General features: G+C 66.4%; 62 protein-coding genes (2 of these 62 running past the window's edge). 23 read left to right on the forward strand and 39 right to left on the reverse strand.

The features are described 5' to 3' along the window. From SPYCA_RS07675 to coxB, 11 genes are all read right to left on the reverse strand, one after another. Positions 1-489: the 5' portion of a sugar MFS transporter gene (locus SPYCA_RS07675; RefSeq protein WP_120219657.1), read on the reverse strand. 807 nt of this gene lie to the left of the window's left edge; only the first 489 of its 1,296 coding nucleotides appear in the window; its start codon is at positions 487-489; its stop codon lies beyond the left edge, outside the window. 94 nt (positions 490-583) lie between these two features. Next, complete coding sequence (locus SPYCA_RS07680; RefSeq protein WP_120222205.1) at positions 584-1,462, reverse strand: class I SAM-dependent methyltransferase; 879 nt, start codon at positions 1,460-1,462, stop codon at positions 584-586. A 4-nt stretch (positions 1,463-1,466) separates the two neighbouring features. Continuing rightward, on the reverse strand, positions 1,467-2,864 hold the full coding sequence (gene thrC / locus SPYCA_RS07685) for a threonine synthase (protein WP_120219658.1): 1,398 nt from the start codon (positions 2,862-2,864) through the stop codon (positions 1,467-1,469). 27 nt (positions 2,865-2,891) lie between these two features. Next, positions 2,892-3,554, reverse strand: coding sequence for an SURF1 family protein (locus tag SPYCA_RS07690; RefSeq protein ID WP_232003585.1), 663 nt, complete (start codon positions 3,552-3,554; stop codon positions 2,892-2,894). Then, entirely contained in the window at positions 3,547-3,984 is a 438-nt protein-coding gene (locus SPYCA_RS07695) for a DUF983 domain-containing protein (protein ID WP_443029500.1), read from the reverse strand. The genes SPYCA_RS07690 and SPYCA_RS07695 overlap by 8 nt, the downstream gene beginning before the upstream one ends. After that, complete coding sequence (locus tag SPYCA_RS07700; RefSeq protein ID WP_120219660.1) at positions 3,944-4,819, reverse strand: cytochrome c oxidase subunit 3; 876 nt, start codon at positions 4,817-4,819, stop codon at positions 3,944-3,946. Before SPYCA_RS07700 ends, SPYCA_RS07695 begins: the two co-directional genes overlap by 41 nt. Positions 4,820-4,899: 80 nt before the next feature. Beyond that, a complete protein-coding gene (locus tag SPYCA_RS07705; RefSeq protein ID WP_120219661.1) occupies positions 4,900-5,460 on the reverse strand; it encodes a cytochrome c oxidase assembly protein in 561 nt (186 codons plus the stop codon). Further along, complete coding sequence (locus SPYCA_RS19240) at positions 5,457-5,606, reverse strand: hypothetical protein (protein ID WP_172595003.1); 150 nt, start codon at positions 5,604-5,606, stop codon at positions 5,457-5,459. Before SPYCA_RS19240 ends, SPYCA_RS07705 begins: the two co-directional genes overlap by 4 nt. Further along, positions 5,603-6,514, reverse strand: coding sequence for a heme o synthase (locus tag SPYCA_RS07710; protein WP_120219662.1), 912 nt, complete (start codon positions 6,512-6,514; stop codon positions 5,603-5,605). Before SPYCA_RS07710 ends, SPYCA_RS19240 begins: the two co-directional genes overlap by 4 nt. Positions 6,515-6,733: 219 nt before the next feature. Continuing rightward, positions 6,734-8,404, reverse strand: coding sequence for a cytochrome c oxidase subunit I (gene ctaD, locus SPYCA_RS07715; protein ID WP_120219663.1), 1,671 nt, complete (start codon positions 8,402-8,404; stop codon positions 6,734-6,736). Between the two features lie 15 nt (positions 8,405-8,419). After that, positions 8,420-9,484 carry a cytochrome c oxidase subunit II gene (gene coxB, locus SPYCA_RS07720; RefSeq protein WP_120219664.1) on the reverse strand — a complete coding sequence of 355 codons (1,065 nt, stop codon included), beginning with the start codon at positions 9,482-9,484 and terminating at the stop codon, positions 8,420-8,422. A 232-nt stretch (positions 9,485-9,716) separates the two neighbouring features. Here coxB and pyrE point away from each other — a divergent pair, with 232 nt between their 5' ends. From pyrE to SPYCA_RS07750, 6 genes are read left to right on the forward strand one after another with little or no spacing between them, the layout of a single operon-like run. Further along, positions 9,717-10,304, forward strand: coding sequence for an orotate phosphoribosyltransferase (gene pyrE / locus SPYCA_RS07725; RefSeq protein WP_120219665.1), 588 nt, complete (start codon positions 9,717-9,719; stop codon positions 10,302-10,304). Continuing rightward, on the forward strand, positions 10,301-11,047 hold the full coding sequence (locus SPYCA_RS07730; protein WP_120219666.1) for a pyridoxine 5'-phosphate synthase: 747 nt from the start codon (positions 10,301-10,303) through the stop codon (positions 11,045-11,047). Before pyrE ends, SPYCA_RS07730 begins: the two co-directional genes overlap by 4 nt. Then, entirely contained in the window at positions 11,044-11,295 is a 252-nt protein-coding gene (locus tag SPYCA_RS07735; protein WP_120219667.1) for a hypothetical protein, read from the forward strand. The genes SPYCA_RS07730 and SPYCA_RS07735 overlap by 4 nt, the downstream gene beginning before the upstream one ends. Then, positions 11,292-11,693 carry a holo-ACP synthase gene (gene acpS, locus SPYCA_RS07740; RefSeq protein WP_120219668.1) on the forward strand — a complete coding sequence of 134 codons (402 nt, stop codon included), beginning with the start codon at positions 11,292-11,294 and terminating at the stop codon, positions 11,691-11,693. Before SPYCA_RS07735 ends, acpS begins: the two co-directional genes overlap by 4 nt. A 9-nt stretch (positions 11,694-11,702) precedes the next feature. Then, positions 11,703-12,539, forward strand: coding sequence for a signal peptidase I (lepB, locus tag SPYCA_RS07745; protein WP_120219669.1), 837 nt, complete (start codon positions 11,703-11,705; stop codon positions 12,537-12,539). A gap of 17 nt (positions 12,540-12,556) precedes the next feature. Continuing rightward, positions 12,557-13,669 (forward strand): AI-2E family transporter, encoded by a 1,113-nt coding sequence (locus SPYCA_RS07750; protein WP_120219670.1) that lies wholly within the window; start codon positions 12,557-12,559, stop codon positions 13,667-13,669. A 59-nt stretch (positions 13,670-13,728) separates the two neighbouring features. Here the strand turns inward: SPYCA_RS07750 and SPYCA_RS07755 are convergent, their stop codons facing one another. Next, a complete protein-coding gene (locus SPYCA_RS07755; RefSeq protein ID WP_120219671.1) occupies positions 13,729-14,262 on the reverse strand; it encodes an FKBP-type peptidyl-prolyl cis-trans isomerase in 534 nt (177 codons plus the stop codon). 166 nt (positions 14,263-14,428) lie between these two features. On the opposite strand from SPYCA_RS07755, the gene SPYCA_RS07760 reads away from it, so the two are divergent. Genes SPYCA_RS07760 through SPYCA_RS07770 form a run of 3 tightly spaced genes read left to right on the forward strand, consistent with a single transcriptional unit; the run spans position 14,429 to position 19,102 of the window. Next, entirely contained in the window at positions 14,429-15,700 is a 1,272-nt protein-coding gene (locus SPYCA_RS07760) for a metal-dependent hydrolase family protein (RefSeq protein ID WP_120219672.1), read from the forward strand. Between the two features lie 56 nt (positions 15,701-15,756). Beyond that, complete coding sequence (locus SPYCA_RS07765) at positions 15,757-18,492, forward strand: ATP-dependent DNA helicase (protein WP_120219673.1); 2,736 nt, start codon at positions 15,757-15,759, stop codon at positions 18,490-18,492. Positions 18,493-18,550: 58 nt separating this feature from the next. Then, a complete protein-coding gene (locus SPYCA_RS07770; RefSeq protein WP_120219674.1) occupies positions 18,551-19,102 on the forward strand; it encodes a SixA phosphatase family protein in 552 nt (183 codons plus the stop codon). A gap of 494 nt (positions 19,103-19,596) precedes the next feature. Here the strand turns inward: SPYCA_RS07770 and SPYCA_RS07775 are convergent, their stop codons facing one another. From SPYCA_RS07775 to SPYCA_RS19695, 6 genes are all read right to left on the reverse strand, one after another. After that, the gene (locus SPYCA_RS07775) at positions 19,597-19,974 is read right to left on the reverse strand and encodes a MerR family transcriptional regulator (RefSeq protein ID WP_120219675.1); all 378 of its coding nucleotides are present in this window, start codon (positions 19,972-19,974) and stop codon (positions 19,597-19,599) included. 14 nt (positions 19,975-19,988) lie between these two features. Continuing rightward, entirely contained in the window at positions 19,989-20,282 is a 294-nt protein-coding gene (locus SPYCA_RS07780; protein ID WP_120219676.1) for an integration host factor subunit alpha, read from the reverse strand. A 176-nt stretch (positions 20,283-20,458) separates the two neighbouring features. Then, complete coding sequence (locus tag SPYCA_RS07785; RefSeq protein ID WP_120219677.1) at positions 20,459-21,424, reverse strand: beta-ketoacyl-ACP synthase III; 966 nt, start codon at positions 21,422-21,424, stop codon at positions 20,459-20,461. Next, positions 21,421-22,455 (reverse strand): phosphate acyltransferase PlsX, encoded by a 1,035-nt coding sequence (gene plsX, locus SPYCA_RS07790; protein ID WP_120219678.1) that lies wholly within the window; start codon positions 22,453-22,455, stop codon positions 21,421-21,423. The genes SPYCA_RS07785 and plsX overlap by 4 nt, the downstream gene beginning before the upstream one ends. Positions 22,456-22,477: 22 nt before the next feature. Next, positions 22,478-22,657, reverse strand: a complete 180-nt coding sequence (rpmF, locus tag SPYCA_RS07795) for a 50S ribosomal protein L32 (protein WP_011541714.1) — start codon at positions 22,655-22,657, stop codon at positions 22,478-22,480. A gap of 146 nt (positions 22,658-22,803) precedes the next feature. Continuing rightward, positions 22,804-22,932, reverse strand: coding sequence for a hypothetical protein (locus tag SPYCA_RS19695; protein ID WP_269462445.1), 129 nt, complete (start codon positions 22,930-22,932; stop codon positions 22,804-22,806). Positions 22,933-23,072: 140 nt separating this feature from the next. Between SPYCA_RS19695 and SPYCA_RS07800 the strand changes: the two genes are divergently transcribed. After that, positions 23,073-23,510 (forward strand): MAPEG family protein, encoded by a 438-nt coding sequence (locus tag SPYCA_RS07800; protein ID WP_172595004.1) that lies wholly within the window; start codon positions 23,073-23,075, stop codon positions 23,508-23,510. A gap of 116 nt (positions 23,511-23,626) precedes the next feature. Here SPYCA_RS07800 and SPYCA_RS07805 read toward each other — a convergent pair whose 3' ends face one another. Beyond that, on the reverse strand, positions 23,627-24,460 hold the full coding sequence (locus SPYCA_RS07805; RefSeq protein WP_120219679.1) for an outer membrane protein: 834 nt from the start codon (positions 24,458-24,460) through the stop codon (positions 23,627-23,629). A gap of 169 nt (positions 24,461-24,629) precedes the next feature. On the opposite strand from SPYCA_RS07805, the gene parE reads away from it, so the two are divergent. Together parE and SPYCA_RS07815 are read left to right on the forward strand one after the other, a co-directional pair. Next, the gene (parE, locus tag SPYCA_RS07810; RefSeq protein WP_120222208.1) at positions 24,630-26,609 is read left to right on the forward strand and encodes a DNA topoisomerase IV subunit B; all 1,980 of its coding nucleotides are present in this window, start codon (positions 24,630-24,632) and stop codon (positions 26,607-26,609) included. A 32-nt stretch (positions 26,610-26,641) separates the two neighbouring features. Next, positions 26,642-27,946: a serine hydrolase gene (locus SPYCA_RS07815; protein WP_120222209.1), complete on the forward strand. Its 1,305-nt coding sequence runs from the start codon at positions 26,642-26,644 to the stop codon at positions 27,944-27,946. 3 nt (positions 27,947-27,949) lie between these two features. Here SPYCA_RS07815 and SPYCA_RS07820 read toward each other — a convergent pair whose 3' ends face one another. The 7 genes from SPYCA_RS07820 to uvrC form a co-directional block, all read right to left on the reverse strand. Beyond that, positions 27,950-28,741 carry a LysR family transcriptional regulator gene (locus SPYCA_RS07820; RefSeq protein ID WP_120219680.1) on the reverse strand — a complete coding sequence of 264 codons (792 nt, stop codon included), beginning with the start codon at positions 28,739-28,741 and terminating at the stop codon, positions 27,950-27,952. After that, positions 28,738-29,139, reverse strand: coding sequence for a Co2+/Mg2+ efflux protein ApaG (gene apaG / locus SPYCA_RS07825; protein ID WP_120219681.1), 402 nt, complete (start codon positions 29,137-29,139; stop codon positions 28,738-28,740). The genes SPYCA_RS07820 and apaG overlap by 4 nt, the downstream gene beginning before the upstream one ends. A 17-nt stretch (positions 29,140-29,156) precedes the next feature. Further along, entirely contained in the window at positions 29,157-30,362 is a 1,206-nt protein-coding gene (locus SPYCA_RS07830; protein ID WP_120219682.1) for a trans-sulfuration enzyme family protein, read from the reverse strand. Between the two features lie 5 nt (positions 30,363-30,367). Further along, a complete protein-coding gene (leuB, locus tag SPYCA_RS07835; protein WP_120219683.1) occupies positions 30,368-31,414 on the reverse strand; it encodes a 3-isopropylmalate dehydrogenase in 1,047 nt (348 codons plus the stop codon). A 48-nt stretch (positions 31,415-31,462) separates the two neighbouring features. Further along, positions 31,463-32,077 carry a DNA repair protein RecO gene (recO, locus tag SPYCA_RS07840; protein WP_120219684.1) on the reverse strand — a complete coding sequence of 205 codons (615 nt, stop codon included), beginning with the start codon at positions 32,075-32,077 and terminating at the stop codon, positions 31,463-31,465. After that, entirely contained in the window at positions 32,065-32,457 is a 393-nt protein-coding gene (locus tag SPYCA_RS07845; RefSeq protein ID WP_120219685.1) for a PaaI family thioesterase, read from the reverse strand. Before SPYCA_RS07845 ends, recO begins: the two co-directional genes overlap by 13 nt. A gap of 107 nt (positions 32,458-32,564) precedes the next feature. After that, complete coding sequence (gene uvrC, locus SPYCA_RS07850; protein ID WP_120219686.1) at positions 32,565-34,499, reverse strand: excinuclease ABC subunit UvrC; 1,935 nt, start codon at positions 34,497-34,499, stop codon at positions 32,565-32,567. Between the two features lie 70 nt (positions 34,500-34,569). Between uvrC and SPYCA_RS07855 the strand changes: the two genes are divergently transcribed. Further along, positions 34,570-35,289, forward strand: a complete 720-nt coding sequence (locus tag SPYCA_RS07855; protein WP_120219687.1) for an SDR family oxidoreductase — start codon at positions 34,570-34,572, stop codon at positions 35,287-35,289. A 44-nt stretch (positions 35,290-35,333) separates the two neighbouring features. On the opposite strand, the gene SPYCA_RS19005 is transcribed toward SPYCA_RS07855, so the two are convergent. The 10 genes from SPYCA_RS19005 to SPYCA_RS19245 all read right to left on the reverse strand — a co-directional run bounded on the left by SPYCA_RS19005 (position 35,334) and on the right by SPYCA_RS19245 (position 42,456). Next, positions 35,334-35,732 (reverse strand): hypothetical protein, encoded by a 399-nt coding sequence (locus tag SPYCA_RS19005; RefSeq protein ID WP_146625105.1) that lies wholly within the window; start codon positions 35,730-35,732, stop codon positions 35,334-35,336. Between the two features lie 10 nt (positions 35,733-35,742). Then, complete coding sequence (locus SPYCA_RS07860; protein ID WP_120219688.1) at positions 35,743-36,273, reverse strand: F0F1 ATP synthase subunit B family protein; 531 nt, start codon at positions 36,271-36,273, stop codon at positions 35,743-35,745. Beyond that, positions 36,270-36,767: a F0F1 ATP synthase subunit B family protein gene (locus SPYCA_RS07865; protein ID WP_120219689.1), complete on the reverse strand. Its 498-nt coding sequence runs from the start codon at positions 36,765-36,767 to the stop codon at positions 36,270-36,272. The genes SPYCA_RS07860 and SPYCA_RS07865 overlap by 4 nt, the downstream gene beginning before the upstream one ends. Positions 36,768-36,847: 80 nt before the next feature. Then, on the reverse strand, positions 36,848-37,075 hold the full coding sequence (locus SPYCA_RS07870) for a F0F1 ATP synthase subunit C (RefSeq protein ID WP_003044110.1): 228 nt from the start codon (positions 37,073-37,075) through the stop codon (positions 36,848-36,850). Positions 37,076-37,115: 40 nt separating this feature from the next. After that, entirely contained in the window at positions 37,116-37,901 is a 786-nt protein-coding gene (locus tag SPYCA_RS07875) for a F0F1 ATP synthase subunit A (RefSeq protein ID WP_120219690.1), read from the reverse strand. Positions 37,902-37,969: 68 nt separating this feature from the next. Continuing rightward, complete coding sequence (locus tag SPYCA_RS07880) at positions 37,970-38,290, reverse strand: AtpZ/AtpI family protein (RefSeq protein ID WP_120219691.1); 321 nt, start codon at positions 38,288-38,290, stop codon at positions 37,970-37,972. A gap of 212 nt (positions 38,291-38,502) precedes the next feature. After that, a complete protein-coding gene (locus SPYCA_RS07885; RefSeq protein ID WP_120222210.1) occupies positions 38,503-38,907 on the reverse strand; it encodes a YdbL family protein in 405 nt (134 codons plus the stop codon). A gap of 14 nt (positions 38,908-38,921) precedes the next feature. After that, positions 38,922-39,137: a YnbE family lipoprotein gene (locus SPYCA_RS07890; RefSeq protein ID WP_232003588.1), complete on the reverse strand. Its 216-nt coding sequence runs from the start codon at positions 39,135-39,137 to the stop codon at positions 38,922-38,924. Next, positions 39,134-42,235: a YdbH domain-containing protein gene (locus SPYCA_RS07895; RefSeq protein WP_232003589.1), complete on the reverse strand. Its 3,102-nt coding sequence runs from the start codon at positions 42,233-42,235 to the stop codon at positions 39,134-39,136. The genes SPYCA_RS07890 and SPYCA_RS07895 overlap by 4 nt, the downstream gene beginning before the upstream one ends. Before the next feature lie 65 nt (positions 42,236-42,300). After that, a complete protein-coding gene (locus SPYCA_RS19245) occupies positions 42,301-42,456 on the reverse strand; it encodes a hypothetical protein (RefSeq protein WP_172595005.1) in 156 nt (51 codons plus the stop codon). Between the two features lie 54 nt (positions 42,457-42,510). Here SPYCA_RS19245 and radC point away from each other — a divergent pair, with 54 nt between their 5' ends. After that, complete coding sequence (gene radC / locus SPYCA_RS07900; protein ID WP_120219693.1) at positions 42,511-43,194, forward strand: RadC family protein; 684 nt, start codon at positions 42,511-42,513, stop codon at positions 43,192-43,194. Between the two features lie 102 nt (positions 43,195-43,296). On the opposite strand, the gene SPYCA_RS19700 is transcribed toward radC, so the two are convergent. After that, a complete protein-coding gene (locus tag SPYCA_RS19700; protein ID WP_120222212.1) occupies positions 43,297-43,761 on the reverse strand; it encodes a calcium-binding protein in 465 nt (154 codons plus the stop codon). Positions 43,762-43,958: 197 nt separating this feature from the next. Here SPYCA_RS19700 and purB point away from each other — a divergent pair, with 197 nt between their 5' ends. From purB to SPYCA_RS07945, 8 genes are all read left to right on the forward strand, one after another. Then, entirely contained in the window at positions 43,959-45,275 is a 1,317-nt protein-coding gene (purB, locus tag SPYCA_RS07910; protein WP_120219694.1) for an adenylosuccinate lyase, read from the forward strand. 69 nt (positions 45,276-45,344) lie between these two features. Beyond that, a complete protein-coding gene (locus tag SPYCA_RS07915; RefSeq protein WP_120219695.1) occupies positions 45,345-45,689 on the forward strand; it encodes a LapA family protein in 345 nt (114 codons plus the stop codon). Further along, positions 45,686-46,360 carry an orotidine-5'-phosphate decarboxylase gene (gene pyrF, locus SPYCA_RS07920; RefSeq protein ID WP_120219696.1) on the forward strand — a complete coding sequence of 225 codons (675 nt, stop codon included), beginning with the start codon at positions 45,686-45,688 and terminating at the stop codon, positions 46,358-46,360. The genes SPYCA_RS07915 and pyrF overlap by 4 nt, the downstream gene beginning before the upstream one ends. A gap of 135 nt (positions 46,361-46,495) precedes the next feature. Then, on the forward strand, positions 46,496-47,125 hold the full coding sequence (locus SPYCA_RS07925) for a phosphoribosylanthranilate isomerase (protein ID WP_172595006.1): 630 nt from the start codon (positions 46,496-46,498) through the stop codon (positions 47,123-47,125). A 102-nt stretch (positions 47,126-47,227) separates the two neighbouring features. Beyond that, on the forward strand, positions 47,228-48,448 hold the full coding sequence (gene trpB, locus SPYCA_RS07930; protein WP_120222213.1) for a tryptophan synthase subunit beta: 1,221 nt from the start codon (positions 47,228-47,230) through the stop codon (positions 48,446-48,448). A 145-nt stretch (positions 48,449-48,593) separates the two neighbouring features. Beyond that, positions 48,594-49,385 carry a tryptophan synthase subunit alpha gene (gene trpA / locus SPYCA_RS07935; protein WP_120219698.1) on the forward strand — a complete coding sequence of 264 codons (792 nt, stop codon included), beginning with the start codon at positions 48,594-48,596 and terminating at the stop codon, positions 49,383-49,385. Beyond that, on the forward strand, positions 49,382-50,233 hold the full coding sequence (accD, locus tag SPYCA_RS07940; RefSeq protein WP_120219699.1) for an acetyl-CoA carboxylase, carboxyltransferase subunit beta: 852 nt from the start codon (positions 49,382-49,384) through the stop codon (positions 50,231-50,233). The genes trpA and accD overlap by 4 nt, the downstream gene beginning before the upstream one ends. Positions 50,234-50,359: 126 nt before the next feature. Continuing rightward, positions 50,360-51,691, forward strand: a complete 1,332-nt coding sequence (locus SPYCA_RS07945) for a bifunctional folylpolyglutamate synthase/dihydrofolate synthase (protein ID WP_120219700.1) — start codon at positions 50,360-50,362, stop codon at positions 51,689-51,691. A gap of 82 nt (positions 51,692-51,773) precedes the next feature. Here SPYCA_RS07945 and SPYCA_RS07950 read toward each other — a convergent pair whose 3' ends face one another. Further along, positions 51,774-53,195, reverse strand: coding sequence for an AmpG family muropeptide MFS transporter (locus SPYCA_RS07950; RefSeq protein WP_120219701.1), 1,422 nt, complete (start codon positions 53,193-53,195; stop codon positions 51,774-51,776). A gap of 100 nt (positions 53,196-53,295) precedes the next feature. After that, positions 53,296-53,733, reverse strand: coding sequence for a response regulator (locus SPYCA_RS07955; protein WP_120219702.1), 438 nt, complete (start codon positions 53,731-53,733; stop codon positions 53,296-53,298). 155 nt (positions 53,734-53,888) lie between these two features. Between SPYCA_RS07955 and SPYCA_RS07960 the strand changes: the two genes are divergently transcribed. Continuing rightward, positions 53,889-54,619: the 5' portion of a pseudouridine synthase gene (locus tag SPYCA_RS07960; protein WP_120219703.1), read on the forward strand. 124 nt of this gene lie beyond the right edge of the window; only the first 731 of its 855 coding nucleotides appear in the window; its start codon is at positions 53,889-53,891; the stop codon falls past the right edge of the window.

Below are 54,619 nucleotides of genomic sequence, written 5' to 3' on the forward strand. Positions count from 1 at the left end.
ATTGAACGCCTGTGCAAAGGTCAGGCGGCTGTGCGCCGTTTCGGGCTTGCCGAGCAGCGAAATGAGCGGATTGGCGACGACCTGCACGATCACCACGCCGCTCGCGAGCACGAACAGCGCGAGCAGGAAGAGGCCATAGACCGCCTGCTGCGACGCGGGGATGAAGAGCAGGCAGCCGGCAAGCATCGTCAGCAGCCCCGCCACGGCACCGCGCATATAGCCGATCCTCTTGACCAGCTTGGCGCCCGGAATGCCGATCACCAGATAGGCGGTGAAGAAGCAGAACTGGATCAGCATCGCCTGCGTGTAATTGAGCGTGAACAGCTCCTTCAGCTTCGGGATCAGCACATCGTTCAGCGACGTGATACCCCCAAAGATGAAGAACAGCCCCATCACGAACAGCCGCAGCTCGGGCGCGTCGACATGCGTGCCCTCCGCTTCGATCGCGACCGGGTCGGTGCTCGATGAAATATCCGGCGCTAAAGCCATGTCACTCTCCCCAATTTGGTCTTGGCGAACCTGGTGCTGGTCTTGTCGCTTTGCGGGCAGCGGGCAAGCCCGCGCGCGGTCCAGGCATTCGTATTCAACGGCTCCAGCGCGCAAAGATCGCGGTCGGCAACAGCAGCCCGCGCGCCTCCTCGCGCACCGCCAGCTCGCCGCATTCGACGCGGCCCGGCAGGTCGGCGAAAAGCTGTGCAAGCAGCTCCCCGATCGCGAGCGCCGACATGCGCACCGCATAGACGGTGAGGAACAGCGCGCGGCTGTCGGCGTCGAGCAAGCGGCGGCAATCGGCAAGCAACGGCGCCAGCCCCTCTTCGATCTGCCAGCGCTCATTATTGGGTCCGCGGCCGAACTTGGGCGGGTCGAGCAGGATCGCGTCATAGCGCCGCCCGCGCCGCACCTCGCGCGCGGTGAACTTGCCCGCATCATCGACGATCCAGCGTATCGGCTTGTCGGCCATCTCGCCAAGCGCCGCATTTTCGCGCGCCTGCGCCACCGACTTTTTCGACGCATCGACATGGGTGACCGACGCCCCAGCGGCCGCAAGCGCCTGGCTGCCGACCCCGGTATAGCCGAAGAGGTTGAGGAAGGCCGGGTCCGCCTTGTCGGCGATGCGCTCGCGCAGCCAGTCCCACACCGGCGCCATGTCAGGAAAGAAGCCCAGATGGCGGAACGGCGTGCAGGAGGCGGTGAAGCGCGCCTCGCGCCAGCCAAGCGGCCAGCCCTCGGCGGGCACGGGCCTATTGTAATACCAGCGGCCGCCGCCATCGTCGTCCGACGCGGGAATGAACTCGCCGTCGGCTTGGTCCCATTCGCTTGTCGGCAGCGCGGGCGCCCACATCGCCTGCGGTTCGGGCCGGATGAAGCGATAGGGGCCATAGCGTTCGAGCTTGCGGCCGCCCCCGCTGTCGACCAGCCCATAATCGTCCCATGCCTCGCCGACGAGCGTGACGAGGGGCAGAAGATCAGCCACGCGCGGCTTCCGCGAGGATAAACGCCTTCACCGCGTCATAATCGCCGGGAAGCTTGGTATAGCGTTCCTCGCGCTCGAACAGATTGCCCAGCCGCGCGGGGAGCGGCGGGCGCACGCCGGTCGCGCGCTCGACCGCCTCGCGGAACTTCGCCGGATGCGCGGTAGCGAGCGTGACGACCGGAACATCGGCGTCGATCTCCAGCGTGCGCGCCGCGGCAAGCCCGACCGCGCTGTGCGGGTCGATCAACTGCCCGCCCCGCTCCTGCGCCCAGCGCAGCGCAAGCGCCATCGCGTCGCCGTCGATGCGCGCGCTCGAAAACAGGTCGCGCGCGCCGCCGAGCATGTCGGCGGGGATCGTCATCGCGCGCTTCGCATCGAACTCGCCCATCATGCCGGTGATCGCCGCGCCGTCGCGGCCCGCGAGGTCGAACAGCAATCGCTCGAAATTGCTGCTGACCTGGATGTCCATGCTCGGCGTTGCGGTCGGGGTTACCGTCCCCGCGCTATAGTCGCCGCTGGTCAGCGCACGATGCAGGATGTCGTTGACATTGGTTGCGACGACCAGCCTTGCGACGGGCAAACCCATCTGCGCCGCGACATAGCCCGCGAACACGTCGCCGAAATTGCCCGTCGGCACGCTGAACGCCACCGGGCGGTCGGGACCGCCAAGGCGCACCGCGGCGTAGAAATAATAGACGATCTGCGCCATCAGCCGGGCCCAGTTGATGCTGTTGACCGCCGACAGATTGACCTTGCCCCGCGCCTCTTCGTCGCCGAACAGCCGCTTCACCATCGCCTGCGCATCGTCGAAACTGCCGTCGATCGCGATATTGTGGACGTTGGGCGCCAGCACCGTCGTCATCTGGCGCCGCTGCACGTCGCTGACGCGGCCTTCGGGGTGGAGCATGAAGATGCGGATATGCTCGCGCCCGGCGACCGCCTCGATCGCCGCCGATCCCGTGTCGCCCGACGTTGCGCCGACGATGGTGATGGCGGTGTCGCCGCCCGCGAGGAACGTCTCGAACAATTCGCCGAGCAATTGCAGCGCGACGTCCTTGAACGCCAGCGTCGGCCCATGGAAGAGTTCGAGCAGCCAGTGGCGATGATCGAGCTGGACCAGCGGCGTCACCGCATCGTGGCTGAACCGGCCATAGGCAGCCTTGCACAGCCTGCGCAGCTCGTCCTCCGCCAGCACGCCCGCGACAAACGGCAGCATGATGCGCACTGCGGTTTCGGTGTAGTCGAGCCCCGCCAGTGCCCTGATCTCGTCTTTCGACATCTGCGGCCATCTGGTCGGCACATAGAGCCCGCCATCGCTGGCAAGGCCCGCGAGCGTGGCGGCACGAAAGTCGAGGGTCGGCGCAGCGCCGCGGGTGCTGATATAGTCCATGACGCAGATGCGCCTAGCGGCGACGGCTTACGGTCGCAAGCGGCGACGCACGGCCAGGATATAGATGACCAGCGCCGCGGCGGCGAAAAGGAACCATTGCACCGCATAGGCCAGATGATTGTTCGGCGTGTCGTCGGCCGACGGCACCGCGCTCGGCCGCAGCCCCGCGACCGGCGTGTCGGCGACCAGCATCGCGCGCGGGGGGGACGCCTTGCCCGACGCCCGCGCGATCATGCTCGGCTGTTGGGGGCCGGGCACGATCGTCCCCTGCACGATCCCGCCGCGCCATTTCGGCGGCGTGAAATCGTCGCCGATCCCGACATCGACCAGCACGCCCGGTCCTTCGGCCCCGGTGCGGCAGTCGGCGATCATGCGAAAGCCGGTGCGGCCCTTGCGGTCGGTGCCGCTGCGCGGATCCCAGCGCACGGGTTCGAGGCAGACGACGCTGCTCTTGCGATAGAGCATCGCGTCGGGAACGGGCGGTAGTTCGGGGTAGGTGACGAGCGACGACATCGCCATATTGCGCTCGTAAAGCGCGATCAGCGCTTCCTTGTCGGCCTTGCGCTGGAGTTGCCAGATGCCGAGGCCGATCATCACCGCGACCGCGATGAGCACGAGCAGCGTCGGGATCAGCGGCCAGCGCGGCGTCGGCGACGCCGCGGGCGGGGTCGGTGCGGCGGGGTCAGTCATGCGGATCGTCCAGCTTGCGCCCCTCGGCCGCCTGCCGCTGATGTTCGATCGCGAGCAGCGCCGCCTTGCCGACGCGCAGGCCATAGACGACCGCCGCGGCGGTGAGCGGCACCCACAGCAGGACATGCACCCAGAAGGGCGGACGCACCATGGCGTCGAGCGCGAGCGCGGCCACAACCAGCAGCGCGCCGATGAAGAGGGTTAGGAACGCCGCGGGCCCGTCGCCGACATTATAGGCCGAAAAATCGAGCGCACACATGCGGCAGTGCGATGCGAACTTCACCGGCCCGTCGAACAGCGTCTGCGCGCCGCAGCGCGGGCAAAGGCCAAAAAGGGCAGCGCGCGCGACTGGCGGCTGCCCTTTTTGATCTGGCTTTTCGCCGGGCAATTTAGTGCGCAGCGACCGGCGCGCCCCAGCCGCCCCAGACATAGACGATGATGAAGAGGAACAGCCACACGACGTCGACGAAGTGCCAGTACCAGGCGGCCGCCTCGAACCCGAAATGCTGCTGCGGGGTGAAATGCCCCTTATAGGCGCGCACCAGGCAGACGATCAGAAAGATCGTGCCGACAAGAACGTGGAAACCGTGGAACCCCGTCGCCATGTAAAAGGCCGAGCTGTAATTGCTCTGGCCGAAACCCCACGGCGCGTGGGCATATTCATAGGCCTGGATCGACGAGAAGACGATCCCGAGGATGATCGTCGCCCACAGGCCTTTTTTCAGGCCCTCGCGGTCGCCGTGGATCAGCGCGTGGTGCGCCCAGGTGATCGTCGTGCCCGAGCAGAGCAGGATCAGCGTGTTGAGCAGCGGCAACGAAAAGGGATCGATGACCTCGATGCCCTTGGGCGGCCACATGGTGATCGCATCGGCGCCCTCCTGCCCGAAGAGCGAGGTCACCGCGCCGTCGGCATATTCGATCGGCACCGGGAACAGCGAAAAGTCGAACCAGGCCCAGAACCAGCCGACGAAGAACATGACTTCGGACGCGATGAACAGGATCATGCCATAGCGCAGGTGGAGCTGGACGACCGGGGTATGGTCGCCCGCATGGGCTTCGTTGATGACGTCCGCCCACCAGCTGAAGAAGGTCGCGATCACGCCCATGAAGCCGAGGCCGAGCACCCATTTGCCCGCGGCGCCGAAATAATCGTCGTGCATGAACATGACGAGGCCGAAGAACATCACGAGCGCCGCGAACGAGCCGATGAGCGGCCAGACGCTGGGGTTTACGAGGTGATAGTCATGATGTTTGGCACCGGCCATGTCACAATTCCCGTTTTTGCTGCCCCAGCATCGCGATTCCCCACCGCCTGCCGGTCCTTGTTAGACTCTTGGATGCGGCCTTAGCTCGCCTTTTTGCCCCCGTCTACAGGGTGGAAGGTATAGCTTAGCGTGATTTCCTGTACGTCGCGCGCGTCGGGATCGTCCATGATCGCGGGGTCGACGAAGAAGAGCACCGGCATCCGCATCTGCTGCCCCGGTTCCAGCCGTTGCTCGGTAAAACAGAAGCACTGGATCTTGGTGAAATATTTGCCCGCCTGCGTCGGCGTGACGTTGAAGCTGGCGGTGCCGACGACCGGCGTCGCCGAATTATTCTCGGCGATGAAGATCGCCATGTCACGCGCGCCGATGCTGACCGTATCGCGCGGATGTTCGGGATAGAATCTCCACGGCAGTTCGGGCGACACATTGGCATCGAAGCGCACCGACATCGTCTGGCTGAGGATTTGGGGTTCGGCCGCCGACGCCGCCGCATCGTAACGCTGCGTCGTGCCGCCAAAGCCGGTCACGCGGCAGAAAAGGTCATAGAGCGGCACCGCGGCAAAGCCCAGGCCGGTCATCGCGAGGGCGAGGATGCCGGCGAGACCGGCCGTTCTGGCTTTGGGGGACAGGCTCTGGATCATGCGAATATCTGCATTTTGGCGATGGTAATGAAGAAGAACAGCACCGCGAGCGCGCCGAGCAGCCACGCCATCATATTCGCGCGGCTGCGCTGGCGGCGGCGATATTCGGTCTCGTCGAAGGGCGGCTGGTCAGGTTCATTCGTCATAGCGGCCACCAATGATCGACGACGACCGCGCCGAACAGAATGAAAAGATAAGCGATCGAAAAGGCGAACAGCCGCTTTTCGGGCTGCATCCGGTCGCCCTCGCCCGTCGTCCTTGTGCCGACCTGCACCGACAACAGGAGAAAGATTGCCGAGAGCAAAATCGCCGTCCAGCCATAAAGCGCACCAGTAAAGCCCAGCGGCCAGGGCGCGACCGCCGCCGCCGCCATGATCAGCGCATAAAAAAGGATCTGGCGCCGCGTCGATTTCTCGCCCGCGACGACGGGCATCATCGGGATGCCCGCGGCGGCATAGTCCGATCGCACGAACAGCGCGAGCGCCCAGAAATGCGGCGGGGTCCAGAGGAAGATGAGCAGGAAGAGCAGCACGGGGAGCGGCGCGATCGATCCCGTCGCCGCGACCCAGCCGATCAGCGGCGGAAAGGCGCCCGCCGCGCCGCCGATGACGATATTCTGCGGCGTCCGCGGCTTCAGCCACATCGTATAGATGAAAACGTAAAAGAGGATCGATGCGGCAAGCAGCAAGGTCGCCTGCCAGTTCGACGCGAACAGCATCAGGAACAGCGAAAAGGCGGCAAGGCCGATACCGAATTGCAGCGCGGTCTGCGGATCGAGCCGCCCGGCGGGCAGCGGTCGCCCCGCCGTGCGCTTCATCTTGGCGTCGAGCCCCGCCTCATACCATTGGTTGAGCGCGCCCGACGCCCCGGCGCCCAGCGCGATCGCGAGGATCGACGAAAAGCCGAGCACCGGATGCACGTCGCCCGGCGCCGCGAGCAGGCCGCACAGCGCGGTGAACACCACCAGCGACATGACGCGCGGCTTGGTCAGCGCGAACAGGTCGCGCCAGTCGGCGGGCAGCGTCATCGCATCATGGGTCAGGCTTTGCGCCATGTTAACTCCAGGCCGGGTTCGACCATCTCATATCCCGTCTCAATTTTTACCGTCATGCTGAACTTGTTTCAGCATCCATGGTCCGCCCATTCCTTCAACGCAGCGCCGCTGGAGAGGACTGGCCATGGATGCTGAAACAAGTTCAGCATGACGAAGGGAAAGAGACAGGCATTCTTTCCCTGATCGCCGCCCCCGGCACGCCGGAGGCGGCGAAACCGATCAGGCAATACGCGGCAGTTCATTGAACTGGTGGAACGGCGGCGGGCTCGACAGCGTCCATTCGAGCGTCGTCGCGCCTTCGCCCCACGGATTGTCCGCCGCCTTCTTGCCCGCGACCAGCGACCAGAGGATGTTCGCAAAGAAGATCAACACGCCCACGCCCATGATGACATAGCCCCAGGACGAGATGAGGTGCCAGAAGGCATAGGCGTCGGGATAGTCGGGGTAACGGCGCGGCATTCCCTGCTGGCCCAGGAAGTGCTGGGGGAAGAACAGGACGTTCACGCCGATGAAGAAGATCCAGAAGTGCAGCTGGCCCAGAAACTCATTGTACATCCGGCCCGACATCTTCGGGAACCAGTAATAGAAACCGGCGAAGAGCGAGAAGACCGCGCCGAGCGAAAGCACATAGTGGAAGTGCGCGACGACATAATAGGTGTCGTGGAGCGCCGTATCGACGCCGCCGTTCGCGAGCACCACGCCGGTCACGCCGCCGACGGTGAACATGAAGATGAAGCCCAGCGACCAGACCATCGGGGTCTTGAAGCTCATCGAGCCACCCCACATCGTCGCGATCCAGCTGAAGATCTTGATGCCCGTCGGGACCGCGATCACCATCGTTGCGGCGGTGAAATACATCTTCAGGTTCACGCTCATGCCGACGGTGAACATGTGGTGCGCCCACACGATGAAGCCGACGACGCCGATCGCGACCATGGCATAGGCCATGCCGAGATAGCCGAACACCGGCTTGCGGCTGAAGGTCGAGATTATCTGGCTGACGATGCCGAATCCCGGCAGGATCATGATGTAAACTTCGGGGTGGCCGAAGAACCAGAAAAGATGCTGGTAGAGGACGGGATCGCCGCCGCCCGCCGCATCATAGAAGGTGGTGCCGAAGTTGCGGTCGGTCAGCAGCATCGTGATCGCCGCGGCGAGCACGGGCAGCGCGAGCAGCAGCAGGAAGGCGGTGACGAGCACCGACCACACGAACAGCGGCATCTTGTGCAGCGTCATGCCCGGCGCGCGCATGTTGAAGATGGTGGTGATGAAGTTGATCGCACCCAGGATCGACGCCGCGCCCGCAAGGTGGAGCGAGAAGATCGCCATGTCGACCGCGGGCCCTGCCGAACCGCTGGTCGACAGCGGCGCATAGACCGTCCAGCCGGTGCCGGCGCCAAGACCGCTGCCGCCCGGCACGAACATCGACCCGACCAGCATGACGAACGCCACGAAGGTCAGCCAGAAGCTGACATTGTTCATGCGCGGGAAGGCCATGTCGGGCGCGCCGATCATCAGCGGCACGAACCAGTTGCCGAAACCGCCGATCATCGCGGGCATGACCATGAAGAACACCATGATCAGGCCGTGCGCGGTGATCATCACGTTCCAGAAATGCTTGCCCGCGACCTCATCGCCCGCGCCGCCGAGCATCTCTGCCCAGCCGCCCAGATATTGCACGCCGGGTTCGGCGAGTTCGAGGCGCATCATGCCCGACAGCACGCCGCCGACGATCCCCGCGACGATCGCGAAGATCAGATAGAGGGTGCCGATGTCCTTGTGGTTCGTCGACATGAACCAGCGGACGAAGAAGCCCGGAGTGTCGTGATCATGGTCGTGCGCGTGATCGGCGTGGCCGTGCGCGGGTGCAGTCGCTGCGATATCGGTCATCTGTCGGACCCCTTGTTAATTCTTGGCGGCGGGGACGGCGGCGGGAGCCGCGGCCGGCGCGATTTCGGTCGGTGCCGCGGCGGTCTCGACCACCGGACCCGCCGGGTTGCCCCCCTTCGAGCGCACCCAGGCTTCCCACTTGTCGACCGGCAGCACCTCGACCGCAATCGGCATATAGCCGTGATCGACGCCGCACAGTTCCGAGCACTGACCGTAATAGACGCCGACCTTGTTCGCGGTGAAGGTCGTCTCGTTCGCGCGGCCGGGAACCGCGTCCATCTTGGTCCAGAAGGCGGGAACGGCGAAGCTGTGGATGACATCGGCGCCGGTAACGATCAGCTTCACCTGTCGCCCGACGGGCACCACCATGCGGTTGTCGACCGCCAGCTGATAGGGCTCGCCCGCAGCCTTCGCCTGATCTTCGGGCAGCATCTTCGACACATATTCGCCGATGCCCTGGTCGGGATAGGCATAGCCCCAATACCATTGATAGCCGGTGACCTTGATCGTCAGCGCGTCCTTCTTGGGCGGTTCATATTGCGCCGCGAGCAGGCGGATCGACGGCACCGCGATCACCGCGAGGATCAGCACGGGGATCGCGGTCCAGATGATTTCGATGAAGGTGTTGTGCGTCGTCTTCGACGGCACCGGATTCGCCTTGGCGCGGTAGCGCACGATCACCCAGAGCAGCAGGCCGAGAACGAAGAGCGAGATGATCGTGATGATCGGCAGCAGCATCACATGGTTGAACCAATAGGCCTGTTCGCCGATCGGGCTGACCTGCGGCTGGAAGTCGATCCCGCGGTCGATCGGCTGGCCCACGCCCGGCGTGGGCTTCATTGGCACATAGGTCGCGTCCCCCGCAGGCGCGGCGGCGTCGCCAGCGGCCGGAGCGGTGGCTGGCGTCGCGGCCGGAGCTTCGACCGGCGCGACCACCGGAGCCGGATTCGCCGCGACCGTGGCCGCGGGTGCTTCGGCCGGAGCCGTCGCCGCCGTCTGCGCCTGACCGGCGCCTACCGCGCCGAGCGACAGGACTGCCGCGATTAACACCTTGATTACAGGGGTTTTCAAGCTCTTCATAAGGATAGTGCCGCCCGTTGCCTGTTGTTCTTATGATCCCCCAGCCTGCCCTTCCCCGCTGCCGGACAAACGCCCGCGCAGCCAATCGGACAGGCTGAATCTCGCGGGCGCTATAGACCCGCTTGCCGCTTGCCTCAAGCATCTCTAACACTATTTTGCGGCAGGCAAATCTGCGCCGCCAAAACCCGGTCGCCCGCCGTGGGCGATGTTATGGACAAAAGACCAATCTTGCATGACCGACGATGAAATCCTGGCCGAGTTCCGCGCCGCCGACGCGCTGCTCCAGGGGCATTTTCTGCTCTCCTCCGGCCGCCACAGCGAATATTATCTGCAATGCGCGCGCGTTCTGATGGATACCACGCGCGCCGGACGGCTCGCCGCGGCGCTCGCCGCAAAGCTGCCGCGCGAGCTCAAGCAGGCGATCGACCTCGTCGTCTCGCCCGCGATGGGCGGCGTCATCATCGGGCATGAAATGGGCCGCGCGCTCGGCAAGCCCGCGATCTTCGTCGAACGTCCGACCGGCACGTTCGAGCTGCGCCGCGGCTTTTCGATCGACGCGGGCGCCAGGGTGCTGATGGTCGAGGATGTCGTGACCACCGGCCTCTCCTCGCGCGAAGCGATGGAGGCGGTGCGCGCCGCGGGGGGCGAGGTGATTGCCGAAGCCGCGCTCGTCGATCGCTCGGCGGGGAGCGTCGACCTGGGCGTGCCCTTCTATCCGCTCGTTGCGATCAACTTCCCGACCTATGCCGCCGACGACCTGCCCCCCGAACTCGCGGGCACCGAGGCGGTCAAGCCCGGTAGCCGGAGCGTGGCGGCTTGAACGCCCCCCCTGCCCCGCGCCGCCTGCGTCTTGGCGTCAACATCGACCATGTCGCGACGATCCGCAACGCGCGCGGCGGCGAGCACCCCGACCCGGTGCGCGCGGCGGAGATCGTCGCCTCCGTCGGCGGCGACGGCATCACCGCGCATCTGCGCGAGGACCGGCGGCATATCCGCGACGCCGACCTGGCGCGCATCCAGGCGGCGACCGACCTGCCGCTCAATCTCGAAATGGCGGCGACCGACGAGATGGTCGAAATCGCGCTGCGCCACAAACCGCATGCGGCGTGCATCGTCCCCGAAAAGCGCGAGGAGCGCACGACCGAGGGCGGGCTGGATGCGGCGGGGCAGCATAATCACCTCGCCCCCATCGTCGCGCGGTTGGCCGACGCGGGCATCCGCGTCAGCCTGTTCATCGAACCCGACGCGCGCCAGATCGAGGCGGCGATGCGCCTCAAGGCACCGGTCGTCGAGTTCCACACCGGCCGCTATGCGCATTCGGATGGCGAAGACCGCGCCGCCGAACTCCGCCGGATCGCCGACGCCGCCGCGCTCGCGTGGAAGAACGGCATCGAGCCGCATGCGGGGCATGGCCTGACCTATGAGAATGTCGTCCCCGTCGCGGCGATCCCGCAACTCGCCGAGCTCAACATCGGCCATTATCTGATCGGCGAGGCGATCTTCACCGGGCTGGAGGACGCGGTGCGGAAGATGCGCAACCTGATGGACGAGGCGCGGGGATGAAGAAATCGGATTTCATCGAGAAGCAATGGCGCATCTCTGTGCGCTTCTTGAAGATTTTTCCCTTTTTCATCCTGCTGATCGTCGCGATCAACATCTTGCAGGACGCACGGGCGGGACAGCCCTTCGATTGGATGCATCTGGCTTATGGTGCCGGATTTATTGTCTTTACGGGCGTCATGTACATATTCATGCGGATGATATTTGATTTTGTGCGCGCCATTTCCGATTATCACGAACGGTCCCGATGATCATCGGCCTCGGCTCCGACCTCTGCAATATCGAGCGCATCCAGGCGTCGCTCGACCGTTTCGGCGAGCGGTTCGAGCAGCGCGTCTTTACCGACATCGAGCGCGCCAAGGCGGCGCGGCGGCCGTTCACCCGCGCGGGCACCTATGCCAAGCGCTTCGCCGCAAAAGAGGCCTTCTCCAAGGCTATCGGCACCGGCTTCAAGCGCGGCGTGTTCATGAAGGATATCGGCGTCGTCAACGCGCCATCGGGTGCGCCGACGCTGGCGCTGACCGGCGGCGCGGCCGAACGGCTGGCCGCGATGATCCCACCCGGCCACACGGCGCATATTCATCTGACACTGACCGACGATCATCCCTGGGCGCAGGCGTTCGTCATCATCGAAGCGATCAAGGACTGACCTGTAACCATGGCGAAGAGAAAATCACAGGATGACGGAAGCTGGGGCAAGCTGATCCGCGACATAGCGGTGATATTGCTGCTCGTGCTCGGCATCCACAGCTGCGTCGCCAAGCCCTTCTATATCCCGTCCGATTCGATGATGCCGATCCTGCGCAACGGCGACCGGCTGATCGTCAGCAAATATCCCTATGGCTGGTCCTATGCTTCGGTCAGTTTTCACCTCGCGCCCAGGATGAAGGGTCGCCTGTTCGGCAAGCTGCCCGCGCGCGGCGACATCGTCGTCCTCGAACATCCGATAACGCGCGTCGATTATATCAAGCGCGTGATCGGCCTGCCCGGCGATACGATCCGGTTGGTGAACGGCGAGCTCAGCATCAACGGCAAGCCGGTGAAACGCGAGGTGCAGCCGATGCTGGCGATCCCCGTCGACCGCAACACCCCCGGCCCCGACTCCAGCCTGTCGCGCTTCGTCACCCGCGGCGCCGACGGCACGGAGACGCTGGAAATCCCGATCGTCCGCGAAACCCTGCCCGGCGGCGCCAGTTTCGACACGATCGACATGGGCCCCGGCTATGCGACCGACGATTATGGCCCCTATGTTGTGCCGGCAAACCATCTGTTCCTGATGGGCGACAATCGCGACGGCAGCGCCGACAGCCGCGTTGCCGCCGAGATGAAGGGTCTGGGCGGCGCGGTGCCGTTCGACGCGATCGCCGGGCGCGCGGAGATCATCAGCTTTTCAACCGACGGAACCGCCATATGGTATAATCCGCTGAGCTGGTTCACCGCGCTGCGTTCGGGGCGCGCGGGAACCGACCTTCGGCCCGTGCGTCCAGGCGAATAGCACGGAGGGAAGCGGCGATGGCGGAGACGAGGAAAGCAAGCCGGATACGTACCTCGGCCGCCTATGACGCGACGAGCGAAGCCCCCGGCCCCACCGAAATCCGCAGCCAGCTCGTCCGCACCGAACTGCTGAAGGCGGGCGTATGGCTGGGCCTCGCGCTGCTGATCGGCGTCTGCATCATCCTGATCCAGCCGATCCTGCTGATCTTCGCCGGCATCGTGCTCGCGTCGATGCTCGATGGCGGCGCGCGCCTGCTCGGCCGCGTGCTGCCGATCGCGCGCGGCTGGCGGCTGCTGATCGTCTGCCTGACCCTGCTCGCGTTCCTCGCGTGGACGATCCTGTTCGCGGGGTCGCAGATCGCCGATCAGGCCGCGACGCTGCAAAGCGTGGTCATGGGACAGGTCGAACGCATCGCCGCCTGGGCGAGCGATCATGGCATGGGCAGTTTCCAGCTCGATACCAAGACGATCGCCGACAATATCGCCGGCACCGTCGGCCGCGTCACCGCCGCGGTCGGCACCGTGCTCGGCGCGCTCACCAGCCTGGTGATGATCGTCGTCCTCGGCATCTTCATCGCGATCGAGCCGCGCCTCTATGAACGCGGCGTCGCCTGGATGCTGCCGATGAAGGCGCGCGAAAACTTTTATATCACCACCGCGCGCATGGGCTTCACGCTCCGCCGCCTGATGGCGGGACGGCTGCTCGGCATGTTCGTCGAGGGGATCGGGACGTGGCTCGCCTGTCTCGCCGTCGGCATTCCGATGGCGGCGCTGATGGGGCTGCTCACCGGCCTGCTTGCCTTCATCCCCAATATCGGCGCGATCCTGTCGGGCGTGCTGCTCGTGCTCGTCGGCTTTTCGGCGGGGACCGATACGGGGCTGTGGGCGATCGCCATCTATCTGATCGTCCAGACGGTCGACGGCTATCTGATCGTGCCGATGGTCGCGAAAAAGACCGTCGACCTCGCCCCCGCGCTCGTGCTCGGCGCACAGATTTTGTTCGGTGCGCTGCTCGGCCTGATGGGCCTCTTCCTCGCCGACCCGATCGTCGCGATGATCAAGGTCGCGCTGGAGCGCGAGGCCGAGCGCAACGCGGGCAACGCGGACGGGAAGGCGGCGACTTCGAGCTAATGCCGCCCGCCTTATTGGATCGTCATCCCGGCTAAGGTCGGGATGACGGAGTTTTGGCCTTACGGTTGTTGCGGCGCTCCGGGCGCAGGTGCGCCACCGGGACCACCCTGCATCTGTTGCTGCTGCATCTGTTGCATTTGCTGCATCTGCTGCTGCATCGCGCGGACCTCGGCCTCCGAGCGGAAGTCAAGCAAGGTGACGGTGAAGTGCAGCGTGCTGTTCGCCGGGATCGGTCCGACCGCGCGGTCGCCATAGCCGAGCTGCGGCGGAATGGTGACCTTATATTCGCCGCCCTTCCGCATCCGCGTCAACGCTTCGGAAAAGCCGGGCACGACCCCGGCGACCTGCATCGGCGCCTGTTCGTTCGCGTCGAACACAGTGCCGTCGGCGAGCTTGCCTTCATATTTGACGAGCACGACGTCGGCCTTGGTCGGGCTGGGGCCGCTGCCTTCCTTGACGACCTCGAACCCGATGCGCGGGGTCATGTGCCAGGCGAACGCCGCCCCTGCGACGATCAGCGCGATCACGCCCAGCCACATCAGCCACAGCCCGCCCTTGTTCACCGGGCGCAATGGAACCGTCGTCACGCTCATCTCAGATGATCCTTCCGCACGCGCCACCGGCGCAAACTATCGGCGAGGCCTATAGGCGGAGCACCCACGCACGGTCCAGAGGCAAATGCGTACGCGGCCCCACCCTTCCCCCTTGCCCTCCCCCGTCGAGCGCGCCACGATGGGGCGATACTTCAGGGGAGATTCCATGCGCAAATTCGGATTGGTCGCCGCCGCAACGCTCGCTCTGCTCGGTACCGCGGCGCACGCCAAGACCACGATCGTCTATGCCGGCCGCGTCATTACCGACGCCGCCAAGCCTGCGTCGGGGCCTTCGACGATCACCATCACCGACGACCGCATCACTGCCATTGCGCCGGGACGCATCGCTGCGCCCGCTGGCGCAGAGGTCGTCGACCTTGGCGACAAGACGCTGCTTCCCGGCCTCATCGACCTGCACGTCCATCTGACCGGCGACCCCGGAGGCGATTTTCGCAACCAGGCGGTCGATCCCGACGAATGGGGCGTGGTCGTCGGCGCCAAAAATGCGGCGCTGACGCTCCGCGCGGGCTTTACGACGGTGCGCGAGGCGGGATCGGCGCAATATACCGCCTATGCGCTGCGCCGTGGCACGGCGAACGGCTTTATCGAGGGGCCGCGGATCATCGCTGCGGGCCCGTCGCTGTCGATCATCGGCGGCCATGGCGACGTCACGGGCTTTCGCGAAGACGTGCACAGCGTCCTCGACGAAGGCTATACCTGCACCGGCCCGCTCGAATGCGCGGAAAAGGTGCGCAAGGCGTCGCGCGCCGGCGCCGACGTCATCAAGATCACCGCGACGGGCGGCGTACTGTCGCAGCAGGCGCGCGGGCTCGAGGGCCATTTCACCAGCGCCGAGCTCCAGAGCATCGCCGACACGGCGCATTCGCTGGGGCTGAAAGTGATGGCGCACGCGCATGGCGCGGGCGGCATCGCCGCGTCGGCCGCGGCGGGAATCGACAGCATCGAGCATGGCACCTTCGCCGACGACGCCGCGCTCAAGGTGATGAAGGCCAAGGGCACCTATCTGGTCCCCACGCTGATGGCGTTCGAGGGTATCCGCGAACGGCTGGGCAAGGGCATCTATACGCCGGCGGTCGAGGACAAGGTGCGCATGACGCTGGGCGACGTCGGCAAGGCGGTGAGCCGCGCCAGGGCGCTCGGCGTTCCCGTCGCCTTCGGCACCGACGCCGGCGTGTTCGAGCATGGCCGCAACGGCCAGGAGTTCGCGCTGCTCGTCCAATATGGGCTGACCCCTGCGGAGGCGCTGGCGAGCGCAACCACCGTCGCCGCGAAGCTGCTTGCAATGGAGAATGAGATCGGCCGCATCGCGCCGGGCATGTCCGCCGATATGATCGCGGTGGCGGGCGATCCGCTCAGCGACGTGCGCGCGCTGGAGAAGGTCGACTGGGTGATGGTCCGCGGGCGGATCGCGGACTGACGCCGCCCGCCGCGCGGCGCCTTGCCGCGTTCGCCTTTTGTCCCTAGCGTGGCGGCGTGACTCCCGATCCGCTCTCCCTGCCCGCGATCCACGCGAGCCATGTCGGCATCTGGATCGCCGATGCCAAAGGCCGCGTGCAGCGCGTCGGGCGCGGCGAGGCGATCGCGGCGGTCGCCGCGACGCCGCACCTGCTGCTCAACGCGACGCTGACCGGCGACCGGCTCGGCTATCCCGAACTCTCCGGGCTCGACCTGCTCGAACTGTTCGCTTTCCTTTATCCCGCGCGCTTCGCGGTGCCGACACCAGCGGGGATCGGCGCCGCCTTGGGGCTGAAGCCGCCAGCGACCGAGGACGAGATCGCGGCATTCCTGCCGCGCGCGACGGTCGCAATGTTGGCGAGCCTGGGCGATCCCGACTGGCCCGAGCGCGAGGGGGCCTGGCACGGCATCCAGGCGCTGGCGCGTCAGCGTTGGCCGTGGGCGCCGCTGGTCCAGCCGCTACTGGCAAAGCCCGATGGCAACGAGCGCTGGCTCTTCGCACGCCTTCCCGAATGGGAGGAAACATCACCCCGCCCCGCCCCGCGACAGGTGACGATCGCCGAGGCCGATGTCACGGCGCGGCTCGACCGGCTGACCGGCGACGGCGCCGAACGGCGGCCGGGCCAGCGGGATTACGCCCGCGCCTCCGCCGCGATCTTTGCGCCGCGCGAACGCAAGGACGCGCCGCAGATGCTCGTTGCCGAAGCGGGCACCGGCATCGGCAAGACGCTGGGCTATCTCGCCCCCGCAAAGCAGTGGATCGACCAGTCGGCCGGCAGCGTCTGCATCTCGACCTTCACCAAGGCGCTGCAACGCCAATTGGCGCGCGAGACCGAAAAACTCTACCCCGACCCCGCGACGCACCGCGAAAAGGTCGTCGTGCGCAAGGGGCGCGAAAATTATCTCTGCCTGCTCAACCTGGAGGACGCGCTACAGGGCGGTTTTGCGGGGCGTGCGGCGATCCTGGCGCAACTTGTCGCGCGCTGGGCCGCCTATACGCGCGACGGCGACATGATCGGCGGCGACCTGCCCGGCTGGCTCCCCGCCCTCTTCCGCCGCAACGGCACGACCGCGCTCACCGACCGGCGCGGCGAGTGCATCTATGCGGGCTGCCCGCATTTCCGAAAATGCTTCATCGAACGCTCGGCGCGCGCCGCGACACAGGCCGATATCGTCATCGCCAACCATGCGCTGACGATGGTGCAGGCGGCACGGCCGCGCGAGGGCGTCGGCGCGGCGCCGAGCCGCCTGATCTTCGACGAAGGCCATCACCTGTGGGACGCCGCCGATTCGATGTTCGCCGCGGCGCTGACCGGGCAGGAAGCGGTCGAGATCCGCCGCTGGGTGCTGGGGCCCGAGGGCAAGTCGCGCGGACGGCGGCGCGGGCTCGCGGCGCGGCTCGCCGATGTCGCCAGCTATGACGAAGCGGGCGACCGCGCGATCCAGGCAGCGATCGCCGCCGCCGCCGAGCTGCCCGGTGACGGCTGGCTCGGCCGACTCGCCGAGAATGCCCCCTGGGGCGCGATCGAGCGGCTGCTCGCCGCCGCGCGCGCCATGGTCTATGCGCGCGCGGTCGATACGCGCACCGCCGACAGCGGCTATGGCCTCGAAACCGAGCTCGCCGATCCCGACCCCGAGCTGGTCGCCGCCGCTGCCAGCGCGAGCGACGCGATCGAGTCGCTGCTCCGCCCGCTGATGGCGCTCGGCAAACGGCTCGAGTCGCTCATCGAAGACCCGCCCGACTGGCTCGACGGACAGGCGCGCGCGCGCGTCGACGGCGCGCGGCACAGCCTTGGCACGCGCATCGACACATTGGGCGGCTGGCTATCGCTGCTCGGCCGCGTCGGCGGCCCGGCGGACCCCGATTTCGTCGACTGGCTTGGCGTCGATCGCTACGACGGGCGCGAGTTCGACTGCGGCCTCCACCGCCACTGGCTCGACCCCGCGCGGCCGGTCGCCGACATCGTCTACGCGCAAGCGCACGGCGTTCTCGTCACCTCGGCAACGTTGCGCAGCGGTGGTCATGGCGGTGGCGGCTGGACCGAGGCCGACATCCGCACCGGCGCGCGCCATATGGACGGCGGCGTCCGCCATTTCGCGGTGCCGAGCCCGTTCGACTATGCGCGCCAGGCCGAGGTGCTGATCGTGACCGACATCGCGCGCGGCGACCTGTCCGCGCTCGCCGGCGCCTACAGCCGACTTATCGAGGCGGCAGGCGGCGGCGCGCTGGGGCTGTTCAGCGCGATCCGGCGGCTGCGCATCGTTCACGCGCGTATCGCCGACCGGCTCGCGCGCGCCGGCCTGCCGCTCTTCGCGCAGCATGTCGATCCGCTCGACACCGGCACGCTGATCGACATCTTCCGCGCCGATCCGCACACCTCGCTGCTCGGCACCGATGCGCTGCGCGACGGGGTCGACGTGCCGGGCGATTCGCTGCGGCTCGTGGTGATGGAGGGCGTGCCCTGGCCGCGCCCGACGATCCTGCACGCGGCGCGGCGCGCGGCGCAGGGGGGCAGCGCCTATGACGATATGGTCATCCGCGGCCGCATCGCGCAGGCCTTCGGCCGCCTGATCCGCCGCGGCGACGATTTCGGCCAGTTCGTGATGCTGTCGCCGAGCGTCCCTTCACGGCTGCTCAGCGCCTTTCCCGAAGGCACGCCGATCCGCCGCCTGTCGCTCGACGAGGCGGTGAACCATGTCGCCGCGGCGAACACCGAACAGCGAAAAAGGGCATATCCCGCCTTTTCACCGTAATGAGATTGCGGCACAGAGCGTTCAACTGAGGGGATCTAAGGCAGTTCGGGGAGCGGTTTTGAAAACTCTGACCATTTTGCGCCACGCCAAATCGGGTTGGGACGTCGCCGTCGAGCGCGATTTCGACCGCCCGATCAACAAGCGCGGTGCGCGCGGCGCCGAAATCATCGGTCAGTGGCTGAAACGGCAGAAGCTGCCCGTCGACCGCATCATTGCCTCGCCCGCGGTGCGCGTCACCGAAACGCTCGACATCTTCCAGCCCGCCGCCGGACTCGACGCGATCGAGCCGCATTGGGACCGCCGCATCTATCTCGCCTCGGCGGCGACCTTGATCGACGTCATCCGCGACACCGGCCGCGACGCCGACAACCTTCTGATTTCGGGCCATAATCCTGGTCTGGAGGATCTGATCCTGATGCTCGTCCCTGAATCGGACAGGGACGCGCTGCGCGCGAAGGTCGAAGAAAAACTGCCTACGTCGGCGCTCGCGCGTCTCGAACTCGACATCGCCGACTGGCACGACCTCGACGTTAACATGGCGCGTTTTGCCGATTTCATCCGCCCCCGCGACCTCGACCCCGCGCTGGCGCCCGCGATGGACGAGGATTAAGAACCTCCCGCGCGACCGCTTTCGACCGGTTGCGGACGTTGATGATCCTCCCCATCGACTTGCGATGGGGAGGTGGCAGCCCGTAGGGCTGACGGAGGGGTCGAGCGCGCAGCGCTCGCTGACGCTCGCGGCCCCTCCACCACGCCCTTCGGGCGCGGTCCCGCTGGCGCTGCGCGCCGTCTGCGACTCCCCCATCGCAAGTCGATGGGGAGGATTTGATGACCGCTTCCCACCCCGAAGCCGCCACCAAAAAACGCTGTCCTACATCGCCCGGCTGTGCCAGCCTTCATCCCGGCTCTTTCAAATGTGGAAAATAGCGCTCGCAACCCGGCGTGAAAACAGGGGCGTCAATCGCGCGCGACCCGCGCGCCGGGCGCGGCCAATCGGCGGCCGCACAAGGCTGACCTTTCCTGACTTTTGGATGGATTGCGCCGGGGCCGCGCCGTCCGCTCCCCACCCCGAAGCCGACATCGCTGCTCGGCGAGCGTGCGGGTTCAACCCAGCGCTGCCGCCAATCGCGCGCGAAGCGCAACCAGCGCTTCCACCGGAACACCCGTGGCTTCGCGCGCCACGCCATTGCCGGTCGCGGGCGCGGCAACCTCGACGCTCGTGTCGGACAATGCCTTGCGCGCGCCATCGATGGTGAAGCCCTGCACATGCAGCAGATGATGGATGCGCTCGGCGAGCGCGACATCCTCGGCACGGTAATAGCGGCGGCGGCCCGACCGCTGGAGCGGCTTCAGCTGCGGAAAGCGCGTTTCCCAATAGCGCAGGACGTGCGTGGGCACCCCGATCCGCTCTGCCAGTTCGCCGATGGCGAGCATGGCGCCGCTCGCCTTGCCGCCATCGTGGGAACCGTCCAATGCCGCCATGCGTCAGGACCGGCCTATTTGCCCGCGACGCGGGCGCGCATCGACTGGCTGGCGCGAAAGGTCATCACGCGCCGCGGCAGGATCGGCACCTCGATCCCCGTCTTTGGATTGCGGCCGATTCGCTGCGCCTTGTCGCGCAGGACAAAAGTGCCGAAGCCCGAAATCTTCACATTTTGTCCCGCGGCAAGCGCATCGGACATATGGTCCAGAATCGATTCGACGATGGCGGCTGATTCGTTGCGCGACAGCCCGACCTGCTGATTGATCCGGCTCGCAATATCGGCGCGCGTGAGCGTTCCTGCTGACATATTGATCCCTTCCCCCTCCTGAAGCGATTGATGCGATCAATCCCCCGACAGCCCCCACCGTCGCGAGTCTCGCAACCTATATGTAACAAATCCGAATAAATCCGCCAAACTGAAACGGATGGACGGAGAAGTTGACGCGACGAGCGCCCTTGCGCGAACGCGAGCCGGTCAGGCGATCAGACGCGCAGGACGGCTGCACCCCAGGTGAAGCCGCCGCCCATCGCTTCGAGCACCACGAGGTCACCGCGCCTGATGCGACCGTCACGGACGGCAAGGTCGAGCGCGAGCGGCACCGACGCCGCCGATGTGTTCGCGTGCCGATCGACGGTGAGCACGACGCGATCGGCGGGCAGGCCCAGCTTTTTCGCGGTTGCGTCGATGATGCGCTTGTTCGCCTGGTGCGGCACCACCCAGTCGATGTCGTCGGCCGAAAGCCCGACCTCGGCCATCACTTCGCCCAGCACCGCCGCGAGGTTGGTGACGGCATGACGGAAGACTTCGCGCCCCTGCATCCGCACATGACCCACCGTGCCGGTGGTCGAGGGGCCACCGTCGACATAGAGCATGTCGCTATATTGCCCCTCGGCATGAAGCCGTGTCGCGAGGATGCCGCGGTCGTCCGCGACATCCTCGACCGACAGCACCACCGCGCCCGCGCCATCGCCGAACAATACGCAGGTCGTGCGGTCGTTCCAGTCGAGGATGCGGCTGAACGTCTCGCTGCCGATCACCAGCGCGTGCTGCGCCGCGCCGGTGCGGAGCATCGCGTCGGCGACCGACACGGCATAGAGGAATCCCGAACAGACCGCCGCGACGTCGAAGGCAATGCAATCGGGCGCGCCGAGCAGCGCCTGCACCTTGGTCGCGCTCGCCGGGAAAGTGTTGTCGGGCGTCGCCGTCGCGACGATAATCAGCCCGATGTCGGCGGGCTGGAGTCCCGCGGCTTCAAGCGCCTGCCGCGCGGCGTCAGCGCCGAGCGTCGCGGTCGTCTCGTCGGGTTCGGCGATATGGCGGAAGCGAATGCCGGTGCGTTCGACGATCCATTCGTCGCTTGTATCGACGCGTTCAGCGAGCTCGGCGTTGGAGACGCGCGTGCGCGGCAAGGCCGAGCCGGTGCCCTTCAGGATCGCGCGGCGCGTCATGCGGCGTCGCCGCGGCGGAAATTTGCGAGATCCTCGGTCACCTGGCGCGTAATATCCTTTTCGATCAGCTCGGCGCACAGGTGGACGCAGTTGGCGACCCCCTTGGCATCGGCGCTGCCATGGCTTTTGAGCACCACGCCGTTGAGGCCGAGGAACACCGCGCCGTTGTGGTTGTTGGGGTCGAGATGGTGGCGCAGCAACTCGGTCGCGGGGCGCGAGATGAGGAAGCCGATCTTCGAACGCGTCGACGAGGTAAAGGCGCGGCGGAGGAGGTCCGTCACAAAGCGCGCCGTGCCCTCGATCGTCTTCAATGCGATATTGCCCGAAAAACCGTCATGGACGATCACATCGACATCGCCGCGCGACAATTTGTCGCCCTCGATAAAGCCGGTGAACTGCATCGGCAGCCCTTCCGCCCCGCGCAGCAGCGCCGCGGCTTCGCGGATTTCGTCGGTGCCCTTCAACTCCTCGGTGCCGATGTTGAGCAGGGCCACGCGCGGGCGTTCCAGCCCCATCGCGGTGCGCGCATAGGCCGCGCCCATGACGGCGAACTGAACCAGGTTGGTCGCGTCGCACTCGGTATTGGCGCCAAGGTCGAGCATCACGACGTCATTGTCGCCAAGCGACGGCAACAGCGCCGCGAGCGCGGGCCGGTCGATCCCCGGCATCGTGCGCAACGCAAGCTTCGCCATCGCCATCAGCGCGCCGGTGTTGCCCGCCGACACGGCGCCCCCGGCGTCGCCGCGCTTCACCGCGTCGATCGCGAGCCCCATCGAGGTGCTTTTTGCCTTGCGCAGCGCCTGGCTCGGCTTGTCTTCGCCCGACACCACGCCGTCGGTGTGGATGATGTCCGACGCCGCGCGCAGGTTGGGGTGGCTGCCCAGTGCCGCCTTGATCCGCTGCTCGTCACCGACGAGGATGAAACGGAGGCCGTCATGCTTGTGGCGCGCCATCGCGGCGCCGGCGAGCATCACGCGCACACCGACGTCACCGCCCATCGCATCGATTGCGATTCGCGGTGTCAGTGCCATCTAAACCCCTCCGGCCGAATGGTTACGCGCCGACCGACACCACTTCACGGCCGTTATAGTGGCCGCAGGCGTTGCAAAGATTGTGCGGGCGCTTCAGTTCGCCGCAGTTGGGGCATTCCTGAAAGGCTTCGACCTTCAGGCTGTCGTGGCTGCGACGCATGCCGCGCTTCGAGGGCGAGGTTTTTCGCTTGGGAACGGCCATGATTTTTCCTGCATTCTCAAATAGTGTGTCACGAATCGGCTGCCCGGATTTGTCGCGCCCGTCGCCGGGAATGACTGGCCCGCCCGCCAAGCCGAAGCCCGATCCCGCCCTGGTGGAACGGGACAAATCTTCTGCCGGAGGGTGCCTCAACGCCAGAAGGTGTCGGGTGCCGGATCGGGCGCGGCTATAGCGTTTTCGCCCGCAAAGGCAAGCCCATTGCGCCCGCGAAGAGCTGCGGCGTCATTCTCGTCGTCATGCCGGACCTGATCCGGCATCCACCGTGGCGATGAAGTCCTGGACCCGGATCAGGTCGGGGTGACGACAAGGATGATGTCGCAGATGCTTGTCCTGTCCTGCCGACAATGCCACACCATGCTCCATCGCCGGACCAACCGGCGCATAAGGGGGAAGCCAAATGATGATCTTACCGATCAGCCTGACGATTGCCGCCGGGGCGGCGCTGCTCAACCTGTGGCTTGCGGTTCGCGTCGGCCGTGTGCGGACCAGAGAGAAGGTCTTTATCGGCGATGGCGGCAACGAGCCGCTGACGCGGCGGATGCGCGCGCACAGCAATTTTGTCGAGAATACGGCGTTCGTGCTGATCCTGCTCGCGCTCGTCGAACTCGGCCTCGGCTCGTCGATGTGGCTGTGGGGCGTCGGCGCGCTCTATCTCGTCGGCCGCATCCTGCACGCGATCGGCATGGACGGAATGATGTGGGGCCGCATGGTCGGCACGATCATCACCATGCTGACCCAGCTCGGCCTCGCGCTCGGCGCGCTGGCGATCGTCTATCTGACGCCCACCAGCATCACGACGACCGAAATCGAGGAAACGGTCGAAATCGCGCAATAGCCCATCCCGTTCCACCCTTCCCGCGAAGGCGGGGATGACGGAATACTGGTCAGAAAAAGCCCAGAAAAAAGGCGCCGGACCGTCGATCCGGCGCCTCTCTTTTCGCTCCTGATGGATCAGAAACGATAGCTCAGCGTCCCGCGTACGCTGTGGGTGCGGAAATGCGGGTCGCTGCGACGGATGTCGGTGCCACCGCCGTTCAGCAGGAACGGGTTGGTCGCAGGCGCGGTCCCCGGCCCGACGTTGACAACATAGTCATTGTCCTTGACGTCGGTGTAGAGATATTCGAGTCCGAGGCCGATATTGTTCGTCAGCATCAGCTCGGCGCCGCCACCGACGGTGTAACCCCACGCATTCGTCTTGCCATTGTCGGCAAAGCTGTTCGCGGTGTTCGTCGTGGTGAACTTGTTGTCGAGCCGCGCATAAGCGCCGCCGCCGGTGACATAGAAGAGCGCGCCGCCGCCCGGCGTATAGCCCGCGCGCAGGCGGGCATTCGCCTGATAATCGGCCTCGCGGCTCATCGTGTAGCTTGCCGGCGTGGTCGAAAAGCCGCTCACGCTGTCGCGCGCGACGCTGTGACCGCCCTCGACCACCGCGCCGAGGACGAAATTGCCCATACGCTTGTCATAGCCGAGGCGCCCGAAAAACTCCGGACCGTCCTTGTCATTGCGGCAGCCGATATTGGCGGAGCTTGTGGCCGCGCCGTTACAGAAGCCCGGCGAGAAAGCGTCGGTTCCGCCCACTGTGGTGACGGTGTCGCCATAGCTGCCGTCGCGGTTGGTGTCGAACACCAGCGTTTCGCCGCGGTCGCTTCCCTGAAGCGTCGCGCCACCGCCGATCGAGATATAGGGGCCGTCGAAGTCCTGCGACGGGTCGCGGTTGTCCTGCGCAACGGCAGGAACAGCCAGCACGGATGCCGCCGTGGCGGCGAGGAGAGCTGCGAGTTTCATTGTTTTACTCCACTTTTTGATGACCTTACAGTCGCCCTCCCAACCCTTGTGGTCTGTCAAAGGTTCCGCCGATCCGTCGTAATGCGGTGAAGCGAGCCCGCCGCGGGCCGGATGATGCGCGCCAAAACCGCGCTTGCCAGCGGCCTTCCCCGACCCCTATAGCCACGCCATGAGTCACGATTTGTTCGACGCCGCGATCCCCGCTTCCGACAGCTATAATGCGTCGCAGATCGAGGTGCTGGAGGGGCTCGAACCCGTCCGCCGCCGCCCCGGCATGTATATCGGCGGCACGGACGAGCGCGCGCTGCACCACCTCGCCGCCGAAGTGATCGACAACAGCATGGACGAAGCCGTCGCGGGCCACGCGACGCGCATCGAGGTGACGCTCGACATCGGCAACCGGCTGACCATTATCGACAATGGGCGCGGGATGCCCGTCGATCCGCATCCCAGGTTTCCGGACAAGTCAGCGCTCGAGGTCATCATGACCATGCTTCATTCGGGCGGCAAGTTCGAGGGCAAGGCCTATGCGACATCGGGCGGCCTCCACGGCGTCGGCGTCAGCGTCGTCAACGCGCTGTCGGTCGAAACCGAGATCGAGGTCGCGCGGGCGAAGCAGCTTTACCGCCAGCGCTTCGCGCGCGGTGTGCCGCTCGGCCCGCTCGAAGAACTCGGCCCGACCCCCAATCGCCGCGGCACCAGCGTGTCCTTCATCCCCGACCCCGAAATCTTCGGCGAGCATGGCCGCTTCAAGCCGCAGCGGCTTTACCGCATGGCGCGATCAAAGGCCTATCTGTTCGCGGGCGTCGAAATCCGCTGGAAATGCGCACCCGAACTGATCGGCGACGACACGCCCGCGGACGCGGTGTTCCAGTTCCCCGGCGGCCTGGCCGACCATTTGAAGGAGCAGATCGGCACGCGCGAATGCGCGACCGCCGAGCCTTTCGTGGGGCGCCAGGACTTCCCCGGCGACCAGGGCCGCGCCGAATGGGCGATCGCCTGGCCGCTGTGGTCGGACGGCTCGTACAGCTGGTATTGCAACACGATTCCGACCCCCGCGGGCGGGACGCACGAGGCAGGGCTGCGCGCCGCGCTCACCAAGGGCCTGCGCGCGTTCGGCGAGCTGATCGGACAGAAGAAGGCGGCGCAGATCACCGCCGAAGACGTGTTCAACGGCGGCGAAATGATGCTGTCGGTGTTCATCCGCGATCCGCAGTTTCAGAGCCAGACCAAGGACCGCCTGTCGAGTCCCGAGGCCGCGCGCCTGACCGAAAATGCCGTGCGCGATCATTTCGACCATTTTTTGTCAGACAATATGGACCGCGGCCGCGCGCTCCTCGGCCTCGTTCTCGACCGCATGGACGAGCGGCTGAAGCGCAAGGCGGAGCGCGAGGTCAAGCGCAAGACCGCGACGAGCGGCCGCAAGCTCCGCCTGCCTGGCAAGCTTACCGACTGCGCGAACGACGGCCCCGAAGGCACGGAATTATTTATCGTCGAAGGCGACAGCGCGGGCGGCAGCGCCAAACAGGCGCGCGACCGCAAGACGCAGGCGATCCTGCCGATCCGCGGCAAGATATTGAACGTCGCGAGCGCCAGCGCCGACAAGATCCGCGCCAATCAGGAAATCGCCGACCTCGCGCTCGCGCTGGGTTGCGGGATGCGCAAGGATTGCGACGCCGACCGGCTGCGCTACGAGAAAATCGTCATTATGACCGACGCCGATGTCGACGGCGCGCATATCGCGACCTTGCTGATGACCTTCTTCTTTCAGGAAATGCCCGACATCGTGCGGAACGGGCATGTCTATCTGGCGCAGCCGCCGCTCTACCGCCTGACCGCGGGCGCGACGTCGGCCTATGCGCGCGACGACGCGCATCGCGCCGAGCTGGAGGCCACGCTGTTCAAGGGCAAGAAGGTCGAGGTCGGACGTTTCAAGGGCCTGGGCGAGATGAACCCCAACCAACTCAAGGAAACGACGATGGACCCCGCCACGCGCAGCCTGCTGCGCGTGACGCTGCCGCAGGAATATGAGGAGCGCCATCAGGTCAAGGATCTGGTCGATCGACTGATGGGCAAGCATCCCGAACATCGCTTCCAGTTCATCCAGGCCAACGCCGCCAGCCTCGACGAGGCCGCGATCGACGCTTGATGTCGCGGCGGTTCATCGAACCAGGGGGAATCATGATCCGCAAACCCGTTCTTGCCGCGCTCCTGCTGTCGCTTTCGACCGCTCCCGTCGCCGCGCAGTCGCCCGAAATGCAGGCCGCGACCACGACCGCATTCGAACAGCGCGCGGCGCAGCTCGTCGCGCTCCTCAACGGCGAAATCGCCTTTGCCGACTATTTCGACCCGACCTTCCAGGCGGCGATCCCCGAGGCGCAGTTCAAGGCGATGACCGCCAACCTGATCGCCCAATATGGCCAGCCGTTTGCGGTTGAAAAGGCGACTTCCAGCGACGGCCGCTCGGGATCGCTGTCGCTGCGGTTCGAAAAAGGCGTCGCGGCGGTGCTGCTCGACGTCGGCGCGGGTGCCGACACGCGGGTGATCGGCCTGCGCCTGACCGGCTTTGAAATGGCGAACGACAGCCTCGACAAGGTGACCGCGGAAATCGCCACACTCCCCGGAATGACTGGCTTCCTTGTCGCCGAACTCGACGGTGACGGCATCCGCCCGCTCGCCTCGACAAATGCCGACCAGCAATTCGCCGTCGGTTCGACGTTCAAGCTCTATATCCTCGACGAACTGGCGGCACAGGTCGCGGCGGGCGAACGCCAATGGTCTGACGTCGTGCCGCTGTCGCACCCCAGCTTTTCGTCGGCGGGCACCGCAAACTGGCCAAAGGATACGCCGGTGACGCTGCAAAGCCTCGCCAACTGGATGATTTCGGTCAGCGACAACAGCGCGACCGATACGCTGATCCACCTGCTCGGCCGCGACAGGATCGAAGCGCGGATGCGCGCCGCGGGGCACAGTGCGCCGTCGCGCAACATTCCCTTCCTCACCACGGTCGAAGCCTTCGCGCTCAAGGGCAATAATTTTGCAGCCGAACGCGCGGCCTTCGTTGCGGGCGACGATGCGGCGCAGCGCCGGCTGCTCGACGCCAATCGCGACCGGCTCACCCTCGCCAATGTCGACGGCGTCAGCTTTGCCGGCGTGCCGCGCTTTATCGACAGCCTCGAATGGTTCGCCAGCCCCAATGACGTCGCCAGGGTGATGATCGACCTGCGCAAGCGGCAGTCGCCGGAAGCGATGGCGACGATGGCGATCAATCCCGGCGTGAACCCCGGCGCGGTCAGGGACTGGTCGTGGCTCGGCTACAAGGGAGGGTCCGAACTCGGGGTGATTTCGATGAGCCTGCTGGGGCGGCGCAAATCGGACGGCAAATGGTTCGTCGTCACGGCGAGCTGGAACAATCCCGACGCGCCGGTCGCCACCGAAACGCTGGTCGGGCTGGTCACGCGGCTGCTTGCACTCGCTGCGAGATAGGCGTCAGGCGGTCAACGCCGCGACGAGCGCCTTGACCTTCGCCTGCCGCCATTGCGGCGTCGGCGCGACGAGCCAGTAACCGCGCTTGACCTCTACCGGCTCACCCACCTGCCGCACGCGGCCCGCGGCAATGTCGGCCTCGGCCAGCATCGCGGGAACATTGGCATGGCCGAGGCCGTTCGCCGCGGCATCGATCGCGAGTCCCGCGTCGCCCAGCCGCAGCGCCGGCTCGCCGTCGGCGACCGGACAGCCGGGCCAGGCGATGCGCGTATCGCTGCCCGCGCCAGGCCCCGCGACGGTGACCATCAGCGGCTCCGACAGCGCCACGCCCTCATGCTCGCCCGCGCTGTCGGTCCAGAAGATCGCGAGGTCGAGGTTCGCTTCGGTGAAATCGATCCCCGTATCGGCCGAAACGAGCGTAAAGCGCACGTCGGGCGCCTGCTGGCTGTAGCGGGCAAGCCGCGGCGCGAGCCATTTGGCGGTCAGGTCGCGCGGCGCGGCGATCGTCAGCGATTGCGACGACTGCCCCGCCTGCATCGCGCGCACCGATTCCTCGAACTGCAAAAAGCCCTGCCGCAGCGCATCGAGCCCCGCCTGCGCCTCGCCCGTCAGCTCCAGCCCCTTGGGCGTGCGGCGGAACAGCACGACGCCCAGCATATCCTCGAGCGCGCGAATCTGTTGCCCCACCGCCGCGGGCGTCACCGCCAGCTCGTCGGCGGCGCGCGTGAAGCTCAGATGCCGGGCCGCGGCGTCGAAGACGCGGAGCGCGTTGAGGGGCAGGTGCGTGCGCTTCATAAGGCCGTCGCGGGCGCCACGAGCGGGAAGTGCGGGATCGCGACGAGCATCTGCGACCCGTCGCTCATTTCCATCGTATAGCTGCCGACCATCGACCCTTCGGGGGTCGGCAACGGGCAGCCCGATACATAGTCATAGGCGCCGCCCGCGCCGATCAACGGCTGTTCGCCGACGACACCCTCACCCTCGACCTCGCTCACCTGGCCGCGCGCGTCGCTGATCCGCCAGTGGCGCGAGAGCAGCTGCACCGCGCTGTCGCCGTGATTTTCGACGCGCACATGATAGGCCCAGAACCAGCGGCCGAGCGCCGGGTGCGATTGTTCGGGCAGATAGCTTACCGCCACGCGCACGGTCACGGGTCCGGTGGTCGCGGAGAAGGGGAAGAAGGAGTCGATCATCGCGGCGCCAGATTCCCCTAAAGCCCGACCCTGGTCAATGCCTGGTCCAGATCGGCGATGATGTCGCGCGGGTCTTCCAGCCCGATGTTGATGCGCAGCATTCCCTCGACCACCCCCATGTCGGCGCGCGCCTCGGCGCTGACGCCATAGTGGGTGGTCGACGCGGGGTGGCAGCAAAGGCTGCGTGAATCGCCGATATTGTTGGATATATCGACGAGTTCGAGCGCGTTGAGCAGCGCCATCGCCTGTTCGCGCCCGTCGAGGATGAAGGAGAAGATCGGCCCGCAATCGTCCATCTGGCTTTTCGCCAGATCATGCTGCGGATGGCTCGCGAGGCCCGGATGCAGGATGCGCGGCACGCGGCTCTCGACGAACTTGCCGACGGCAAGCGCATTTTCCGACTGGCGCCGCGCGCGCAGAGCGAGCGTCTCCAGCCCTTTCAGCACGACCCACGCATTGAAGGGCGACAGATTCGGCCCGGTGTTGCGCTGGAACGGCAGCAGCACCTCGTTGATGAACTTTTCGCTCCCGCACACCGCCCCCGCGAGCACGCGCCCCTGCCCCTCCATCAGCTTGGTCGCCGAATAGGCGACGACGTCGGCGCCGAAATCCATCGGCCGCTGGAGCGCGCTCGTCGCAAAGGCGTTGTCGACGACGGTGGTGATGCCATGCGCCTTCGCCAGCGCGCACACATGCCGCATGTCGACAATGTCCATCGTCGGATTGGCGGGGGTTTCAAAGAAGAATACCTTGGTGTTCGCCTTGATCGCGCGTTCCCACGCATCATTGTCGCGGCCATCGACGACCGTCGTCTCGATGCCGAAGCGCGGGCAGAGATGGTCGATCAGCCAGCGGCACGACCCGAACGCCGCCTTGGCCGCGACGATATGGTCGCCCGCCGACAATTGGCAGAGCAGCGCGGTGGTCATCGCCGCCATGCCGGTCGCCTGCGTCCGGCACGCCTCGGCGCCCTCCATCAGCGCGATGCGTTCTTCCAGCATCGCCACGGTCGGGTTCTGGAGCCGCGAATAGGTCATGCCCTGCGCCTCGCCGGCAAAGCGCGCGGCGACCTCCTCGGCGCTGTCATAGGTATAGCCCGAGGTCAGGAAGAGCGCCTCCGACGTCTCGCCATGTTCGCTGCGCCAGGTGCCGCCGCGCACCGCCTGCGTCGCGGGATGCCAGCTCTTCGTCTTGCTGCGGTCCAGACCCGTCGTTTTCTTCATCTGCCCTATCCGTTCAAAGCCGTCACAACCGCATCGCCCAATGCCGCCGTGCCCATCGTTCCGCCCAGATCGGCGCCGCGGCAGCCGTCGGCGAGCACGCGCGCCACCGCCGCCTCGATCCGCGCCGCATGGGCCTCGTCGTCCGCCGAATGGCGCAGCAGCATCGCGAGCGACAGGATCATCGCCAGCGGATTGGCGACGCCCTTGCCCGCGATGTCGGGGGCGCTGCCGTGGATCGGCTCGTACAGCCCCCGCGTGCCGTCGCCCAGCGACGCCGAGGCGAGCAGCCCGATCGAGCCCACGCACATCGATGCCTGATCCGAAAGAATGTCGCCGAACAGATTGCCGGTGACGACGACGTCGAACTGCCCCGGATTGCGCACCAGCTGCATCGCGGCATTGTCGACATACATATGGGTCAACGCCACGTCGGGATAGTCGGCGGCCACCCCGACCATCACGTCGCGCCACAGCTGCGAGGTTTCGAGGACATTCGCCTTGTCGACCGAGCAGAGCCGTCCTTTACGTCCCTGCGCCGCCTTGAACGCGACATGCGCGATGCGCCGCACCTCGCTTTCGCTGTACGACATGACGTCATAGCCTTCGCGCTCGCCACGGGCCGTCGTGCGCGTGCCTTTCTCGCCGAAATAGACGTCGCCATTGAGTTCACGGACGATCAGCAGGTCGATGGCCGACGCGACTTCGGGGCGCAGCGCCGAACTGTCCTCCAACCCCGAAAACAGCCTTGCCGGGCGGAGGTTGGCGAACAGGCCCAGTTCGGACCGCAGCCCGAGGATCGCCTGTTCGGGGCGCAAATGCCGCTCGACATTGTCGAACCGCGGATCGCCGACCGCGCCGAACAAGATCGCATCGGCAGCCTTCGCTTTCGCCAGCGTTTCGGGCGGCAGCGGATGCCCTGTGGCTTCATACGCCGCGCCGCCGACGAGCGCGCGATCGAGTTCGACAGGCAGCGCAAGCGCAGCAACGACCTTCTCGGCCTCCGCCATGATCTCCGGACCGATACCGTCGCCAGCCAGCAGCAGGATTCTCAACGCTTCACCCTTTCGTGTCTCGCCCGCCGCTTAGACAGCGGCATCGGTTCACGCAACCGCCCTGCCCAGCCGGTCGATCAATCTTTGCCTCACGCCCGCCAAGGCACGATTGCGCCCGTCGAGCAGGTCGCGGTCGATGAAATAGCCGGTGAGCGACAGGAGATCGAGCGCGTCGGCCATGGAGGAACTGGCCGCCACGTTGGGCCTGCTTTCCAACCCGAACCCCAGTTCGGCGAGCAGCAGCAGCTCGTAACGGCCAAGCGCGAGCGCCCATTGCCGCGCCGAGGGTGCGACGCCAATCGCCTCCAGCACCGCCGACAACACCATATAAAGCGCAGGATAAGGCTGTTCTTCGGGTAAGGTGGCCGCGGTCAGGCTGGTCACCCAGTCGATCGCCGCCGCCGCCAGCGGTTCGCCGAGCAAGGGCGCGCGGCTTTCCAGCAGCTCGACGGTCGCGCCGCCAAGCTGCGCCTCGGTGCGCGAACGCAGTTCCAGCGCGACGCGATTGCCGGGCACCAGGATCGGCCGCAGCCGCCGCGACCGCCCGCCGCGGACATAGCCCGCGACCAGCCCCGCCTCGTGCGTCAGCGCGCGCAGGATCGCGCCATGCTCGCCATGCGCGCGCACCGCGCAGACGATGGCATCGGCGCTCAGGCTGGCCAAAGCACCAGCTGCGTCTGCGTCACCAGCGCGACGTCGGCGCCTTCTTCGGTGCGGATGCGCGTCTGCCACACCGACAGGCGCTTGCCGATCTTTACCGGGGTTGCTTCACCGACCAGCACCGCGCCCACCGGCCCGCCGCCGAGAAAACTGGTTTTGCTCTCGATCGTCGTCGTGCCGCTCGCGCCATCGGGCAGCGACAGGAAGGCGCCGACCGCACCCAGGCAATCGGCAAAGGCCATGATCGCGCCGCCGTGGACGATATTTCCCGCAGTGCAGATTTCGGGGCGCACAGGGAGCTTGCCCGCGACGCGATCCTTGCTGCCCTCGTCGATCGTCACGCCGAGCGTGCCCGCAAGCGGCATGGTGGCGGCGAAATCCATATATATTCTCCTATTCCGTCAACCCGGCGAAGGCCGGGGTCTCGCCGTTGCATCCGGGCGACAAGGTGAGATCCCGGCCTTCGCCGGGATGACGAACGATCGCATAACTACCCCCCCGGATTGTAGAAATCATACACCGCCTGCGCCACCGCGGCGCTCACCCCCGGCGCCTTCTGCAAATCCTCCAGACTTGCCCCCTTGATCGCGCGCGCGGTGCCGAAGTGCATGAGCAGCGCCTTCTTGCGCGCCGGGCCGATGCCGGGAACCTCGTCGAGCGGCGACGATCCCATCGCCTTCGCCCGCTTCGCACGGTGCGCGCCGATCGCAAAGCGGTGCGCCTCGTCGCGCAGCCGCTGGATATAGAAAAGCACCGCATTGTTCGTCGGCAGCGTGAATTCGCGCCCGTCGGGCAAATAGAAGGTCTCGCGCCCGGCATTGCGGTCGGGCCCCTTGGCGACGCCGACATAGGGAATATCGTCGATCCCCAGCTCGGCGAGCACCGCGCCCGCCGCCGACACCTGCCCCTTGCCGCCGTCGATCAGCACCAGGTCGGGCCATTCGCCCTTCGTCCGCTCGGGATCCTCCTCGATCGCGCGCGCGAAGCGGCGCTGGAACACCTCGCGCATCATCGCGAAATCGTCGCCCGGCTGCGTCTCGGCGCGCTTGATGTTGAACTTGCGATAGGCACCCTTGATCCAGCCTTCCGGCCCCGCGACGACCATCGCGCCGAGCGCATTTGTCCCCTGGATATGGCTGTTGTCATAGATTTCGATCCGCTGCGGCGGCGCATCGAGGTCGAAAAGGTCGGCGAGTTCGCGGCCGAGCTTCGCCTGACTGCTGCTTTCGGCAAGCCGGCGGTCAAGCTCCTCGCCCGCGTTGCGCACCGCCTGTTCGAGCAGCCGCTTGCGGTTGCCACGCTGCGGCACGCTGATCTCGACCTTGCGCCCCGCCGTCTCGCCCAGCGCCTCGGCGAGCAGCGCACTCTCGCCAGGGTCGCGGTCGACGAGGATCAGCTTCGGCGGCGGCACGCCTTCGTAAAATTGCATCAGGAAGCTCGCCATCACCTCCGTCTCGGGCACGCCGGCTACATGCGCGGGGAAAAAGCTGCGGTGCCCCCAATTCTGGCCGCCGCGGATGAAGAAGCCCGCGATGCAAAGCTGCCCGCCCTTCGCCGCGAGCGCGAACACGTCGGCGTCGCCCAGCCCGTCAGCGTGGACCGACTGGCTGCCCTGGATGAAGGTCAGCGCCTTCAGCCGGTCGCGCAGCACCGCCGCCTGCTCGAAATCCATCGCATCGGCGGCTTTCGTCATGGCTTCGCCCAAGCGCTTCTGCACGGCGGTCGACCGCCCTTCGAGGAAGTCCTGCGCGTCGCTCACCAACGCGGCATAATCCTCCCTGGAAATGCGGTCGACGCACGGCGCCGAACAGCGGCGGATCTGATAGAGCAGGCACGGGCGCGAGCGGTTGGCAAAGAAGCTGTCGGTGCAGCTGCGCAAGAGGAAGGTCTTTTGCAGCGCGTTGAGCGTGCGCGCGACCGACCCCGCGCTCGCGAAGGGGCCATAATAGCGCCCCTTGGCGCGCCGCGCGCCGCGATGCTTCTGCACGCGCGGAAAATCATGGTCGGTGCGCAGCAGGATGAAGGGAAAGCTCTTGTCGTCGCGCAGCAGCACATTGTACGGCGGGCGGTATCGCTTGATGAGCTGCGCTTCGAGCAACAACGCCTCGGCCTCGCTCGTCGTCGTGACGATCTCCATCGCGCGCGTCTGCGCGACCATGCGCTGCAACCGCTGCGGCAGCCGCGCGACCTGCGTATAGTTGGTCACGCGATTCCTGAGCGCGCGCGCCTTTCCCACATAGAGCACATCGCCGCGCGCATCGAGCATCCGGTATACGCCCGGACGCGCGGGCAGCTTGCGCACCACGCTGCGGATCGCCTCGGCCCCGCGTTCGAGGTCGGGCTTGTCGCCCCCATCGCCGCCGCCGCGGACGACATAGGTGGCCTTCTCTTCGTTGAATCGGTCGGGAGCGTTGGGGCGAACCATGATTTTGCATGTAGGCGAAGGCGATGCGAGCCGCCATAGTGTGCGCGGTAAAAGCTATGGGAGGGGTCGCATGGATTTACGTGGAAAACTCGCGCTGGTCACCGGCGGCAGCGCCGGCATCGGGCGCGAAATCGCGCTGCAATTGCAAGCCGCGGGCGCCGATGTGATCATCACCGGCCGCGCGCCCGACAAGCTGCAAGCGATGGCCGCGCTCGGCTTCGGAACGATCGCAGGCGACCTGTCGACAGCCGACGGGATCGACGCGGTGGTGCAGGGCGTCGCCGACAGGCCGCTCGCGCTGCTCGTCAACAACGCGGGGGTCGGCAGCGATTACGATCTCGACCGGCCCGAAACGCTGGACAGCGCGGCGCATTGCATCCGCACCAATCTCGACGCCCCTATCGCGCTCTGCACGCGCCTGCTCCCCCTGCTCCGCGCGCAGGACGAAGCGGCGATCGTCAATGTGACGTCGGGCCTCGCCATCGCGCCGCGCGCGGGCGGCGCGATCTATTGCGCGACGAAGGCGGGGCTGCGCAGCTATACGCAGGCCATCCGTCACCTGCTCAAGAACAGCAATGTCCGCGTGATCGAGGCGCTGCCGCCCGTCGTCGACACCAATATGACCGCCGCGCGGGGTGGCAGGAAGATGAGCGCCCACGCCTGCGCCGCCGAAATCGTCCACGGCATCCGTACCGGAAAAAGCGAGGTCAATGTCGGCATGGTGAAGATGCTGCAGCTCGTCAACAGCATTTCACCCGCGCTGGCGCGGCGGATCATGATCCGGTTTTGACGGGCTGTGCGCGCGATTCGGTTGGCGCATGGCTATGGAAATACTCAAAGGTCAGGAAAGGTCAGCCTTGTGCGGCCGCCAGTCTGCCGCTTCGGCCGGACTTGCGGCACCAGACTCCGCCGCACGTCGACAGGGCGGGCGATGACAGGGTTTATCCACATGTTGAAACAGCTGAAACGAAAGCTGGCACAGCCGGGCCATGAGGACAGCTTTTTGTGGCGGATGGCGGTTTTGGGGTGGGGAGTGGACGTTCGCCTTATTGTTGTACCCCGGCGAAAGCCGGGGTCCAGGGCGCCCAGGAGCGGACGTTGGCTCATCCCGCTCTGGACCCCGGCTTTCGCCGGGGTACGGCAACGATCGGTCGCTTCCAGCCATAGCACCCCGGCGAAATCGCCCACGGCAAAACGCCCGCGGAAATCCGCGGGCGCCTTGTTCTCAGCCATGCCGGAACGATCAACCCTTGGCGACGCTCGCGATTGCCTGGTCGACCAGCGCCTTGTCGGCGGCGGCGTCATGTTTGTCGGCGATCAGCTTCGCCGCGGCTTCGGTCGCCGCCTTCGCGGCGGCGGTGCGGACTTCGGCGAGCGCATTGGCTTCGGCGGCGGCGATCCGTTCCTCGGCTATCTGCTTGCGGCGCGCGATCAGCGCGGTCGCGTCGGCCTTCGCCTTGGCGACGAGCGCCTCGGCCTCGGCATCGGCGCGGGCGCGCATCTCCTCGGCTTCCTTTGCCGCGTCGGCGAGCTTCGCTTCATATTCGGCCTTGAGCGATTCGGCGTCGAGGCGCAGCTGTTCGGCTTCGTTCAGCTGCCTGGAAATCTCGGCGATCCGCTTGTCGAGCATCGCCGCGATCGCGCCGGGCACGCCCTTCCAGACCAGGATGCCCAGGAACACGAGCATCGCGATCGAGACCCACACGGTCGCGTTGAGGCCGAACGCCGTCGGTTCGGCCGCGCCTTCGGCGAGGATCAGCGTCAAATCAGTCATTTCAGAACCGCCTTCACCGCCGCCTTGGCGTCCGCCGCGGCAATTTTCACGCCCGACAGCTTGGCGACGAGGTCACCCGCCGCTTCGGCCGCCACGGCTTCGATCTCGGCCATCGCCGAGCCGCGCGCCGCCGCGACATCGGCCTCAGCCGCTGCCAGCCTGGCAGCGAGTTCGGCGTCGATCTTGGCCAGACGCTTCTCGGCGTCCTTCGCGGCCTTGTCCCTGGCTTCAGCCACCGCTTTCTGCGCGGCGGCGCGACTTGCCTCGCCTTGCTGGCGATAGCTCTCCTCCAGCGCATCGGCGGCGGCATGCGCCGCTTTCGCGGCCGCCAGATCGTCGGCGACCTTGCGGTCGCGTGCGTCCACCGTCGCTTCGATCCTGGGCAGCATGCCGCGGCCGATCACGACATAAATGCCGACAAACACGACCAGCAGCCAGAACAGCTGCGAAGCAAGATACCAATTGTCAGCGGTGAGCTGGGCTATCTGGGGCATGAAAGGCGAACCTTGAAATCTTGGAAAGCTGCTGTCGGCGACGCCGACCCTTAAGGACCGGCATCACCGATCGCCCTGAATCAGACGACGAAGAGCAGGATCATTGCCACGACGAACGCCAGCAGGCCGAGAAGCTCGGCAGCGGCGAAGCCGATGAACAGGCGGCCCTGCTGGCCGTCGGCCGCAGCCGGGTTGCGCAGCGCGCTTTCGAGGAAGCTGCCGAACACATTACCCACGCCGATGGCGGCCATGCCGGCGCCAATCGCCGCGAGACCGGCACCGATCAGCTTTGCTGCTTCTGCGTCCATTATCGTAACTCCTTGGTGTAAACGTTTGTTATAAACGGGATTAGTGAAGGTTGACCGCGTCGTTGATATAAAGCGAGGTCAACAGGGCGAAAACATAGGCCTGGATACCGGCGACCAGCAGCTCGAGCGCGCTGATGCCGATCATCAGCGTGAAGCTGAGCACCGACACGATCGAACCGAGCCACAAGGTTTCGGCGTTGAAGCCGTTGATGACAAAGCCCGACAGCACCTTGAGCAGCACATGGCCCGCGGTCATCGCGACGAAAAGGCGCAGGCCGAGGCTGAACGGGCGGACCATGAACGACACGAACTCGATCGGCGCGATGATCGGGATCATCGGCAGCGGCGTGCCGTGCGGCACGAAGAGCGAGAAGAAATGGAGGCCATGGCGCCAGAAGCCGACGACGAGGACGATCGCGAAGCTGATCAGCGCGAGGACGCCGGTAATCGCGATATGGCTGGTGACGGTGAAGGGGTGCAGCCCCAGCACGCCCAGCGGCAACATGCCGAGCAGGTTGCAGAAGAGGATGAACATGAAGAGCGAAAAGACATAGGGCGTATATTTGCGGCCTTCGCTGCCGATGTTCGCCATCATCATGCTGGAGATGAAGCCGGTGAAGCCTTCCACCGCGGCCTGCCAGCGGCCGGGGACGAGCTGACGACGCATCCCGCCCCACATGAACAGGCCGAGCGCGATCGCGGCGACCACCATCCACAGCGCGCTGTTGGTGAACAGAACCTCCTGCCCGGCGAGGTTGAAACCGCCGCCGAGCGGGGTCACCTCGAACTGGTGCATCGGGTCGATCTTGCCGGATTCCGCCGCCACTCTTCACTCCACGCGCAATGCGGGGCGGCGCATCCGGCCGTCCCGCCAATAATATCCTTTGCGTCCCGCTATTTGCGGGGCGCTGTTGTCAGGCGGATGATGTTGCGGAACGCCACGACGATCCCCATCAACAACATGCCCAACAGCCCCCAGGGTTCGGTGCCTGCGACCCGGTCGATCAGCCAGCCGAACAGACCGCCGCCGATCAATCCGCCCAGCAGTTCGGCCAGCACCCGGTTGCCGAGCCGGTAATTGGCATCGGATTCCGGTCCGGCGTTCACTGCGGTCCGTTTTGCCTCTGCGGCTTCGGCCCGGTCCAATCGCTCTTCGAGCGAGACCAGGCGCGAATCCTCCGAGCCAAGTTCCGGATCGCTGCCCTTGCCCGTCATTCCCTCGCCATCCTTCTGAAACGAAACCGGAAAGCCCCGATTCCGCCTGCGAAAAAAGGCCCGAAAAATCGGGGCACCCCTAAGGCGCGGTCCGTTTAGGAATGACGCCCGATGAAGTCAATGCTTGTGCTTGCGCCCGCAAAAATGCCGCCGCGTTTAGGGGCGCGGCGGCATCTGGAGGCCCCGCAGGACCCCGTTATGCGTCATATGGCTTACGGACAGCGCGCATCGCGCTCGGGCGGGCTCGCATCGCGCGTTTTCCACGCCCCGCCGGGGGTCAGATATTTCTCGCCCGGCTTCGTGCTCGCGATCAGGTTGCATCCGCTGGTGAAGGCGAACTGCTCGACGGTGCTGCCCGTCGCCTGGGCGCGCTCGGTATAGGCGGCCTTGCGCTTGATGTTGATGTCCTGCACCAGCGCGCGGATCGCCGGGGTCGGCGCGGTGACGAAACCCAGATAGCCGTCGGGCTGTTCGCCGATCTGCCCCGCAGCGCGCGCGGCGGCATAGGCCGGGTCGCGCTGCGCCATCGCCGACGGCACGGCGAGCGCAACCGCCGCCGTCGCGGCAATAGCCGCCAGCGCCAGCCCGGTCGGTGTTTCCATTTTCAAACGCATCATATGCTTCCCTGTCATCAGAATATCTCGCTATTCTGCTCGATGAGCTTTTTGGCATCGCCATCAAGCCTGTACACCACTTCCTGACGGATATTGATATTCAGGTTGATTTCGATCGGCTTGTCGGGCGTTTCGATCTGAACGCAGCCCGTCAGCGCGGGGATCGCGATCATTATCGCCAGACAGCGCGCCGTGATAGCCAGCCTCCTTGCTCCGATGTTGGACGTCGTCATTGCACAGGCTCGCTTTCTGGGGGCTGAACGGGGGTGGCGGCGCCGCGCGCGGCGGCCTCGGCGTCCTGCTGCGCGCGCATCAGCGCCGGCAGATTCTGTTCGATCAGCAGCGACGGGTCGTAAAAGCCCTTCGCCGAGGTAAGCAGCTGGCGGAACGGCGCGGTGATCTTCACGTTGAAGACGAGCGGCAGCTTCGCAATCTGATTGGTCAGAAAATTGCGCGTCGCACCCTCGCCCTGCCCCACGCCGCCAAAGCGGATATCGGTCACCATTTCGCCGTCGAGATCCCCGTTCAGAATGATCGTCAGATCGTCATATTTCAGGCTGCGCAGCGCGCCAAAGGCAAAATTGGCCATCACGCCAAGGTTGCGGTTCGACAGTTCGCCGACATAGGCGAGCGTGCCGCCGCCCTCGCGCGAATCGATCCGCCCGCCGACGATCCGTCCGCCCAGCCCGTCGAACTCGACCGGCAGCGTGCCGTCGAACTTGCCCGTTGCGTTGATATTCTCGAACCCGAAGCTCTGGAGAAACACCGCCGCATCGACCCCCACAACGTCGAAGGTCATCCGCCGCGGCTGGTCGGCGGCAAAGTTCAGCGTCGTGGGATGGAGCAGCAGCTCGCCGCCCGCAAAGGGCCAGCGCCCGCCTTCGATCCGCACGCGATTGTCGCCGAGCAGCCGATACTCGATCTCGCCCTCGCGCACCGGAATGCCGGGGTTGACCTCGTCGATCCGCGCAATCTGCCCCGGCGCCGAGCGCAGGCCGATCAGGTCGTCGAAGCGGAGCGTCGCGGTCAGGCCGGTTACCGGACCAAAAGCGGCGGCAAGGTCGGTGCCGGCGGTCGCGAAGGTGCCGTTGCTGGTGACGCCCGCGGCGTCCCATTCGATCCGGCCGTCGCCGACGACCGATCCCCGCACATTGGCGACGACACCCTTGGCGAGATAGGTGAGCTGGTCGGGCTGGAAGGCATCGTCGAAGCGCAATTCGCGCACCTTCAGATCGGCCGCGCCTTTGCCGTCGGCGAAGCGGTGGCGGATGACGGTGTCGAGGATGTTCGTTCCCGTCGTCCGCTCGGCAAAGCCCGCAGTCGCCTCGATCGCGCCATCGGCGAAGCGCAGCACGGCATCGCGGCTGACGAGCGGATAGAAGCGCGCGTCGGGCGCCGCACCGTCGGTGAGCGTGAGGCCGCCCTCCAATGTCAGCGCGCCATCCGCCCAGCGCCACGCGCCTGCGATTTCGCTCATGTCGAGGGGAACCGCGCCGATCTTGCCCGCTGCTCCGACGAGCTCGCCCGCCATGCCCCGGCCCGCCGCGCGTCCGGTGAGCCGCTCGGCGCCGAAGCGCGTCACGCTCTCGCCCTCGCCCAGCCGGACGTCGGCGCCCGACAGCGACCAGCGCAGCGTCGCCAGGTCGATGCTCGCGGGACCGCTTGCGATTCGCAGCGGCGAGTCGCCGCTAGTTCCGGCGAGCGCAATGCGCGGCACGCGAATCGCACCGCGCAGGCCGCCCGGCCCGACGCTGAACAGCGGCGTGCCTGCACGGCTGCACAGGTTGAGCGCACTCCGGGCGAGCCGGACGCCGCCGACCTCGATCCGGTCGCCGCCGACGCGGTGGCATCCCCCGTCGAGCGCGAGCGTACCGGTCGGACTCAGCACCCCGGCGAGCGGAACACGCAGCCCTTCGACCCGCCCATCGCCCAGCGGCCCCGACAGCAGAGCCGCGGTGGCAAAGCGCAACCTGCCGCCGGGGCCGCCCGAAAAACGCACGGGATCGAGCGCGAGTCGGCTGGCGCGCGCTTCATAGGCAGCGAATCGCGCCTCACCGCGCAGCGTTCCATCGGCGCGCCGGTCGAGGCGGAGCGTCGCCGCGGGCAGGTCGCCGCCACCCAGACGCCATTCGCCCGCCGCCAGCCACGTCGGCCGTTCCGCGCCGTAAAGATAGCCGATGCGACTCTCGGCGCTGCCGGTGAAGCGCGCACCGCTTGCGCTCGTCAGGCGCGGCGCGATCAGGTCGACGCGCGCCAACGGCCCCTCGCCCGCGAGCTGGAAAGCGGCGGCGCCGTTCGCGCTCGCCAGCGCGCGCGCAATGGCCGCCGCCGCTTTTGTCGCGAGCGGGCCCAGCGGCGTCGCTTCGATCCCCCGCGCGCGGTCGACGATCGCGCGTCGCGCCGCCGCACTCAGGCTGGCGCGCGCAAAATCTATCGTCCCGTCAAACCGCGGCGCCGCGCTGCCGACGCTGCCCGCCGCCGCCAGTCGCACCGTATCGGCGGTGAAATCGGCGCCGTGCAGCCGCGCCATTGCCGCATCAAGTTCGATTCTGGTTTGCGCCGCGCCGCCATCGAAGCGCGCGAGCACGCCGAGGCGGTCGGCGCGCAGCGACGCGGCGACAAGCGACGCGATGCGCGCGTCGGCGCTGCCGCGCCACTGGCGCAGATCCTCCGACAGTGTGAGGTCGACGGCGACTTCGGGGGACGCGGCTCGCACCGCGCCATTATCGCAAGCCAGCGATTGCCCGCGCAGCGGCCCCGCCAGCGCGGGGCGCACCCCGCGCACGCGCAGATCGCCGTAAAAGCTGACCCCGCGCGCGCTACACCCTTCGACCGCCAGCTCGGGGGCGAAGAGCGCAAGCTTGCCCGCAAAATTGTCGCGCAAATTGCCCGAACCGTTGAGCGCGGCGCCGACATCGCCCCACGGCGTCTCGACGCGCGCGCGGGCATCGCGCAGCATCACCGCCAGATCGGGCAAGGCAAAGGGATCGGTGCTTTCAGGATCGCGGAACCTGTCGAGCGCGCCGAACGACAGGCGACCATCGACGAAACGGCCATAGAGGCGCACGCCTTCGGCGCGGATTTCCGATACAAAGGGGCCGGTGAAGCCATAGCCGAGCAAGACCTCGACCTTTTTGGCAGTCAGGTCAGGCCGCGCAGGGTCGCCGATGACGATGTTCGACAGTCGTTCGCTGCGAAAGCCGATCGCGTCGATGCGATATTGCGCGGGCACGCCGCGGCTTTCGAGCTGGCCGCGAATGAACTCGTCGGCGATCGGCTCGCGCGCCAGCCATGTCCCCGCCACCAGCGCGGCGACCGCACCCGCGGTCATCCAGCGCTTCCGGAAGAGCAGTTTTCGGGGACGCCATCCCCGCCCTATCGCGCCGCCGTCCTCGGTCACGCCGTCGCTCTCAAAAAATCGGGCGCTTGCCGGATCGAAAAGGCGTCGAATGCCGTCATGGCGTGCGAAACATCGTCCCTCGGCCCCAGCCTGTGCAGGACACCAACGCTGGAAATCGCGTTTCGCTCCAGCAAATTGGTCCGCTTTGCCATGCTTCCGTCCTATTGCCGTTGAGCGTACCGAACAAGGCGGTTATTCCGGGCGCCATGGGGGACAGGGACACACCCGACCATCTGGGCCACCGCGGCCGGTTGCGCAGCCGTTTGCTCGACGATCCCGACGGGCTCGCCGATTACGAGCTGGTCGAATATCTCCTCGCGCTCGCGGTGCCGCGCCGCGACACCAAGCCGCTTGCCAAGGCGCTGCTCCGTGAATTCGGTTCGCTGGCGCAGCTCGTCAGCGCCGACCCCGAATCGCTGCGCCGCGTCGACGGGCTGGGCGACACCGGCATCGCCGCGCTGAAAATCGTCCAGGCCGCCAGCCTGCGTTTGCTCAAAGGCGAGTTTCGCGACAAGCCGCTGCTTTCCAGCTGGGATGCGCTGCTCGACTGGCTGCGCGCCGACATGGGGCCGATCGACGTCGAGCGCGTGCGCGTCCTGTATCTCAACGCACGCAACATGCTGATCCGCGACGAACTGGCGAGCGAAGGATCGGTCGACCAGTCAGCCATCTATGTCCGCGAGGTGATCCGACGCGCGCTCGAGCTCGGCGCCTCGGCGATCATCATCGTTCATAACCATCCCAGCGGCAGCCCCGAACCGAGCCGACAGGACATTGCGATCACGCGCGAGATCGCCGAGGCGGGAACGCGGCTCGGCATCGTGCTGCACGACCATATCATCGTCGCCGGATCGGACTATCGCAGCTTCCGCGCCCTGGGGCTGTTGTAACCGCGGCAATCCCCTTCGATCCGTGGCACGAAACAAGGCAGCCGCCGGATCGCTCCGGCGGCTGCTCCTTGCTCTGCGCGGGCGACAACCCGCGCGAGGGGATTAATTACCGCGCGACAGGAAGGCGGTCAGCTCCGCCTTGTTCACCCCTCCCGACTTGTCGCTGTCGGCGGCGGCATAGGCCTGTCCGATCCACGCCTTCACTTCGGCCGATTCGGAATTGACGCTCGGGTCGGTCGCGGCGCGCAGCTTTTTCATCCACGCTGCGAACTCGGTATCGCTCAACTCGCCATTGCCGTCGCCGTCATAGGTCGGGAACTCCTGATCGACGATCCGGGCGACCTGCGCGGGAGTCGCCGCCGTCCCCGACGGCGCGGGCTCGCTCGCGGCCGACGGCGCCGAGGCATCGGGTGCCGGGGCCGGGCTGGTCGTATCGGGCACCGGTGCGGGGGTCGTCGGCTCCATGCTCGTCGACGGGTTGGCGGGATCGCTGGCCGGCGGGGTCGCCTGCGCGAACGCCGGAACGGCGACAGCGGCGGCACCGATCAAAAGCAGTTGTTTCAGCACAATCATTCTCCTCTGCGGCGACGTTGAACGGTTTGCGACCTGTCGCCTTGATGATGGGGGCACCCAAGCAACCCACCGCATTTCGCCAGGTTGCGGCGTCGCGGCATTTGGCGAAACGCCCCGTCCCTGCTAGGGGGCGCCCCGTCGCGGCTCCGCCGGGATTTTGCGACAAGGCGCCCGATAAGGAAGGAAATTCAATGGTTCCGCGTTATGCACGGCCGGAAATGACGGCGATCTGGTCGGCCGAGAATCGCTTTTCCATCTGGTTCGAGATTGAAGCGCATGCGACCGACGCGCTCGCCGAACTGGGCATTGTTCCGCAATCGGCGGCGAAGGCGCTGTGGGACTGGTGGGCGACGCGGCCCGTCATCGACGTCGCCGCAATCGACGCGATCGAAGCGGTGACCAAGCATGACGTGATCGCCTTCCTCACCTGGGTCGCCGAAAATGTCGGCGACGAAGCGCGCTTCATGCACCAGGGGATGACGTCGAGCGACGTGCTCGACACCTGCCTTGCGGTGCAACTGGCGCAGGCCGCCGACATATTGCTCGCGGACCTCGACGCCCTGCTCGCCGCGATCAAACGCCGCGCTTTCGAGCACAAGTTCACGCCGACGATCGGGCGCAGCCACGGCATCCACGCCGAACCCGTCACCTTCGGACTGAAAATGGCCGAAGCCTATGCCGAGTTTTCGCGCTGCAAGGCACGGCTCCAGGCGGCGCGCGCCGAAATCGCGACCTGCGCCATTTCGGGTGCGGTCGGCACCTTCGCGAATATCGACCCGCGCGTCGAGGCGCATGTCGCGGCCAAGCTCGGCCTTGCGGTCGAGCCCGTCTCGACGCAGGTGATCCCGCGCGACCGTCACGCGATGTTCTTTGCGACGCTCGGCGTCATCGCCTCGTCGATCGAGCGGCTGGCGGTCGAGGTCCGCCACCTTCAGCGCACCGAAGTGCTGGAGGCCGAGGAGTATTTCTCGCCGGGGCAGAAGGGGTCGTCGGCGATGCCGCACAAGCGCAACCCCGTGCTGACTGAAAATCTGACCGGCCTCGCCCGCATGGTGCGCAGCGCCGCCATTCCCGCGATGGAGAATGTCGCGCTGTGGCACGAGCGCGACATCAGCCATTCGTCGGTCGAGCGCTTCATCGGCCCCGACGCGACGATCACGCTCGACTTCGCGCTGGCGCGGCTCACCGGCGTGATCGACAAGCTGCTCGTCTATCCGGCGCGGATGCAGAAGAATCTCGACCGCATGGGCGGGCTGGTCCATTCGCAGCGCGTCCTGCTCGCGCTGACGCAGGCGGGCGCCAGCCGCGAGGATAGCTATGCGCTCGTCCAGCGCAACGCGATGAAAGTATGGGAAAGCGACGGCCAGCTGTCGCTGCTCGAACTGCTCAAGGCCGACGCCGACGTCACCGCGCGCCTGTCGGCCGATCAGCTTACGGAACTTTTCGACCTCGACTATCATATGAAGCATGTGGACACGATCTTCGACCGGGTGTTCGGCGCGGCCTAGCGACAGGCTGGAATCGCCGGGCAATCTGTCATACTGTCCACGCCGGGCCGACAGAGGGAGCAAGACGACGTGGGCATCCTGCGAACGATCATCTGGGTGGTGCTGACCGCGGTTCTGGTCATCTTTGCGATGGCGAACTGGCAGGTCGTCACCGTCACCATCTGGCCGGGCTGGGAGGCCGAGACCAAGCTTCCCGTCGTCATCCTCGCCGCCTTTCTGATCGGCGCGCTGCCCATGTGGATCGCGCTGCGCACGACGCGCTGGTCGCTGAAGCGCCGCCTCGACGCCAGCGAGCGGCAGGCCGCCGACCTGCGCGCGCTCGCGCATCGCCCCGTCGAACCGACTCCCGCTCCCGCGCCCGTCAACGACGCGCCCCCTGCCCCCACGGACCTTTTCGCCCCGGACAAGCCATGACGTCGCCCATTTATCTCGCCATCGACACCCCGCATCTCGACGCCGCGCTGACGCTCGCGCAAAAGGTCCGGCACCATGTTGGCGGGTTGAAGCTGGGGCTCGAGTTTTTCTGCGCCAACGGCCATCATGGCGTGCACGAAATGGCCAGGCTCGGCTTGCCGATCTTCCTCGATCTGAAGCTTCACGATATTCCGAACACGGTGGCAAAGGCGATCCAGGCGCTGCGCCCGCTCGAACCCGCGATCCTGACCGTTCACGCCGCGGGCGGCCGTGCGATGCTGGAGGAGGCAAAGGCGGTTGCGGGCAAGAACACCAGGGTGATCGCCGTCACCGTGCTCACCAGCCTCGACGCGCCCGACCTTGACGACATCGGCGTCGCGGGCACCCCGCACGACCAGGTCGTCCGCCTCGCCGCGCTCGCGCGCGAAGCCGGGCTCGACGGCATCGTCTGCTCGGGACAGGAAGTGAAATCGGCGCGCAAGGCGTGGCCCGGCGGCTTCTTCGTCGTCCCCGGCGTGCGCCCCGCGAACGGCCGGACCGGCGATCAGAAACGCATCGTCACGCCCGCGCAGGCGATGTCCGACGGCGCTTCGATCCTCGTCGTCGGCCGCCCGATCAGCCAGTCGCCCGATCCCGACCTTGCCGCGCGCGAGATCGAAGCGACGCTCTGATCTACTCGTCTAAATAGCCATCGTCATTGCGAGGAGCCAAAGGCGACGAAGCAATCTCCAGCTAACGAGATTGCGCTACGCTAATAGCTGGAGATTGCTTCGCTCCGCTCGCAATGACGTCAAATGAGACCAACCATGCCCCCACTCGTCAAAATCTGCGGTATCTCGACGCCCGAAGGTGTAGACGCCGCCATCCGCCTCGGCGCGACGCACATCGGTCTTGTCCATTACGAGCCGAGCCAGCGGCACGTCGACCTCAGGACCGCGGCCGAACTTCGCAAGCGCGCAGGGTCGCACGTCAAGGTCGCGTTGCTGCTCGTCAACGCCTCGCAGAAGCTGACCGGCGAGGCGCTCGGCATGGTGCGCCCCGACATCGTCCAGTTTCATGGCAGCGAGACACCCGAATGGCTCGCGGTCGTCAAGAGGCTCGTCCCTGCCGAAATCTGGAAGGCGATCGGGCTGAAGGATGCCGGCACGCTCACCCGGATGCAGAAATATCACGGGATCGCCGACCGCATTTTGTTCGATGCGCCCGCCGCCGCGCTGCCCGGCGGGACGGGCACGCGCTTCGACTGGTCGCTCCTCAAAAATCACCGGCATACAATGGACTGGGGTATCGCCGGCGGGCTGACCCCCGACAATGTCGCAGAGGCGATCGCCGCAACGGGCGCGCCGCTCGTCGATGTCTCGTCGGGCGTCGAAAGCGCGCCGGGCGTCAAGGATATGGACAAGATCGCCGCTTTCCTTAAAGCGGTCGGCCGATGACCACGCTGCGACCCCTCGTCCTGCGCATCGGGAAACGATGGCGCTGATCGCTTGAGACCTGCTCTTCAAGTGAATGCCCACCCGTAACCGATGGATATGACGATGACCGACGCCCCGACCCTGCCCAACAGCCTTCGCTCCGGCCCCGACGATCGCGGCCATTTCGGCCCGTTCGGCGGCCGCTATGTCGCCGAAACGCTGATGCCGCTGATCCTCGACCTCGAACGCCATTATCGCGCCGCGCAGGCCGACCCGGCGTTCAAGGCCGAGTTCGATTACCTGCTCAAAAACTATGTCGGCCGCCCCAGCCCGCTCTGGCTCGCCGAGCGCCTCACCGACCATCTTGGCGGCGCGAAAATCTACCTCAAGCGCGAGGATCTGAACCACACCGGCGCGCACAAGATCAACAATTGCATCGGCCAGATCCTGCTCGCCAAACGCATGGGCAAGACCAGGATCATCGCCGAGACCGGTGCGGGCCAGCATGGCGTCGCGACCGCGACCGTTGCCGCGCTCTTCGGCCTGCCCTGCACCATCTTCATGGGCGCGGTCGACGTCGCGCGGCAACAGCCCAATGTGTTCCGCATGAAGCTGCTCGGCGCCGAAGTCGTCGCGGTCGAGAGCGGCGCGAAGACGCTGAAGGACGCGATGAACGAGGCGCTGCGCCACTGGGTCGCGAACGTCCACGATACTTTCTACATCATCGGCACCGTCGCCGGGCCGCACCCTTATCCGCAGCTCGTGCGCGATTTCCAGTCGGTGATCGGTGACGAGGCGCGCGCGCAGATACTGGAGGCCGAAGGCCGCCTTCCCGACATGCTGATCGCCCCCGTCGGCGGCGGATCGAACGCGATCGGCCTGTTCCACCCCTTCCTCGATGATAGCGAGGTCGAGATCGTCGGCGTCGAAGCCGCGGGCGAAGGGCTGGACGGCAAGCATGCCGCCAGCCTCGCGGGCGGAAAGCCCGGCATCCTCCACGGCAACAAGACCTATCTGTTGCAGGACGAGGACGGCCAGATCACCGAGGCGCACAGCATCTCGGCAGGCCTCGACTATCCGGGCATCGGCCCCGAGCATAGCTGGCTCCACGACATCGGCCGCGTCCGCTACGAACCCGTCACCGACGCCGAGGCGCTCGCGAGCTTCCAGAAGCTCACCAAGCTCGAAGGCATCATTCCCGCGCTGGAGTCTGCCCACGCGATCGCCGCCGCCGAACGCATCGCGCCGACGCTGGACAAGGACAAGATCATCATCGTCAACTGCTCGGGCCGGGGGGATAAGGATATATTCACGGTGGCCGATGCGTTGGGGGTAGCGCTTTGATGGAATCCTGGCGCAACATGGCAGTCATCGTCATCCCGGACTTGATCCGGGATCCATTCAGGCAGCGTCGGATCAATGGATCCCGGATCAAGTCCGGGATGACGAAGCAAGGACACCGGCCGAAGTTTGCAAGAGAGAGGGCCATATGACCCGCTTCGCCGCCGCCTTCGCCAAAACCCACCCCGCCCTCGTCGCCTTCATCACCGCGGGCGATGGTGACACCGCCGCGAACCTCGACGCGCTCGTTGCCGGGGGCGCCGATGTCATCGAGCTGGGTATGCCCTTCACCGATCCGATGGCCGACGGCCCCGCGATCCAGCAGGCGAATCTGCGCAGCCTGGCCAAGGGCACGACCACCGCCGACATTTTTGCGGTCGCCGCCGCCTTCCGCCAGCGCCATCCCGACACTCCGCTCGTCCTGATGGGCTATGCCAACCCGATGACGATCCGCGGCGGTGACTGGTTCGCCGCCGAATGCGTGCGTGCCGGCGTCGATGGCGTCATCTGCGTCGATGTTCCCGCCGAGGAAGACCCCGAGCTCGGCCCCGCGCTCCGCGCCGCGGGCATCGACCTCATTCGCCTCGCGACGCCGACGACCGACGCCGCGCGCCTGCCCGACGTGCTGAACGGCGCGGGCGGCTTCCTCTATTATGTCTCGGTCGCCGGGATCACCGGGCTGCAACGGGCCGCGCAGGCGAGCATCGACGAAGCCGTTGCGCGGCTCAAGGCCGCGACCGACCTGCCCGTCGCGGTCGGCTTCGGCGTCCGCACCGCCGAACAGGCCGCGCAGATCGCGCACGTTGCCGATGGCGTCGTCGTCGGATCGGCGCTGGTCGACATCATCGCCGAGCATGGCGACGCCGCCGCGCCGCACCTCGAATCCTTCACCCGCACCCTCGCCGATGCTATCCACGGCGCAAAGGAGATCGCCGCATGAGCTGGCTCGACCGCGTTCGCAACGCCCTGCCCTTTGGCGCCAAGCGCGATACCGCCGACAATCTGTGGCACAAATGCCGCCAGTGTCAGCAGATGGTGTTCGTCAAGGAATGGGAGGACAATCTCAACGTCTGCCCGCGCTGCGACCATCACGACCGCATCGGTGCCAAGGAACGCTTCGCGCAGCTGTTCGACGGCGGGCTGCACGAGCTGATCGCCGCGCCCGCCGCGCCCGAAGACCCGCTCAAGTTCCGCGATACCAAGAAATATGTCGACCGCATCAAGGCGGCGCGCGCGCAGACCGGCGACCGCGACGCCTATCAGAACGCCTTTGGCCGCATTTCGGGCCAGGGCGTCGTGATCGGCGTGCAGGATTTCGCCTTCATGGGCGGGTCGATGGGCGTCGCAGTCGGCGAAGCCTTCGTCGCGGGCGTCGAAAATGCGATAAAGCGCGGCGTCCCCTATATCGCGATCACCGCCGCGGGCGGCGCGCGGATGCAGGAAGGCACGCTGTCGCTGATGCAGATGCCGCGCGCCACGGTGGCGCTCGCGCGGCTGCGTCGTGCCGGGCTGCCCTATATCGTGCTGCTGACCGACCCGACTACCGGCGGCGTTACCGCCAGCTATGCGATGCTCGGCGACGTGCAGATCAGCGAGCCCAAGGCGCTGATCGGCTTCGCGGGCCAGCGCGTGATCGAAAATACGATCCGCGAAAAGCTGCCCGAGGGCTTCCAGCGCGCCGAATATCTGCTCGATCACGGGATGATCGACATGGTGGTGCATCGCAAGGACTTGCCGGAGACGCTGGGCAGGCTGATCGGTTATCTGGCGCCGGAGAAAGCGGCCTGACTTCCATCCCGCGTCATTGCGAGGAGCCGCAGGCGACGAAGCAATCTCCAGCCGTCGTCCACATGGCGCCGATAGCTGGAGATTGCTTCGCTGCGCTCGCAATGACGAAATAGAGGCGTGAACCAAATGCCCGACCACGCCCGCAGCACCGACCCCGCCGTCCAGGCCCAGCTCGATCGCCTGACCGCGCTGTCGCCGGGCCGCGACATCCTCGGCCTCGAACGCATCGCCGAACTGTGCCGCCGCCTCGGCGATCCGCAGCACCGCCTGCCACCCGTGTTCCACGTCGCGGGAACCAACGGCAAGGGATCGACCTGCGCCTTCCTGCGCGCTGCCATCGAGGCGCAGGGCCTGACCGCGCATGTCTATTCCAGCCCGCACCTCGTCCGCTTCAACGAACGCATCCGCCTCGCCGGGACGCTGATCGACGACGCGCTGCTCGCGGCGCTGCTCGCCGAGGTGCTCGACGTCGCGCACGATCTGCAAGCGAGCTTCTTCGAGGTGACGACCGCCGCCGCCTTCCTCGCCTTTGCGCGCATTCCCGCCGACACCTGCATCGTCGAGGTCGGGCTGGGCGGGCGGCTCGACGCGACCAACATCATCGCTGCACCGGCGGTGTGCGGCATCGCCTCGCTCGGCATCGACCACGAGGCCTTCCTGCTCGCGCCCGAGGCCGATGTGCCCGCGCCGCCGCACGACCGCATCGCCTTTGAAAAGGCCGGGATCGCCAAGCCAGGCGCGCCGCTGGTGACACAGGCCTATCCGGCGTCGATGCGCGCGGTGATCGCCGCGCGCGCCGCTGCAGCCGGCGCGCCGCTCGTCGAACGCGGCGCGGCGTGGGACGCCGCAATCGCCGACGGGCGCCTTACCTATCGCGACGCGCGCGGCACACTCGACCTGCCGCTGCCCGCGATGGCGGGCGCGCATCAGGTCGACAACGCCGTGCTGGCGGTCGCGATGCTCCGCCATCAGGCGACCATTCCCATCGAAGACGCCGCGCTCGCCGCCGCCATGACGCGGGCGACCTGGCCCGCGCGGATGCAGCGGCTCGGCGCGGGACCGCTCACCGCCCTGCTATCGTCGGGAACGGCGGTTTGGCTTGACGGCGGCCACAACCCCGACGCGGGCGTGGCGCTCGCCGCAGCGCTGCGCGATATGCCGCCGCTCCACATCGTCTGCGGGCTGCTCGCAAACAAGAATGCGATGGGCTTCCTGCGCCCCTTCGCCGACCGCATCGTCTCGTTCAGCGCCGTGCCGATCCCCGGTCACGACCACCATGACCCCAAGGATCTGTGCCGGTGGGTGCAGGACGAACTCGGCATCGCCGATGCCCGCCCGTGCGACAATGTGCCCGCCGCGCTGCGCCTGCTCGCGGATGCGCCCGGCGACGTCCTCATCTGCGGCTCGCTCTATCTCGCGGGCGAGGTGCTCGCCGCGAACGGCGAGCTTCCTGACTAGACCCTGTTTCAGTGAGATTGAAGCGACGAGATCGTCCAGCGAGCCGCGCTGGGCGCGTCGCTTCAATCTCACTGAAACAGGTCTAAGTTCGCGCCGGCGCGGGCCGGTCCTCATCGCGGTGTGCGAGTTCGTGCCCGTCATCCTCTGTGCTCGGCTGTCTGACGGTCTGAACCACGAAACCCTTGCGCCAGAGCATCCAAAGCAGCAGCATTCCGGGCGCCGCGATTACCACGGTCACGATCCAGAAACCGACCCAACCCAGCCCTTCGGCAATATAACCGCCGGGCGTTGCCAGCCAGGTACGCCCCACGGCGGCAAAGGAAGACAGCAGCGCGAACTGCGTTGCGGTGTAGGCCAGGCTTGAGAGTCCCGACAAGTAGGTAACGAAAACGGTCAGACCGATCCCGCTGGTGAAGTTCTCGGTCCCAACCGCGATCGCGAGCATCAGCGGCGAATGGCCGACCGCCGCCAGAACGGCGAACAGAAAATTGCTGAACATCATCAGCAGTCCCGATATGAGCAACGCGCGGCCCATTCCAAGCCATGCGATGAAGGGCGCACCGCAGGCCGAACCGACAATCAGCGCCACAAAACCGACGCCCTTGTTGATCGCGACGAACTCGGTATCGGTGAAGCCCAGCTCGACAATCATCGGATTGAGCATCCCCTGCCCCATGGCATCGCCGACCTTGTAGACGAGCACGAACAGAAGGATCAGCACGGCGCCATTGCGGCCCAGAAACTCGCGGAACGGATTGACAACCGTGTCCTTCAGCCACGCGGCGAAACCTCCAGCCAGCGCATTGGCGCGCGTGGGATCGAAACGCCCCGATCCGGCGTAAAGCGCACCGAGGAGGGCCGGGAGAACAGCCAGTCCGGTAAAACCATATGCGGCTGCCCACCCAAGATTGAAACCCTCCGGCGACGCCAGCGCGATGGTGCCGACACCCGCAATCAGATTGCCGGTGCGATAACCGAACTGGTTCATCGCGGTGCCATGCGGCAATTCGGCATCCGAGAGGATTTCGATGCGATAGGCGTCGATGACGATGTCCTGCGTCGCCGACAGAAAGGCGACGGCGATCGCCCAGAAGGCGAAGGGCGCCAGATTGTCGTTCGTCGGGTTGCTTGTGCCGAGGTTCCAGATCGCGATCACAAGCAGCGCCTGAATGAAGAACAGCCAGCCACGTCGCTGTCCGAAGGCTTTGGTCAAAAAGGGCAGTGGCAGGCGATCGACAAGCGGTGCCCACAGAAACTTGAGCGTGTAGGGCGTCGTAAGCCCGATCGCGAAGCCGATGGTCGATTTCTCGATCCCGACCTTTGACAGCCAGAATGTCATCGTTCCGAGCAGCAGGGTCAGCGGAAAGCCGCTCGAAATGCCGAGAAGGAACGCAACGATCGGCATCGGCCTGCGATAGGGCGAAAAGCTGGGGATCACGAACGCCAGGCCAATCACCAGCGCGATCACTGCGATCAGCACCGCCGTGTCCAGCCCGAGTTGCATATGATGTCCTTTCCCCGCCCGCGGCGCTTATCGCACAGGGCCTAAAGCCTCCCTGCCAAAATGGAAGCGGGTAATTGACCGGCGCGCCGGTCCGCCGTGCTCAGGCCGCGGCGGGGCGCCAATATGTCGTCAGGCCCGCGACCTTGCGCGGCGCCTGGTTCTTGCAGATCATCGTTTCGAGCGCCTTCAGTGCGGCGACCAGCGCCGAGGGGCTGTGCGGCTTGTCGAGGCAGGCCATGGCGATGTCGCTCGCATCCTCAGGGCATTGGCCGGTCACCAGCAGCACGGCGATGCCGCGGTCACGCGCCAGCCGCGCGACTTCGCGCCCGGTCATATCGCCAGCGAGGCCGAGGTCCAGCACCAGCGCATCGATCGGTTCCGCCGCGATATAGCGCACCGCCGCCTCGCCCGAATCGACCGTCGCAATGACGTCGTAGCCCGCGTGCTTCAAAGTATGCTCATTGTCGAACGCCGTCAGCGGGTCATCCTCGATAACCAGCAGGCGTTTGATGCAGGAAGGACGCGGACCGAAGAGCATGACATCTCCCTTTCAATGCGCCATGACTCGCCCGGCGCTTTCCTGCAATATCGCTTCTGCTTGCCATCGACGAAGCGACACTTTTCCGGCTATGAGCGTGGCACGCACGCAACAGCATTTTCCCGAATAACGACAAGAAAGCCGCATCCGTTCCGATGACGACCCGCCGCCCGCCCCGCTCCGCCCCGCGCTCCGGCGCCGACCGCTCTGCCGCAGCGGCCCCGCGCGGCCGCCGCGCCGCGCGCGCCGACGCGCCGCCGCGCAAGCTTCCGGCCGAGGCCGAACGCGAGGATGGCCCGCAACGCATCGCCAAGCTGCTCGCACGCGCCGGGGTCGGCTCGCGCCGCGACGTCGAGCGCATGATCGAGGAGGGCCGCATCGCGCTGAACGGCGCGGTCATCGCTCAGCCCGCGCCGCTTCTCACCTCGCTCGACGGCCTGACCGTCGACGGTAACCCTGTTGCAAAGCCCGTCTCGACCCGCCTCTATCGTTTCCACAAGCCCGCGGACTGCCTCACCGCCGCGCGCGATCCCAGGGGACGCAAGACGATCTATGACGTGCTGCCCAAGGGGTTGCCGCGGCTGATGCCCGTCGGCCGCCTCGACTATAATACCGAGGGGCTGCTGCTTCTCACCAACGACGGCGCCTTCAAGCGCCAGCTCGAACTGCCCGCGAGCGGGGTCGAGCGCACCTATCGCGCGCGCGCCTTTGGCGACATCAGCCAGGCGCAGCTCGAGGAGCTGGTGATGGGGATCGAAATCGACGGGATCCGCTATGGCAAGATCGACGCCAATCTCGAACGCCGCACTGGGCGCAACCAGTGGATCGAAATGACGCTGACCGAGGGCAAGAATCGGGAGGTGCGGCGCGTGCTCGAACATCTGGG

This window comes from Sphingopyxis sp. FD7, assembly GCF_003609835.1.
Taxonomy (GTDB): domain Bacteria; phylum Pseudomonadota; class Alphaproteobacteria; order Sphingomonadales; family Sphingomonadaceae; genus Sphingopyxis.

Excerpts from the sequence above, each read along its gene's own strand:
- SPYCA_RS07735 (WP_120219667.1), top strand. The coding sequence starts at position 11,044 with ATGAAGAAATCGGATTTCATCGAGAAGCAATGGCGCATCTCTGTGCGC.
- pyrE (WP_120219665.1), top strand. The coding sequence starts at position 9,717 with ATGACCGACGATGAAATCCTGGCCGAGTTCCGCGCCGCCGACGCGCTG.
- trpB (WP_120222213.1), top strand. The coding sequence starts at position 47,228 with ATGACCGACGCCCCGACCCTGCCCAACAGCCTTCGCTCCGGCCCCGAC.
- lepB (WP_120219669.1), top strand. The coding sequence starts at position 11,703 with ATGGCGAAGAGAAAATCACAGGATGACGGAAGCTGGGGCAAGCTGATC.
- SPYCA_RS19005 (WP_146625105.1), bottom strand. The coding sequence starts at position 35,732 with ATGGCTGAGAACAAGGCGCCCGCGGATTTCCGCGGGCGTTTTGCCGTG.
- SPYCA_RS07780 (WP_120219676.1), bottom strand. The coding sequence starts at position 20,282 with ATGTCAGCAGGAACGCTCACGCGCGCCGATATTGCGAGCCGGATCAAT.
- SPYCA_RS07860 (WP_120219688.1), bottom strand. The coding sequence starts at position 36,273 with ATGACTGATTTGACGCTGATCCTCGCCGAAGGCGCGGCCGAACCGACG.
- radC (WP_120219693.1), top strand. The coding sequence starts at position 42,511 with ATGGGGGACAGGGACACACCCGACCATCTGGGCCACCGCGGCCGGTTG.
- SPYCA_RS07705 (WP_120219661.1), bottom strand. The coding sequence starts at position 5,460 with ATGATCCAGAGCCTGTCCCCCAAAGCCAGAACGGCCGGTCTCGCCGGC.
- SPYCA_RS07845 (WP_120219685.1), bottom strand. The coding sequence starts at position 32,457 with ATGGATTTCGCCGCCACCATGCCGCTTGCGGGCACGCTCGGCGTGACG.
- rpmF (WP_011541714.1), bottom strand. The coding sequence starts at position 22,657 with ATGGCCGTTCCCAAGCGAAAAACCTCGCCCTCGAAGCGCGGCATGCGT.
- uvrC (WP_120219686.1), bottom strand. The coding sequence starts at position 34,499 with ATGGTTCGCCCCAACGCTCCCGACCGATTCAACGAAGAGAAGGCCACC.
- SPYCA_RS07695 (WP_443029500.1), bottom strand. The coding sequence starts at position 3,984 with ATGTCTGGGGCGGCTGGGGCGCGCCGGTCGCTGCGCACTAAATTGCCC.
- SPYCA_RS07690 (WP_232003585.1), bottom strand. The coding sequence starts at position 3,554 with ATGACTGACCCCGCCGCACCGACCCCGCCCGCGGCGTCGCCGACGCCG.
- trpA (WP_120219698.1), top strand. The coding sequence starts at position 48,594 with ATGACCCGCTTCGCCGCCGCCTTCGCCAAAACCCACCCCGCCCTCGTC.
- acpS (WP_120219668.1), top strand. The coding sequence starts at position 11,292 with ATGATCATCGGCCTCGGCTCCGACCTCTGCAATATCGAGCGCATCCAG.
- plsX (WP_120219678.1), bottom strand. The coding sequence starts at position 22,455 with ATGGCACTGACACCGCGAATCGCAATCGATGCGATGGGCGGTGACGTC.
- SPYCA_RS07760 (WP_120219672.1), top strand. The coding sequence starts at position 14,429 with ATGCGCAAATTCGGATTGGTCGCCGCCGCAACGCTCGCTCTGCTCGGT.
- SPYCA_RS07855 (WP_120219687.1), top strand. The coding sequence starts at position 34,570 with ATGGATTTACGTGGAAAACTCGCGCTGGTCACCGGCGGCAGCGCCGGC.
- SPYCA_RS07950 (WP_120219701.1), bottom strand. The coding sequence starts at position 53,195 with ATGCAACTCGGGCTGGACACGGCGGTGCTGATCGCAGTGATCGCGCTG.
- SPYCA_RS07890 (WP_232003588.1), bottom strand. The coding sequence starts at position 39,137 with ATGACGACGTCCAACATCGGAGCAAGGAGGCTGGCTATCACGGCGCGC.
- SPYCA_RS07775 (WP_120219675.1), bottom strand. The coding sequence starts at position 19,974 with ATGGCGGCATTGGACGGTTCCCACGATGGCGGCAAGGCGAGCGGCGCC.
- SPYCA_RS07885 (WP_120222210.1), bottom strand. The coding sequence starts at position 38,907 with ATGATGCGTTTGAAAATGGAAACACCGACCGGGCTGGCGCTGGCGGCT.
- SPYCA_RS07880 (WP_120219691.1), bottom strand. The coding sequence starts at position 38,290 with ATGACGGGCAAGGGCAGCGATCCGGAACTTGGCTCGGAGGATTCGCGC.
- SPYCA_RS07865 (WP_120219689.1), bottom strand. The coding sequence starts at position 36,767 with ATGCCCCAGATAGCCCAGCTCACCGCTGACAATTGGTATCTTGCTTCG.
- SPYCA_RS07700 (WP_120219660.1), bottom strand. The coding sequence starts at position 4,819 with ATGGCCGGTGCCAAACATCATGACTATCACCTCGTAAACCCCAGCGTC.
- SPYCA_RS19240 (WP_172595003.1), bottom strand. The coding sequence starts at position 5,606 with ATGACGAATGAACCTGACCAGCCGCCCTTCGACGAGACCGAATATCGC.
- pyrF (WP_120219696.1), top strand. The coding sequence starts at position 45,686 with ATGACGTCGCCCATTTATCTCGCCATCGACACCCCGCATCTCGACGCC.
- SPYCA_RS07785 (WP_120219677.1), bottom strand. The coding sequence starts at position 21,424 with ATGACGCGCCGCGCGATCCTGAAGGGCACCGGCTCGGCCTTGCCGCGC.
- SPYCA_RS07800 (WP_172595004.1), top strand. The coding sequence starts at position 23,073 with ATGATGATCTTACCGATCAGCCTGACGATTGCCGCCGGGGCGGCGCTG.
- accD (WP_120219699.1), top strand. The coding sequence starts at position 49,382 with ATGAGCTGGCTCGACCGCGTTCGCAACGCCCTGCCCTTTGGCGCCAAG.
- parE (WP_120222208.1), top strand. The coding sequence starts at position 24,630 with ATGAGTCACGATTTGTTCGACGCCGCGATCCCCGCTTCCGACAGCTAT.
- SPYCA_RS07955 (WP_120219702.1), bottom strand. The coding sequence starts at position 53,733 with ATGCTCTTCGGTCCGCGTCCTTCCTGCATCAAACGCCTGCTGGTTATC.
- purB (WP_120219694.1), top strand. The coding sequence starts at position 43,959 with ATGGTTCCGCGTTATGCACGGCCGGAAATGACGGCGATCTGGTCGGCC.
- SPYCA_RS19695 (WP_269462445.1), bottom strand. The coding sequence starts at position 22,932 with ATGCCGGATCAGGTCCGGCATGACGACGAGAATGACGCCGCAGCTCTT.
- SPYCA_RS07945 (WP_120219700.1), top strand. The coding sequence starts at position 50,360 with ATGCCCGACCACGCCCGCAGCACCGACCCCGCCGTCCAGGCCCAGCTC.
- SPYCA_RS07710 (WP_120219662.1), bottom strand. The coding sequence starts at position 6,514 with ATGGCGCAAAGCCTGACCCATGATGCGATGACGCTGCCCGCCGACTGG.
- SPYCA_RS07830 (WP_120219682.1), bottom strand. The coding sequence starts at position 30,362 with ATGAAGAAAACGACGGGTCTGGACCGCAGCAAGACGAAGAGCTGGCAT.
- SPYCA_RS07815 (WP_120222209.1), top strand. The coding sequence starts at position 26,642 with ATGATCCGCAAACCCGTTCTTGCCGCGCTCCTGCTGTCGCTTTCGACC.
- SPYCA_RS07925 (WP_172595006.1), top strand. The coding sequence starts at position 46,496 with ATGCCCCCACTCGTCAAAATCTGCGGTATCTCGACGCCCGAAGGTGTA.
- SPYCA_RS07755 (WP_120219671.1), bottom strand. The coding sequence starts at position 14,262 with ATGAGCGTGACGACGGTTCCATTGCGCCCGGTGAACAAGGGCGGGCTG.
- SPYCA_RS07750 (WP_120219670.1), top strand. The coding sequence starts at position 12,557 with ATGGCGGAGACGAGGAAAGCAAGCCGGATACGTACCTCGGCCGCCTAT.
- SPYCA_RS07805 (WP_120219679.1), bottom strand. The coding sequence starts at position 24,460 with ATGAAACTCGCAGCTCTCCTCGCCGCCACGGCGGCATCCGTGCTGGCT.
- SPYCA_RS07895 (WP_232003589.1), bottom strand. The coding sequence starts at position 42,235 with ATGACCGCGGGTGCGGTCGCCGCGCTGGTGGCGGGGACATGGCTGGCG.
- thrC (WP_120219658.1), bottom strand. The coding sequence starts at position 2,864 with ATGGACTATATCAGCACCCGCGGCGCTGCGCCGACCCTCGACTTTCGT.
- apaG (WP_120219681.1), bottom strand. The coding sequence starts at position 29,139 with ATGATCGACTCCTTCTTCCCCTTCTCCGCGACCACCGGACCCGTGACC.
- SPYCA_RS19245 (WP_172595005.1), bottom strand. The coding sequence starts at position 42,456 with ATGGCAAAGCGGACCAATTTGCTGGAGCGAAACGCGATTTCCAGCGTT.
- ctaD (WP_120219663.1), bottom strand. The coding sequence starts at position 8,404 with ATGACCGATATCGCAGCGACTGCACCCGCGCACGGCCACGCCGATCAC.
- SPYCA_RS07820 (WP_120219680.1), bottom strand. The coding sequence starts at position 28,741 with ATGAAGCGCACGCACCTGCCCCTCAACGCGCTCCGCGTCTTCGACGCC.
- coxB (WP_120219664.1), bottom strand. The coding sequence starts at position 9,484 with ATGAAGAGCTTGAAAACCCCTGTAATCAAGGTGTTAATCGCGGCAGTC.
- SPYCA_RS07870 (WP_003044110.1), bottom strand. The coding sequence starts at position 37,075 with ATGGACGCAGAAGCAGCAAAGCTGATCGGTGCCGGTCTCGCGGCGATT.